The organism is Rothia sp. P5766, assembly GCF_048513555.1.
Lineage (GTDB): Bacteria > Actinomycetota > Actinomycetes > Actinomycetales > Micrococcaceae > Rothia.
The window spans coordinates 1-52,529 of sequence record NZ_JBLXXS010000017.1 but is presented as its reverse complement, the minus strand read 5'-3'; the positions used below and the strand labels follow the sequence as shown (position 1 = coordinate 52,529).

Annotated in this window: 45 protein-coding genes and 1 tRNA gene; 20 read left to right on the top strand and 26 right to left on the bottom strand. The window is 57.3% G+C overall.

The features are described from left to right. Positions 1 to 435: 435 nt before the first annotated feature. From rlmB to ACN08V_RS09345, 3 genes are all read right to left on the bottom strand, one after another. A complete protein-coding gene (rlmB, locus tag ACN08V_RS09355) occupies positions 436 to 1,416 on the bottom strand; it encodes a 23S rRNA (guanosine(2251)-2'-O)-methyltransferase RlmB (RefSeq protein ID WP_419105353.1) in 981 nt (326 codons plus the stop codon). Between the two features lie 141 nt (positions 1,417 to 1,557). Then, a complete protein-coding gene (gene cysS, locus ACN08V_RS09350) occupies positions 1,558 to 2,985 on the bottom strand; it encodes a cysteine--tRNA ligase (RefSeq protein ID WP_419105352.1) in 1,428 nt (475 codons plus the stop codon). A gap of 44 nt (positions 2,986 to 3,029) precedes the next feature. Continuing rightward, entirely contained in the window at positions 3,030 to 3,914 is an 885-nt protein-coding gene (locus ACN08V_RS09345) for an alpha/beta hydrolase (protein WP_419100436.1), read from the bottom strand. Positions 3,915 to 4,322: 408 nt separating this feature from the next. Here ACN08V_RS09345 and ACN08V_RS09340 point away from each other — a divergent pair, with 408 nt between their 5' ends. Continuing rightward, positions 4,323 to 6,620, top strand: coding sequence for a bifunctional lysylphosphatidylglycerol flippase/synthetase MprF (locus ACN08V_RS09340; RefSeq protein WP_419105351.1), 2,298 nt, complete (start codon positions 4,323 to 4,325; stop codon positions 6,618 to 6,620). Then, positions 6,621 to 7,967, top strand: coding sequence for an alpha/beta hydrolase (locus ACN08V_RS09335; RefSeq protein ID WP_419100434.1), 1,347 nt, complete (start codon positions 6,621 to 6,623; stop codon positions 7,965 to 7,967). Positions 7,968 to 8,016: 49 nt separating this feature from the next. Here ACN08V_RS09335 and ispF read toward each other — a convergent pair whose 3' ends face one another. From ispF to ACN08V_RS09320, 3 genes are read right to left on the bottom strand one after another with little or no spacing between them, the layout of a single operon-like run. Further along, positions 8,017 to 8,499, bottom strand: coding sequence for a 2-C-methyl-D-erythritol 2,4-cyclodiphosphate synthase (gene ispF, locus ACN08V_RS09330; protein ID WP_419105350.1), 483 nt, complete (start codon positions 8,497 to 8,499; stop codon positions 8,017 to 8,019). Between the two features lie 5 nt (positions 8,500 to 8,504). Further along, a complete protein-coding gene (gene ispD, locus ACN08V_RS09325) occupies positions 8,505 to 9,302 on the bottom strand; it encodes a 2-C-methyl-D-erythritol 4-phosphate cytidylyltransferase (protein WP_419105349.1) in 798 nt (265 codons plus the stop codon). Positions 9,303 to 9,325: 23 nt separating this feature from the next. Then, on the bottom strand, positions 9,326 to 9,811 hold the full coding sequence (locus tag ACN08V_RS09320) for a CarD family transcriptional regulator (protein ID WP_419100431.1): 486 nt from the start codon (positions 9,809 to 9,811) through the stop codon (positions 9,326 to 9,328). 278 nt (positions 9,812 to 10,089) lie between these two features. Between ACN08V_RS09320 and ACN08V_RS09315 the strand changes: the two genes are divergently transcribed. After that, positions 10,090 to 10,620 (top strand): hypothetical protein, encoded by a 531-nt coding sequence (locus ACN08V_RS09315; protein WP_419105348.1) that lies wholly within the window; start codon positions 10,090 to 10,092, stop codon positions 10,618 to 10,620. 86 nt (positions 10,621 to 10,706) lie between these two features. On the opposite strand, the gene ACN08V_RS09310 is transcribed toward ACN08V_RS09315, so the two are convergent. Further along, positions 10,707 to 11,387: a winged helix-turn-helix domain-containing protein gene (locus tag ACN08V_RS09310; protein WP_419100429.1), complete on the bottom strand. Its 681-nt coding sequence runs from the start codon at positions 11,385 to 11,387 to the stop codon at positions 10,707 to 10,709. A gap of 54 nt (positions 11,388 to 11,441) precedes the next feature. Next, entirely contained in the window at positions 11,442 to 12,629 is a 1,188-nt protein-coding gene (locus ACN08V_RS09305) for a sensor histidine kinase (RefSeq protein ID WP_419105347.1), read from the bottom strand. Between the two features lie 187 nt (positions 12,630 to 12,816). On the opposite strand from ACN08V_RS09305, the gene phoU reads away from it, so the two are divergent. Continuing rightward, positions 12,817 to 13,473: a phosphate signaling complex protein PhoU gene (gene phoU, locus ACN08V_RS09300; protein ID WP_419105346.1), complete on the top strand. Its 657-nt coding sequence runs from the start codon at positions 12,817 to 12,819 to the stop codon at positions 13,471 to 13,473. Positions 13,474 to 13,656: 183 nt separating this feature from the next. On the opposite strand, the gene ACN08V_RS09295 is transcribed toward phoU, so the two are convergent. From ACN08V_RS09295 to ACN08V_RS09285, 3 genes are all read right to left on the bottom strand, one after another. After that, positions 13,657 to 14,397, bottom strand: a complete 741-nt coding sequence (locus ACN08V_RS09295; protein WP_419105345.1) for a phosphoglyceromutase — start codon at positions 14,395 to 14,397, stop codon at positions 13,657 to 13,659. Between the two features lie 125 nt (positions 14,398 to 14,522). Next, the gene (locus ACN08V_RS09290) at positions 14,523 to 14,840 is read right to left on the bottom strand and encodes a DUF2516 family protein (RefSeq protein ID WP_419100425.1); all 318 of its coding nucleotides are present in this window, start codon (positions 14,838 to 14,840) and stop codon (positions 14,523 to 14,525) included. 15 nt (positions 14,841 to 14,855) lie between these two features. Continuing rightward, positions 14,856 to 16,037 (bottom strand): trans-sulfuration enzyme family protein, encoded by a 1,182-nt coding sequence (locus ACN08V_RS09285; RefSeq protein WP_419105344.1) that lies wholly within the window; start codon positions 16,035 to 16,037, stop codon positions 14,856 to 14,858. Positions 16,038 to 16,163: 126 nt separating this feature from the next. Here ACN08V_RS09285 and tmk point away from each other — a divergent pair, with 126 nt between their 5' ends. Together tmk and ACN08V_RS09275 are read left to right on the top strand one after the other, a co-directional pair. Then, positions 16,164 to 16,841, top strand: coding sequence for a dTMP kinase (gene tmk / locus ACN08V_RS09280; RefSeq protein ID WP_419105343.1), 678 nt, complete (start codon positions 16,164 to 16,166; stop codon positions 16,839 to 16,841). Next, on the top strand, positions 16,838 to 17,995 hold the full coding sequence (locus tag ACN08V_RS09275) for a DNA polymerase III subunit delta' (protein WP_419105342.1): 1,158 nt from the start codon (positions 16,838 to 16,840) through the stop codon (positions 17,993 to 17,995). Before tmk ends, ACN08V_RS09275 begins: the two co-directional genes overlap by 4 nt. A gap of 90 nt (positions 17,996 to 18,085) precedes the next feature. Here the strand turns inward: ACN08V_RS09275 and nagA are convergent, their stop codons facing one another. The 5 genes from nagA to ACN08V_RS09250 all read right to left on the bottom strand — a co-directional run bounded on the left by nagA (position 18,086) and on the right by ACN08V_RS09250 (position 23,034). Next, a complete protein-coding gene (nagA, locus tag ACN08V_RS09270) occupies positions 18,086 to 19,246 on the bottom strand; it encodes an N-acetylglucosamine-6-phosphate deacetylase (protein WP_419105341.1) in 1,161 nt (386 codons plus the stop codon). A gap of 28 nt (positions 19,247 to 19,274) precedes the next feature. After that, positions 19,275 to 20,069, bottom strand: a complete 795-nt coding sequence (locus ACN08V_RS09265) for a DeoR/GlpR family DNA-binding transcription regulator (protein WP_419100420.1) — start codon at positions 20,067 to 20,069, stop codon at positions 19,275 to 19,277. 204 nt (positions 20,070 to 20,273) lie between these two features. Continuing rightward, complete coding sequence (locus tag ACN08V_RS09260; RefSeq protein ID WP_419100419.1) at positions 20,274 to 21,119, bottom strand: class II fructose-bisphosphate aldolase; 846 nt, start codon at positions 21,117 to 21,119, stop codon at positions 20,274 to 20,276. 24 nt (positions 21,120 to 21,143) lie between these two features. Beyond that, entirely contained in the window at positions 21,144 to 22,118 is a 975-nt protein-coding gene (locus ACN08V_RS09255; protein ID WP_419105340.1) for a 1-phosphofructokinase family hexose kinase, read from the bottom strand. Between the two features lie 28 nt (positions 22,119 to 22,146). Continuing rightward, complete coding sequence (locus tag ACN08V_RS09250) at positions 22,147 to 23,034, bottom strand: SIS domain-containing protein (protein WP_419105339.1); 888 nt, start codon at positions 23,032 to 23,034, stop codon at positions 22,147 to 22,149. Positions 23,035 to 23,423: 389 nt separating this feature from the next. On the opposite strand from ACN08V_RS09250, the gene ACN08V_RS09245 reads away from it, so the two are divergent. From ACN08V_RS09245 to ACN08V_RS09220, 6 genes are all read left to right on the top strand, one after another. Beyond that, positions 23,424 to 23,858 (top strand): PTS sugar transporter subunit IIA, encoded by a 435-nt coding sequence (locus tag ACN08V_RS09245; RefSeq protein WP_419100416.1) that lies wholly within the window; start codon positions 23,424 to 23,426, stop codon positions 23,856 to 23,858. A 14-nt stretch (positions 23,859 to 23,872) separates the two neighbouring features. Further along, positions 23,873 to 24,160: a PTS sugar transporter subunit IIB gene (locus ACN08V_RS09240; protein ID WP_419100415.1), complete on the top strand. Its 288-nt coding sequence runs from the start codon at positions 23,873 to 23,875 to the stop codon at positions 24,158 to 24,160. A 32-nt stretch (positions 24,161 to 24,192) separates the two neighbouring features. Next, positions 24,193 to 25,533 (top strand): PTS ascorbate transporter subunit IIC, encoded by a 1,341-nt coding sequence (locus tag ACN08V_RS09235; RefSeq protein ID WP_419100414.1) that lies wholly within the window; start codon positions 24,193 to 24,195, stop codon positions 25,531 to 25,533. A 96-nt stretch (positions 25,534 to 25,629) separates the two neighbouring features. Next, a complete protein-coding gene (locus ACN08V_RS09230; protein ID WP_419100413.1) occupies positions 25,630 to 26,379 on the top strand; it encodes a sugar isomerase domain-containing protein in 750 nt (249 codons plus the stop codon). Between the two features lie 65 nt (positions 26,380 to 26,444). Then, a complete protein-coding gene (locus ACN08V_RS09225; RefSeq protein ID WP_419105338.1) occupies positions 26,445 to 28,019 on the top strand; it encodes a hypothetical protein in 1,575 nt (524 codons plus the stop codon). Between the two features lie 62 nt (positions 28,020 to 28,081). Next, positions 28,082 to 29,194 carry an alginate lyase family protein gene (locus ACN08V_RS09220; protein ID WP_419105337.1) on the top strand — a complete coding sequence of 371 codons (1,113 nt, stop codon included), beginning with the start codon at positions 28,082 to 28,084 and terminating at the stop codon, positions 29,192 to 29,194. Positions 29,195 to 29,308: 114 nt separating this feature from the next. Here ACN08V_RS09220 and ACN08V_RS09215 read toward each other — a convergent pair whose 3' ends face one another. The 3 genes from ACN08V_RS09215 to manA form a co-directional block, all read right to left on the bottom strand. Continuing rightward, on the bottom strand, positions 29,309 to 30,667 hold the full coding sequence (locus ACN08V_RS09215) for a PFL family protein (protein WP_419105336.1): 1,359 nt from the start codon (positions 30,665 to 30,667) through the stop codon (positions 29,309 to 29,311). Positions 30,668 to 30,680: 13 nt separating this feature from the next. Next, positions 30,681 to 30,950 carry an ACT domain-containing protein gene (locus ACN08V_RS09210; RefSeq protein WP_419100409.1) on the bottom strand — a complete coding sequence of 90 codons (270 nt, stop codon included), beginning with the start codon at positions 30,948 to 30,950 and terminating at the stop codon, positions 30,681 to 30,683. A gap of 100 nt (positions 30,951 to 31,050) precedes the next feature. Continuing rightward, positions 31,051 to 32,256, bottom strand: coding sequence for a mannose-6-phosphate isomerase, class I (manA, locus tag ACN08V_RS09205; protein ID WP_419105335.1), 1,206 nt, complete (start codon positions 32,254 to 32,256; stop codon positions 31,051 to 31,053). 137 nt (positions 32,257 to 32,393) lie between these two features. On the opposite strand from manA, the gene ACN08V_RS09200 reads away from it, so the two are divergent. Beyond that, positions 32,394 to 33,797 carry a phosphomannomutase/phosphoglucomutase gene (locus ACN08V_RS09200; protein ID WP_419105334.1) on the top strand — a complete coding sequence of 468 codons (1,404 nt, stop codon included), beginning with the start codon at positions 32,394 to 32,396 and terminating at the stop codon, positions 33,795 to 33,797. 145 nt (positions 33,798 to 33,942) lie between these two features. Here ACN08V_RS09200 and ACN08V_RS09195 read toward each other — a convergent pair whose 3' ends face one another. The 4 genes from ACN08V_RS09195 to ACN08V_RS09180 all read right to left on the bottom strand — a co-directional run bounded on the left by ACN08V_RS09195 (position 33,943) and on the right by ACN08V_RS09180 (position 37,403). Continuing rightward, positions 33,943 to 34,680, bottom strand: coding sequence for an Abi family protein (locus ACN08V_RS09195; protein ID WP_419100406.1), 738 nt, complete (start codon positions 34,678 to 34,680; stop codon positions 33,943 to 33,945). 97 nt (positions 34,681 to 34,777) lie between these two features. Beyond that, positions 34,778 to 35,269 carry a hypothetical protein gene (locus ACN08V_RS09190; protein ID WP_419100405.1) on the bottom strand — a complete coding sequence of 164 codons (492 nt, stop codon included), beginning with the start codon at positions 35,267 to 35,269 and terminating at the stop codon, positions 34,778 to 34,780. A gap of 348 nt (positions 35,270 to 35,617) precedes the next feature. Beyond that, positions 35,618 to 36,802: an FAD-binding oxidoreductase gene (locus tag ACN08V_RS09185; RefSeq protein ID WP_419105333.1), complete on the bottom strand. Its 1,185-nt coding sequence runs from the start codon at positions 36,800 to 36,802 to the stop codon at positions 35,618 to 35,620. Between the two features lie 121 nt (positions 36,803 to 36,923). Next, positions 36,924 to 37,403: an RrF2 family transcriptional regulator gene (locus ACN08V_RS09180; protein WP_419100403.1), complete on the bottom strand. Its 480-nt coding sequence runs from the start codon at positions 37,401 to 37,403 to the stop codon at positions 36,924 to 36,926. 326 nt (positions 37,404 to 37,729) lie between these two features. Here ACN08V_RS09180 and ACN08V_RS09175 point away from each other — a divergent pair, with 326 nt between their 5' ends. Continuing rightward, the gene (locus tag ACN08V_RS09175; protein ID WP_419100402.1) at positions 37,730 to 38,098 is read left to right on the top strand and encodes a hypothetical protein; all 369 of its coding nucleotides are present in this window, start codon (positions 37,730 to 37,732) and stop codon (positions 38,096 to 38,098) included. Between the two features lie 97 nt (positions 38,099 to 38,195). Here ACN08V_RS09175 and ACN08V_RS09170 read toward each other — a convergent pair whose 3' ends face one another. Both ACN08V_RS09170 and ACN08V_RS09165 read right to left on the bottom strand, forming a co-directional pair. After that, a complete protein-coding gene (locus tag ACN08V_RS09170; protein ID WP_419105332.1) occupies positions 38,196 to 39,683 on the bottom strand; it encodes a sugar ABC transporter ATP-binding protein in 1,488 nt (495 codons plus the stop codon). Positions 39,684 to 39,981: 298 nt separating this feature from the next. Further along, positions 39,982 to 41,808 (bottom strand): phosphoenolpyruvate carboxykinase (GTP), encoded by a 1,827-nt coding sequence (locus ACN08V_RS09165; protein WP_419105331.1) that lies wholly within the window; start codon positions 41,806 to 41,808, stop codon positions 39,982 to 39,984. A gap of 456 nt (positions 41,809 to 42,264) precedes the next feature. Here ACN08V_RS09165 and ACN08V_RS09160 point away from each other — a divergent pair. From ACN08V_RS09160 to ACN08V_RS09145, 4 genes are all read left to right on the top strand, one after another. Beyond that, positions 42,265 to 42,337 (top strand) — tRNA-Arg (locus ACN08V_RS09160). Between the two features lie 183 nt (positions 42,338 to 42,520). After that, positions 42,521 to 42,841 carry a 2Fe-2S iron-sulfur cluster-binding protein gene (locus ACN08V_RS09155; protein ID WP_419100399.1) on the top strand — a complete coding sequence of 107 codons (321 nt, stop codon included), beginning with the start codon at positions 42,521 to 42,523 and terminating at the stop codon, positions 42,839 to 42,841. A gap of 5 nt (positions 42,842 to 42,846) precedes the next feature. Beyond that, positions 42,847 to 43,608, top strand: coding sequence for a DUF4232 domain-containing protein (locus ACN08V_RS09150; RefSeq protein ID WP_419105330.1), 762 nt, complete (start codon positions 42,847 to 42,849; stop codon positions 43,606 to 43,608). A gap of 25 nt (positions 43,609 to 43,633) precedes the next feature. Next, positions 43,634 to 49,258, top strand: coding sequence for a DEAD/DEAH box helicase (locus ACN08V_RS09145; protein ID WP_419105329.1), 5,625 nt, complete (start codon positions 43,634 to 43,636; stop codon positions 49,256 to 49,258). Between the two features lie 91 nt (positions 49,259 to 49,349). On the opposite strand, the gene ACN08V_RS09140 is transcribed toward ACN08V_RS09145, so the two are convergent. Further along, on the bottom strand, positions 49,350 to 49,484 hold the full coding sequence (locus tag ACN08V_RS09140; RefSeq protein WP_419100396.1) for a hypothetical protein: 135 nt from the start codon (positions 49,482 to 49,484) through the stop codon (positions 49,350 to 49,352). Between the two features lie 276 nt (positions 49,485 to 49,760). Here ACN08V_RS09140 and ACN08V_RS09135 point away from each other — a divergent pair, with 276 nt between their 5' ends. Beyond that, positions 49,761 to 50,645 carry a DNA-formamidopyrimidine glycosylase family protein gene (locus ACN08V_RS09135; protein ID WP_419105328.1) on the top strand — a complete coding sequence of 295 codons (885 nt, stop codon included), beginning with the start codon at positions 49,761 to 49,763 and terminating at the stop codon, positions 50,643 to 50,645. 446 nt (positions 50,646 to 51,091) lie between these two features. Then, the gene (locus tag ACN08V_RS09130) at positions 51,092 to 52,225 is read left to right on the top strand and encodes a pseudouridine synthase (protein WP_419105327.1); all 1,134 of its coding nucleotides are present in this window, start codon (positions 51,092 to 51,094) and stop codon (positions 52,223 to 52,225) included. Positions 52,226 to 52,529 lie beyond the last annotated feature (304 nt).

Sequence of the window (52,529 nt, the reverse complement as noted above, 5' to 3'; positions counted from 1 at the left end):
GTTTCCCGATTCTGGCAGCTTCCCGCTGATGGGGTTTTCGCTGTGTGATTAGGCGTTTTGTTGGCTTGGCGGGGTTTCCCTCGCCGCGGCGACTGGTAATACTTTACGCAGGTTTTTCACACCGCGCAAGTCCTTAGGGAGCGTTTTTGCCCTTAAAAGCGCTCACGGCCCGCAAGCTGTCCGACAAATTCCCTGGTAAACCGCGGATTTCGGAACTTCAAAAAAGTTCTAAACTTTTTTTAAACGCATTCGCCAAGACATATACGCAGCATTCTTTGTGAGCTGGCACCTAAACTTACATCACATTATTGAGCTTCTGGTGAGCTCATTCAGCAATAGATGCAAACACCGGCACCTCACACTTTAGCCAAGGACTTTAAAGAAAAGCTCCCCTCCGCAGGTTGCGGAGGAAGAGCTTACCTTTAGAAATAACCACTAGCTAGAACGGCGGCGGGATACCTCATACAGGGCAATACCCACTGCCATTGAAGCATTCAAAGATTCCATAGCCGAACTAATCGGGATAGAAACAATCTGATCGCAGTTCTCGGTCACCAGACGGGACAGGCCCTTACCCTCAGAGCCCACAACAATCATGAGCGGTTCAGAGGCCAGCTCAAGGTCCGGCAGATCAATATCTCCCCCACCGTCCAGACCAACAACAAACATGCCAGCCTCCTTCGCCTGCTGAATTACCCGAGTCAGGTTGGTTGCCTTAGCAACGGGGATACGAGCTGCGGCGCCAGAAGAGGTCTTCCAGGCAGAAGCGGTCATAGCAGCAGATCGACGCTCCGGAATGATTACACCGTTACCCGAGAAAGCAGAGACCGAACGGATAATAGCGCCCAGGTTACGGGGGTCGGTAATGCCATCAAGCGCAACAAAGAGTGGCGGGACCTCCAGCTGCTGATCATGCCAGCGCTCCATAGTATCCAGAACCAGGCTCCCCGCGTCGGGGTACTTGTAGGGCGGAATCTGAAGCGCAACACCCTGGTGAACCGCGTGGTCCGTCAGACGGTCCAGTTCAAGACGGCCAATTTCAAGAATCGGCAGGTTCTGTTTATTAGCCTCAGTCAAAATCTCGCGGACACGGTCATCGACCTCGATACGAGACATCACAAAGAGAGTCTTAGAAGGGATCTTGGTCTGCAATGATTCCAAGACCGAGTTACGACCGGTCACCAGTTCGTCTGAAGCGCGCTTCCCGCCCAGACGGGGTGCGCGTGAGCGAAGAGTGTTAGTCGCCTTGCGGTTTTCAGCGGCCCGCTTCATCTTGTGGGCCTTGTGGTAGACGCGGTCCTCAGCCTTGGGAGTGTTGCCGCGGCCTTCAAGTGCCTTGCGCCCGTGACCGCCGGTGCCCTTGGTGGGGCCTTTCTTTTTAGCTGTTGCGCCGGGGCGTGAGCCTGCCTTCGCCATATAGGTTTCCTTTGATAGGTATCTTGCCGTTGTTCTCTAGCTTACCGACCCACCCAGCTTTTTGGTGCGAGAGCTAGCGCACGCGTCCCACCAGAAACCGGCAGGGCGCCTGCTAACAGCTACATCTGTGGACGATCCGCTCTAGCTCAGGGACCAGGTAGAGCCAGATAGGCCGTCCTTGACAGTAACCCCGGCCGCTGCCAGGGCATCGCGAATCTGATCAGCACGTGCCCAGTCTTTAGCCTCACGGGCCTCAGCACGCTGGGTCAGCATGGTCTGAATCAGAGAATCAAGAGCCGCATGTTCAGCAGCACCGCCGTCCGAAGCCGGTGTACCAGCAAATGACATCAGCTCCACCAAGCCCAGTACTCGGGCCATGGCATAAACTTGCTCTGCTTCTTGCTGAGCTGACTCCCCTGCTGCCAAAGCCGCGTTCCCCGCTCGAGTCAGCTCATGGAGCACAGCAAGAGCGCGAGGAATATTGAGGTCATCGTCCATAGCCTCAGCAAAGGCCTGAGGAACCCGAGCATCGGCCCGGTGGAAAGCAAGGGTCTGAGCAAGGAAGGCTTCAAGACGCTCAACAGCAACCCGTGCCTCCTCCAAGGAGGTAGGGCGGTAGTCCAGCACCGAACGGTAGTGTGCTTGGCCCAGGTAGTAGCGGACCACCAGGGGGCGAGCCATCTCCAGCATCTGCTCGGGGGTGATGATGTTACCAATAGACTTGGACATCTTCTCGCCCTCGTAGTTCACCAGGCCGTTGTGCATCCAGAAATTGGCGAACCCAAATCCGGCGGCCTGCGACTGAGCCATCTCGTTCTCGTGGTGGGGGAAGCGCAGGTCAAGCCCGCCCCCATGAATGTCGAAGGTCTCACCCAGGTACTTACCCGCCATAGCCGAGCACTCCAAGTGCCAACCCGGGCGGCCTGCACCCCAGGCAGACTCCCAGCGGGCAGTCTCGGGGTCGCCCTCCTTATGCCCCTTCCAGAGGGCGAAGTCACGGGGGTCCCGCTTACCGCGCGGGTCTGCATCGGGGGCATCCTGCATGTCCTCCACACGCTGACGGGTCAAAGAACCGTACTGCGCCCAGGAGCGCACATCAAAGTAGACATCACCCGAACCGTCCAAAGCCGGGTAGGCATGTCCCCGGTCAATCAGCCTCTGAATCAGAGCGAACATCTCGGGAATATGTCCGGTTGCTCGCGGCTCATAGGTGGGCCGAGCAATATTCAGGGCCTCATAAGCCACCCCAAAAATGCCCTCAAACCGGTAGGCCAGGGCCCACCACTGCTCACGCGGATAGTCCCCAGAATAATCAGAGTCAAAGGAAGCCGCTGAATTGACCAGAATCTTATCGTCAATGTCGGTGACATTACGGACCGTCGTGACTTTAAAACCACGGTAGGTCAGCCAGCGCGCAAGCTGGTCAAAGACCAGCCCCGAGCGCACATGCCCAATATGCGGTGCCCCCTGCACGGTAGCACCGCAGTAATAGATACGGGCCTCACCGGGGTAAACCGGGACAAAGTCACGAACACTTGCAGTTGCTGAATCATAAAAACGTAAAGTCACAGCTACAAGTTTACCGCCTGCACAAGCGCCGGTTCTGAACAGCTCTAGCCATCCTTAACCAAGCTGCCTAAAATCTCCCAACCATGGTTTATCAGCAAGGAAAAATGCCCATCCTGGGGCAACTCATGCAAGGTGGCGCCCATTCGCAGACCCAAGTTCCGGACGCGGGCAGGCTTGACCGCCTTATCCCTTCCCGCTACCCAAATATCAGTCCTTACCCTCACCGAAGCCTCCGAAAAACCCCAGTCCCCCTGGATAGCGTACTCATCTTGTACACCACCCCGAATAGCAAACTGGAGAGCATAATCATGAGCAACCGCCATGCGGTAGGCACCGCTACGCCCCTGCACTGAGCGCACGAAAGCCTCAAGAGAGGCTGACCTACCAGCTAGGAGAAGGCCAGCTCCGCGAGCTAAAGAATCAATCAAAACCTTAGGAAACCAGCTCATGGTCAGGTGAGACAGATGCACCCGCAAAGGTGTAAAAGCCAAACCAAGCCGAGTTGACCATGCAGCATGATGAGTAAAAGGGGCAAGCAGAACCAGCCGGTCCACTAACTCCGGTAACCGGGCAGCTATACCCATTGCATGAGGACCCCCACCTGAGAAACCAATCACGCTCAGCCTCTCCAAGCCCAGGTGCTCGACTACAGCAAGGAGATCATCCTCTACCCAACCGCGCACCGTCCGGTAGTCAACGGGATCTGAGGCACCCAGTCCGGGTCGATCAAGAGCAATAATCCTGATGCCCAGCTGGCGGGCAGCCTCATCCAAAAAAAGAGCCTCGTAGCCAGATCCAGGAGTGCCGTGGCAGTAAAGCACAGTCTGCTGTGGGTTCTCTAAAACCCCATACTCATGCCAGGCAATCACTCTCCCGCCCCGCCGGCTCAGAACATGCGGGTAGGGTGCAAGGGGGTCAGCAGCTGTCACAAAAGTTCTCCTCAAAGCGCTATGGCAACAGCCAACTATTCTAGCCCTCTCAAGAGGATTCAGGCTAAATTCCGCCCGCAAGAGGTGGCCTCTCTCAGCAGAATCCCACAATAATCTGCCTATACTCTAATGCCAGATACTCAAAAAGTTTAAAGGTTGCTGTTAGTGAATAGAACTACCCCCTACAGTCCCAAAAATCCTCCCCTACAAGCCACCAGGAGACGGTTACGCTGGGCCAAAGAATACCTAGCAGACTACACGCATATCGCGCCACTCAGCACCGTCTTATTGGGCCTCACCCTCATTTCACTTATCATCCAGATAGTCTTTGGGGCCGCTAAAACCTTACCGCTAACCCTTCAACCGGGTAACTTAGAGAACCTTTGGGGGGTCCTCACCGGTACCTTTGTGAGCCCTAGACCCGGCTCAACTGTGCTTTCCTTATTCTTATTGGCCAGCATCGGTCCCCTAGCTGAACGCAAATTAGGTACCTGGCCTTTCGCCCTAGCAGCAGCCGCTAGCTATCTGCTACCGGTAGCATCCCTGGCCATCATTTTCTCAGCAGCTAGCTACCTCATTCCCGGCTGGGCCCAAGCCCTAACCGATCACGCTGTTTATGGCATCCCGCTCATGATGACCGGCACGCTCCTAGCATCATCACGTTCCCTCTCTACAATATGGAGGCGCAGAATCCGCCTTTCAGCCTGCCTGACCACCTTGGTTCTCCTGGGGTTCGGAGGTTCCCTTCAAGATATTGGCCTCTTCCTGGCCGCTATCACAGGCTGGGCCAGCGGATCACTGCTGAGCACATCTCCCAAGGGCCAAGATTCAATCGTAGGTAGCCGTCACGAAAAGCGAACACTAGTTGCCCTGGCAATTACCGCAATATCCCTGGGTATTTTCTTTGCCGCCCATGCCCCTAACCCTGTTGGCCCTCTCGCATCGGCCAAATTCGATATTGCAAGCAGTGTGCTCACTAACGAAACCCTCGATGCCCTCTGCTCCCAAAAAACCGCTAGCCAGCTCTGTAGCCACGAAGTTTACCTAGCTCAAACACGGGGTTTCCTCCCCAGCCTGCTCTCAACGCTACCCATCATCCTGCAACTAGTCCTGGCCATGGGGCTAGCCCGCGGGCGTCGAATAGCTGCCTACGCGACCCTGCTCCTTCAAGGAACAATCTTCCTCTTCACAGCGCTACGGCTAATCATATTTTCAGGCATCCTAGGCCAGCATCGCTCGGCTTACGGTTCTTTGGCAGAACTAGAAGAAGCAGGGGGCCGGTTAATCATCCCCGTCCTTATCCCCCTGCTGATCATGTGCCTGATCGCTGTAACCTGGCGGTACTTTCCACTACCCTCGAACACAAGAGCCGCCCTCAGCGCTGCAAAAACCATAGGATTGGTCGGCCTCACTGGGGCAACAATCATGGTTCTCCTCGCCTGGATAATGCCGCAGGCCTTTGCCCCTCACCCACAGCTACTTCCTTTCGCCCTGGACTACCTAGTCAAACTTTTGCCCTCTGCGGCCTGGTATGTCTTCCCCCCGACCTACACCGGCACCTTCTGGCTGACAACCGCCTTGCACTGGATCCTCCCAGCCCTCTTTTGGGCCGCTGCGATTATCTACACCTACCGCATTCTCTCCCTTCCCTTTGGCAAAGTAGGCAAGAATCGCGAGCACTTTATTGAGCTAGTCAAAGAACATGGTGCTGGGACATTGGGGTGGATTAGCACCTGGGATAACCGGCACTACTGGATCTCCGAATCGGGAAAAGAGGGCTTTGCCTACCTGGCCCATAACGGTGTTGCCTTGACCGTTGGTGACCCTGCGGCCGCCCCTGAGCGTGTGGAAGCTGCTGTCAAAGAATTTGCAGTCTTCTGCACCCGTTCCGGGCTAACTCCCGCACTCTATTCTGTGCACTCACCAACCCAGCAGGCTGCGCAGAAGCTCGGGTGGAGCTCCTGGCAGGTTGCTGAAGAAGCAGTGATTGATCTTTCATGCCTAACCTTCTCAGGTAAAAAATTTCAGTCCATTCGGACAGCCCTCAACCAGGCGGGCAAGCAGGGCATTACCGCACGTTGGACGAGCATAGATGACCTGCTTCTAGCGGAATGGGCCCAGATCGTTGAGATCTCTGAAGGGTGGGTGTCTGATAAGAGTTTGCCTGAGATGGGCTTTACCCTCGGTGGACTGGAGGAACTCAAAGACCCAGAAACAAGAATTCTGATAGCCACTGATCAAACTGGTTTTATACACGGAGTGACCTCCTGGATGCCAGTTCATAGAGAGGGCAGGGTGATCGGGCTGACCCTGGACTTTATGCGCCGCCGCAACGGTGAGGGAGTATTCCCCGCGTCCATGGAGTTCCTCATCGCTTCGGCGGCCCAGGACGCAAAAGCTGAAGGGCTTGAGCTCCTTTCTCTTTCAGGAGCGCCCTTAGCGCATTCAGACTCCACAGTGGAAAGGACTGGGCTAGATCGACTCTTAGATTACTTAGGTAACCGTATGGAACCTCTCTACGGCTTCCGCTCGCTGCTGACTTTTAAGGCAAAATTCCAGCCTAACTTTGAGGCCATGTACCTGGTCACCCCTGATTCTGGGCAGCTAGCTTCAATCGGTGTGGCAGTCACTCACGCCTATCTACCCGAGATGAAGGCAAAAGACGTCGTGGGAATTATTCAAGCTATAGGTTCTAAGGAAAAATAAATGCTGGGTGATTTTGCGAGGTCAGTGGATTTACGAGCTGACTATTGGGGCCCGGTCTCACTAGCTCTTGCGGCAGTAGTTGCCCTGATTCTGCTCTGGAAAGTAGGCAGAAACATAACCCTTCGTAGCCATGCTCTGCTGGTAGTCTCAGCGGTAGCCATCACTGGGCTTTCAGCCTTCATCGGTAACAATGTAGTGCACTTAGTGGCTGAGGGAATTACCCTGCCTACCTGGTTATGGGTTGGATATGTATCACTGATCCTGCTCTATGTGATAGTCCTAGTAGGCACCAACTGGAGCAGTCGTAGTGTGCCTGCCAGAGGGGTCCGGCTCCTTGCTGGCCTGGTGGCTCTCGGGTTCGCTCTTACCGCAACAGGGCTGGGCCTCAACGCCTACTATAGAGGTTACCCTAGCCTTGCCGCAGCTTTAGGTGTTACAGTACCCACCAGCTCTCTCGATGAGGCTCAGGCCGGAGCGCAGAGCCATCCTTTTGACGCAGGGAACCAGTCGCTTGCAGTGGCCTGGAAAGCACCGTCCGATATGCCGACCGAAGGGGCCCTTGTCAAAACCAGTATCCCCTCTCAAGATTCGACCTTTACTCCCCGTGATGCCTATATCTATCTGCCCCCTGCCTACATGACAAGCCAGAGACCTCTACTCCCGGTCTTAGTTCTCATGGCTGGGCAACCTGGTTCACCGGGTGACTGGTTCAATATGGGTGGGGTTCACGATATCCTCAACACCTTTGCATCCGAGCATCAGGGGCTCGCCCCGGTGGTAGTGGTGGTAGACCAAAATGGTGGAGACTGGTCTAACCCCTTATGTAGCGATACCAGCCACGGCAAGGTAGCAAGCTACCTTCAGCAAACTGTTCCCACCTGGCTTAAAAATAATCTTCAGGTCGATACCAATCATGCTCACTGGTCTATCGGGGGACTTTCCAACGGCGGCACCTGTGCCTTACAGACAGCACTGAGGGCACCCCAGATCTATTCGGCATTCATCGATATGTCCGGGGAAGGTCACCCATCCATCGGCAGCCTTGAGAGAACTATAGCGCAGGGCTTTGATGGCAACCAGGCCGCTTTTGATGCCAACGACCCGCTGACCATGCTACAGAAGGGTAGGTTCACCCAGCCCGGGCCAGCCGGAATCTTCTCTATAGGCACCAAGGATAATGCCAACTACCGTAAGGACCTACACACGGTCTACGATGCCGCAAAAGCCGCAGGCCTAGATGTGCAGTGGAATACCTATGAGGGAAAACACGAGTGGAAGGTCTGGGAGGCTACACTTGCCGACTCCCTGCCCTGGCTGGGTAAAAGAGCTGGCATATCCAGCTCATAGCTCAGTGCCCCGTCCCGGCTTCTGCCGGGGGCGGGGGACGCTTCTAGCTCTACGGGTTCTCTACGGGATAGACCAGGGCAACAGCTGTAGCTGCTACACCCTCACCGCGCCCAGTTAGGCCCAGCCCATCGGTGGTGGTCGCGGTGACGGTAACAGGAGCACCAGCAGCCTGACTCAGCACCCGGTTAGCTTCATCCCTACGGGGGGCAAACTTGGGCTTGTTGCCAATCAGCTGGACAGCTACATTGCTGATTTCGAAGCCCGCGGCACGGACAATAGCGGCGGCTTCCGACAGAATTCTCACCCCTGAAGCACCTGCCATATCGGGCCGGTCTACCCCAAAATTGGAGCCTAAATCACCGGTCCCGCTGGCAGAAAACAGAGCATCAGCCGCTGCATGGGCCACCACATCACCGTCAGAGTGACCCGAAAGGCCGCGTTGCCCTGGCCAGTGCAACCCTGCTACCCACAGCTCTGTGCCTTCATCACCAAAAGCGTGTACATCAGTTCCGGTGCCAATACGGGGAATCATAGCCTCTATCTCTTCTCTAGCTCTTCAACAAGTTCAAGTGCGCCCTGGGTGTGCAAAGCCCCGGCCAAGGTGTAATCCAGAGGGGTCGTAATTTTAAGAGCCTGCGGGTCACCGTCAACTGTAGCCACAGGCAGGCCCAGGGTTTCCGCAAGCATGGCATCATCGGTAATGGTCTCGGCAACCCCCGCTGGTAGGCCGGCAACGTCGCGGTGAGCCTGCACCAAGGTCGGGAGGTCAAAGCCCTGGGGGGTCTGGACTGCTCTGAGCTCCGCCCGTGCGGGGGTACCTGTGACATAGCCCCGGGCATCCACCGTCTTGACAGTATCAACCACCGGCAACACAGGGATAACTGCTCTTTCCCCCGCGACCAGGGACTGAGCAATCCGCCGGTAAACAGAGGCAGGTGTAAAGCAACGGGCAGCATCATGCACCAGAACACCGGTAGGCTGAGAGCTCGAAGCACCGGGTAGCGGCTTGGCACCGTCAAGAGCCGTAAGAGCCGCTGTTACAGACTCAGCCCGGCTAGCTCCACCGGGTACCGCCAAGGCACCGTAGCGAGCGCAAATAGCCGTCAGCAAGGTATCCCCGGGAGGCACCGTCACCACAAGCCGCGCCGTTACACCCGACGCTAGCGCACCGAGAATAGCCCATTCCAGAAGAGTTTTACCCGCAATTTCTACAGCGGCCTTGGGTATGCCAGCACCCAAACGGGAACCTGAACCTGCCGCCACAATAAGAACAGCGAGCACCGTCTCCTGTTCTGGAACGGTACCCGCTGCATTTTTTTGGTCTATAGTGCTCACAGCTAGTGAGCATACCCGAAAGTTTAGACGCCTTCGAGAATCTTATCGAGCTCGCCTTCGGCGGTTTCCTCGTTAATGTCCTTGGCCAGTGCGACCTCGGATGAGAGAATCTGGCGGGCCTTAGCCAGCATGCGCTTCTCACCAGCGGAAAGGCCACGGTCATTTTCGCGGCGCCACAGATCACGGACGACTTCGGCGACCTTAAGGACATCGCCAGATGCCAGCTTCTCAACATTCGCCTTGTAGCGGCGGGACCAGTTGGACGCTTCTTCGGTGTCAGTTGCTTGCAGAACATCAATGACTTCCTGGAGGCCACGTTCGTCAACGACGTCGCGTACACCTACCATGTCAACGTTCTCAGCGGGCACCTCAATAACAAGGTCGCCATTAGCGACCTTGAGTTTTAGGTACATCTTCTCTTCGCCACGGACAGTGCGCATTTTGATTTCTTCAATCGTTGCTGCACCGTGGTGAGGGTAAACGACGGTCTCGCCAACCTCAAAAACCATATGGATAAACCCCTTTCAGCCTACCCATTCTAGCACGCCTATTTAGACAGCGACCCTAAGGTTACAGATATGGAGCGAGGCTCTCCCCGCACAGCGTAATGCCCCGCTAGGCGGTCAGCGCTTCATTTACCGGCTTTTGCCCGTTGATACAGACGTATCGTCTATAAACCAGCTAGAATGTGACCTGAAGAGAGAACACACCCCTACTTTGCGCGGAGCACACACATTTTTTCCTGCATAAATCCGGGGCCCATACATCTAAACAAGGAGCAAGAGCTGTGAAGAACACCGCTTCTCTGAGCATCAAGCGCGCTGGCGTAACAATCGCCCTCGCTGGTGCCCTTTTGGCTACCACTGGCTGTGGCTACATCTACAAGCAGCCCACCACCATCGTCTACTCAGCATCAGACGGTCAGATGACTAACCTCACCGAGGCGAACAAGGAGATCATCCAGTTCCGCAACATCATGGTGATTTCATCGGCTGAAGGCGCTCCCGGTCGTGTTTTGGGTACCATCCTCAACCAGTCCGAAAAAGATGCTACCGTTACCCTGGCTTTCCCCGGTGAGACGCTGACAATTGAGGTTCCCGCTGGCAAGGAAGTTCGCCTGGAGGATAAAGCCAACGAGATTGTGCTTAAGTCAACCGAGGCTGCCCCCGGTCTAAGCCTCAAAACCACCGTTTCTTCGGATGTCACATCCGAACCGGCTGAGTTCGTGGTTCCCGTCCTTGACGGAACGCTTGAGGAATACGCCTCCTACCTACCCAACGCGGCAAGCGCTAGCGCGACCGAAACCTCCCAGCACTAAACGGTAGGTCACCCTACACCAAAAGCTGGGACCCAGAACCTTGAAGGTTCTGGGCCCCAGCTTTTACTTACCGCTCACGCCTTGGCCTAGGGCTCAAACTTATAGCCCAGACCGCGAACCGTAACCACATACCGCGGCGATGAGGGATCCGGCTCAATCTTTGACCGCAACCGTTTAACGTGAACATCCAAGGTCTTGGTATCACCCACATAGTCTGCACCCCACACACGGTCAATGAGCTGGGAGCGGGTCATCACGCGACCAGCATTCCGCAGGAGCATTTCGAGAAGTTCAAATTCCTTGAGGGGCATAGCGACGCTTTCCCCGTTCACCGTCACAACGTGGCGCTCAACGTCCATACGGACCGGCCCGCCCTGGATAGCACCAGAGTCAGGCTCGTCAGCTTCACCCCGGCGGCGCAAGACGGCCCTCACCCGAGCAATCAGCTCCCGCGATGAGTAAGGCTTGGTGACATAGTCGTCAGCGCCCAGCTCAAGCCCCAAGACCTTATCAATCTCAGAGTCCTTGGCCGTTAGCATGATAATGGGTACAGTGCTGCTAGCCCGGATCTGTTTGCATACCTCGTTGCCGGACTGACCGGGCAACATAATATCCAGGAGCACCAGGTCAGCGCCTGCACGCTCAAACTCAACCACGGCGTCCAGGCCATTATCAACAACCTGAACTTCAAACCCTTCACGCCCCAGCAAGAAGGCTAAGGGCTCGCTGAGTGACTCTTCATCCTCAACCACTAAAATACGGGTCACCTGTGTGTCCTTTTCGGGAATCGGGCTGAACCGTGTGGCCCAGCGGGGAAAGGGTTAGTTCTCTGCACGAGAGGCCGGACGGGTGCCCGCATTCTCGCCCAGTAAGTCATTTTCGGTTTCTTCATCCAAGATAGGCAGAGCAATAGTGAATGTTGAGCCGGACCCCGGATGGGACCACAGCGTCACCTCACCACCGTGCAAGCCTACGATATGCTTGACGATGCTCAAACCTAACCCGGTACCGCCAGTCTGACGGGAACGCGCCGGATCCACACGGTAAAACCGCTCAAAGATACGGTCCTGTTCATCCTCGGGGATACCCGGGCCCTGGTCTTTCACAGAAATTCTAACAGTGTCCTCCTTCACAGAAACCCCAATGCCCACCTTGGTGCTATCTGGCGAGTAGCGGATTGCGTTCTCGATCAAATTGTGCACGGCCGTCGAGAGAAGCTCCGGGTCACCATGAACAGGACGCGAGGCGGTACCACCCACCAGCAGTTCAATATTTTTGTCCTCAGCAGTAAGCCTGTTTCGGTCAAGGGCTTCAGCCACAACCTGCCCCACATCAACCAGGGTAGAACTGACCACCAGGTCAGCCGACTGCAAACGGGAGAGCTCGATAACGTCCTGCACCAGAGCACCCAGCCGCTGCGACTCCTTCTTGAGTTTGCCCGAGAAATAGCGCACAGATTCGGGATCATCGGCAGAGCTCTCAATAGCCTCTGCCATGAGCCCTACCGCACCCACCGGGGTTTTAAGTTCGTGAGACACATTAGCCACAAAGTCCGTCCGGATCGTCTGAGCCCTAGCGATCTCAGTCCGGTCATCAGCCAGAACCAGAATGTACTCATCACCTACCGGAGCTACGCGCAGGTCAATCACAAGCCTGCTCTGGTCGTAGAAACCACGGGCCAGCACAATTTCCTTTTCAACAATGATGCCCTTGCTGCGAACTGCATCAATCATAGCCAGCAGCTCATCGGACTCCACCGTGTGCCCGCGTACCAGCCCCAGGGCATAGGCCCCAGGAGAGGCCTGAACAACGCCATCGACAGCATCGACCACCATATAGGCACGACCAATCACCGCCAAAACCTCTGCCGCGCCGTCACTGATGGTGGGCTCTTCAACATCGGCCCAGCGAGCGCGCTGGCGCTCACTTCGTTGAAGAGCAAACATGCTGACAACGCCAATGATGAGCCCCAAAAGAGCCGCCATCAAAGCAATCATTGTAGAGTTCACGTCTACCAGCTTAGGCCGTAGACCCCCACCTTTTCACCCCGCACGCTACCTGTTGGCAGGGGTTCAACTAACGTTTACCCAAGCATGTGCTGGTGTTCATGTGGCCTTGGCACTCTAGATAGGTAGCGAAAGAGCGCTCTCTGCCCTCTCACGCCCTCACATATCTCCACATGGAAAGGACGCGCACGTGCGCAAAGTCTTCCAAGCCGAACTTCAACATGTCGGTGAAGAGCTCATCCACATCGCCACCCTGGTCCAAGAAGCCCTTAGCAGGGCCTCCGATGCCTTCCTCAAGGCCGGAATCCAGGAAGCCGAGGAGGTCATCACTAACGATGCCCGCATCGACTTTATGCAAAATGAGCTGGATGAACGAGCCATCGACCTGCTGGCCCTGCAAAGCCCGGTCGCCTCAGACCTGCGCATGATTGTGGGAGCATTGCGTATGAGTACCTCCCTGGAACGCATGGGCGACCTCGCCCGTCACGTCGCTCAGGTTGCTCGCATGCGCTACCCGGAGCACGTTCTACCGGAATCCATCACACCTGTGTTCGCAGAGATGATTGAGCTGGACCTGAAAATTATTGCCAGCGTCATCAACCTGCTAGAAACCCGTGAGCTGGTCCACACCCAGGACATCATCAAGTACAAGATGCGGGTCAACGAGCTCCACGTAGAGGTCTTTAACCGCATGGCAGCACCCGACTGGGGCCAGAACGCCCAGGTCACAGTGGATGTCACCTTGGCTTCACGCTACCTGGAACGATTTGGGGATCACGGTGTCTCCGTTGCCCGTAAGGTCACCTACCTGGTGACCGGAGACTGGAACGCAGTACCCAGCATCTAAGACCAGACACTTTTGAGTTGGCAGGGGCCGTGAGCTTCATCAGCGCCTCTAAAGGCCCCGGACCGGCTGGCAGCCGCTCACAGTCCCCCGGTTCTCGCTTAGTCTCAACTCCTCTGAAACTAAAGCGCCCCGCCCACCTATTCAGGAGGGCGGGGCACTAAGGCTTTAAAACCGGGCTAAGATTTACTTCTTACCCTGGTTAGCAACGGCCTTGATGGCGTCCTGAGCGGCCTCGGGGTCTAGGTATTCACCGGGGCCAAGGGGCTTGAAGTTTTCGTCCAGCTCGTAGTAAAGCGGGATACCGGTGGGGATGTTCAGGCCAGCGATGTCGGCATCGGAGATGCCCTCCAGGTTCTTCACCAGTGCGCGCAGGGAGTTACCGTGAGCTGCAACCAGAACGGTCTTGCCAGCCTTAAGGTCTTCCTTGATGTCCGATTCCCAGTAAGGGAGCATGCGCTCAAGAACGTCCTTGAGGCACTCGGTGCGGGGGGCGTTCTCGATGTCAGCGTAGCGAGGATCCTTTGCCTGTGAGAACTCGTCGTTATCATCAAGTGCCGGCGGCGGAACGTCGTAGGAGCGACGCCAGGTCATGAACTGCTCTTCGCCGTAGGTCTCTAGGGTCTGAGTCTTGTCCTTGCCCTGAAGAGCGCCGTAGTGACGCTCGTTCAGGCGCCAGTTACGCTTGACGGGGATCCAGTGGCGGTCAGCAGCGTCCAGTGCCAGGTTAGCGGTGTTAATGGCGCGGCGCTGGAGTGAAGTGTGAACGACATCGGGAAGGATGCCGCGTTCCTTCAGAAGCTCACCACCGCGGGCCGCTTCAGCTCTGCCTTTCTCGGTGAGGGCAACATCTACCCAACCGGTGAAGAGGTTCTTTTCGTTCCATTCTGATTGCCCGTGACGGAGCAGTACCAATTTGTAAGTCATAACTCTCATTATCCCACTTTATCCCTCTAAATAAAAGATAAACCCACACCTATTCACTGAACAAACCGCTATCTTAGGGGAATGCGTGTGAATATGTGTGGGTTTTTCAGGCCCTAACGCAAGTCTTAGCGACGGCGACGCACAGCCACCGCGGGGCGAACATCAGCTAAGAAGACACCCACGGCGGTAGCGGCAACCAACTGCATAAAGATTGAGCTAATCCTACCGTTCCAGGACTGCCACAGGGTCAGGACCGAAAAGAGCGTGGCAGCGCCCGTGACGGCCAGCCAGAAGCCTTTGGTGCGTTTGAAGGCGCTCTGGTAGGCGTACCCTGTTGCGCGTGCGGCCTCAAACAAGGCGTAGACAGATAGTCCTGCTACGACCAGCGAGGCCAGCAGGTTGATGAGGTAGTTTGCCCAAGCAATGAGATCAAGAGGAGTCATAGGGTGCTTCGTTCTTTAGCGGAGATTGTCTAGGGCTGCCACCAGGTCCTGGTACAGGTCATCGACGTTCTCGATGCCCACGGAGAGACGGAGTAGGGACTCCGGGATGGAGTGGGGTTCTGAACCGTGCCGGCGGCGGCGTTCAATGAGTGATTCTACGCCACCGAGACTGGTCGCGGGAGTCCACAGCTTCAGGGCGGCAACAAGGCGGTCGGTTTCTTCGGCGGTGGCATCAAGAGTGACGGAGAGGATAGACCCGAAGGTCTGCATCTGGGCTGAGGCCCGCTCGTAGCCGGGGTCGGTGGGTAGGCCGGGGTAGCGTACTGCCTTGATGGACGGGTGTTCGCTAAGGCGCTGCGCTAGTTGCAGGGCGGAGTCCGCTGAGCGCTCTAACCGGACGCCCATAGTACGAACGCCGCGCAAGCCCAGCCATGCTTCGAATGGCCCGGCGATAGCGCCATTGGTGGTGCGGTGGGTGTGCATGGCTTCGCGCAGGACCGGGTTGGAGGTAACGGTGATACCCAGCAGAACGTCGGAGTGACCGGCGATTGCTTTGGTGGCGGAATGCACTACGACGTCGGCACCCAGCAGCAGGGGGTTCTGGCCAAGCGGTGTTGCGAAGGTATTATCAACGGCTGAAACGATACCCAGTTTGCGAGCCGCACCCAGGATAGCGGGCAGGTCAGCGACCTCCATCATGGGGTTGGTGGGGCTCTCCATCCACAGCAGAACCTTAGGGGCTGCATAGTTCACATTCTCGGGGCTGACCCCTGCGGTGGCTGCCGCTTTTTCCAGTTCAGCGATGACGGACTCGGTGTTTTCAATATCAAGACGCACAACTGTGGCGATACCGCGCGCCTCAAGGCGCTTAGCCATAGATACCGAGGCCATGTAGGTGTGCTTGGGCAGAAGGATAATAGAGCCAACCGGTACCAGATCCTGCACCGCAGCTACAGCCGCCATACCCGAGGCAAAAAGAAGGCCGGGGAGCTCTGCGCCTTCAAGGTCAGAGACAACCTGCTCAAGACCGTCCCAGCTGGGGTTAGTAAAGCGGGCGTAGCTGTTGAGGTCGGTGGGGCCTATCTGCCGGAAGGTAGAGGACATAGAAATGGGTGGGTTTACCGGGGCAAGGTCACGGTGGGCCGGCCGGCCGCCAGCAACTAGGCGGGTCTGCGGAGAAAGATTCTGTTCGGTCATACCCACCACCATACGCGCCCGATTCTTAAGGAGCTAGTAGGTGAGAAGCATGGTCACCAAATGAACTTGCTTAGAGTCCCTATCTAACCGCAAGCCCCAGCAAACAGGCCTTGGTAGGCTAGAGGGGTGACTCAAGCACTGACCTACACCCCAGATGCCGACCCGGCACGCGCCCACGGCCCCTACCCCGGCACTTTCATCGTTTTTGAAGGTGGCGACGGATCAGGCAAAACCACCCAGATCAAGCTCCTGGCAGAGGCCCTCACAGAGCGCGGCTATTCTGTGCTGGTCACCCGTGAGCCAGGGGGCACCGACATCGGCGAAAAACTCCGTGCCCTGGTCCTAGAGCACGGCAACGGCGCGATTGACCCACACACCGAAGCACTCATTTTTGCGGCGTCACGGGCCGCCCACGCCCACCAAAAAATTCAACCAGCCTTAGAAGCCGGCACCATCGTTCTGTGCGACCGCTACATCGACTCATCAGCAGCCTACCAGGGAGCTGGGCGCGGCCTGGGCCTGGAAACCATCACCGACCTAAGCCGCTGGGCCACGGGCAATCTCCTGCCCGACATCACGGTACTCCTTGATGTTTCACTGGCTGAAAGCCGTGCGCGCGCAGGTGCCCGCGGTCACGCTGACCGTATGGAAGCCGCCGACGACACTTTCCACAGCGCTCTACACAGTGCCTTCCGTTCCCTAGCGCAGGCTGCCCCAGAGCGATACGCCCTTATCAACGGTGCCCAACCCATCGAGCAAGTCCACAAACAGGTTCTGGATGCGGCCCTGGCGGTACTTTCATGAGCGTCTGGGACTCCCTAATAGGGCAGAACGAGGTCAAACACCAGCTAGCTACCGCCGCCGCTGATACCAAGCCCACCCACGCCTGGCTCTTTACCGGCCCGACCGGTGCAGGCCACACCACAGCAGCCCAGACATTCGCGGCAGCACTCCTCTGCGACCAGCCCAACCCCGCCGCACGCGGCTGCGGAACCTGCCGTTCCTGCCAAACCGTGCTCAGCGGCTCCCACGCAGACTTCCTGCACTTTCGAACCGAAAAAACCGTCATCACCATCGACGAGGCCCGCGAGTTTGTTGTTAAAGCGCAGGACCGCCCCGCCGTTGGACGCTGGCGCGTCATGCTCATTGAAGACGCCCACCGCATGCCCGAACGCACCTCCAACGTACTCCTCAAAGCTATAGAGGAGCCGCCGCCCTACACTATCTGGTTATTGACGGCCCCCTCCCCCGCCGATGTTCTCATCACTATCCGCTCCCGGTGCCGCCCGGTCCAGCTACGGCTCCCCCTGGTGGCGGAAGTTGCCGCCGTACTCAGTACCCAGCACGGGCTCGAACCCCACCAAGCCGAGCTAGTAGCCCGCCTAGCCCAGGGCAACCTGGACACCGCCCACAAGCTAGCAAGCGACCCGCAGGCAGGCACCCGCCGCGATTCAGTGGTCAAGATACCGCTGACCCTCAGCTCTGTTGCCTCGGCGATGGATGCCGCCGACCGGCTCATCTCTATTGCTGAGGCTCAAGCAGAAGCAGACGCGCAAACCCGCAATGAGGCCGAACGTGCCGCGCTCCTGACCTCCCTGGGCTACACGGATGGGGAGAAACTCTCCCCCACCCACCGCGCCCAGGTACGTCAGCTAGAAGAAGACCAAAAACGCCGCGCCAAACGAATCCAAACCGATACCCTGGACCGTTTCTTGGCCGATATTCAAACGGTCTTCCGTGATGTACTCACCCTGCAAATGGGCACTGGGGCAGAGCTTATTAACGCCCACATGGCTCAGCAGCTACAGGCTTACGCCGCGCGCACTAGGCCGGAAGCCGTGCTAGCTCACCTGCAAACTGTAGCAACTACCCGCCGCAGAATGAACACCAATGCAAGTGCCCGCCTAGCTTTTGAAGCCATGATGACACAGTTCATTGCCTCACCAGCAGGCTCTTAGCTCGTGAGCTTTACCCGCTCAACCCAAAAGTCAGCCCCGAGCCGGATAACCAGTTCGGGGCTAAACACATAAGGAAGTTAGTTGGGGTGCTTAGAGCTGAACGCCGTCCCGCCAGATACGGGTGGGGAGCAGGGTTTCAGCGTCCAGGAGCAGAAGGTCACCCGGGTAACCCGGTGCAATCCGACCGTAGGAGTCAGCCAAGTCCAGAGCGGCGGCAGCCTGAGAAGTGGCCGCAGCAACCGCAAGGTCAAGCGGCTGACCAGAGTGCTGAACAGCCAACGCCACCGCACGGTCCATCGTCAGGGTGGAGCCAGCCAGGGATTTACCCTCAACCAGGGTTGCAACCCCACCCTTAACCTCAACCTCGAGGGTACCCAGCATGTAGATGCCGTCAGCGTTACAGGTAGCTGACATGGCATCGGTCACCAGCACGGTACGCTCCGGTGCCCGCCCAAAAATCTGGGCAACTACTGAGGGATGAACGTGAATACCGTCGTTAATAATTTCCAGTGAAACACGGCTGTCTTCCAGGGCCGCAATCACGGGGCCGGGGGCACGGTGGTGGATACCGTTCATACCGTTAAAGGTGTGGGTTAGCAGACTAGCACCTGCCGAGAAAGCGTCTCTTGCCTGCTCATAGGTGGCGCTGGTGTGGCCCACAGCGACCTTGGTACCTGCGCCCACAAAGCTTTCAATAGCGGCCAGGCCACCCTCACGTTCAGGGGCCATGGTCACCTGGAGCAGATGTCCGCCAGCCGCATCAAGAATCTGGGCGACTGCCTCAGGGTCAGGGTCACACAGAAGATCCTCGGGGTGAGCACCTTTGTGCTGGGGGTGTAGGAAAGGCCCTTCGGCGTGGAAACCCAAAACCTGAGGGTTCTGCTCCACCAGAGGTGCCAGGTTACGCAAGCTATGGCTAATAGCCTCCACCGAGTTAGTCACGGTGGAGAGAACACTGCGGGTGGTACCGTGCTTGGCGTGAGCCTCAAGGGCGGCAGTAGCGCTTTCAATGCTTCCCTCATCATAGGCGTGCCCAGCACCGCCGTGATGGTGGATATCAATATAACCGGGGACCAGCGGAGCCCCAGCCGCATCAACCACCTCGGTACCGGGGCTCAGGTAGCTCTGCCACTCATCCTCGCCCAGAACCTTACTAATCTTCCCGTTCTCTAGAAGGACCGCACCGCGCTGGTGAACCCCTCCGATGATCCCGTCATAGAGGGTAGCTGAATGAACGATAAGGGAGGACATAAAATCTGCCTTCTTTCTCATCAAAGAATTAAACAATACGGAGGTTATAGCCCTGCTGGGTCACCCGATCGGCCCATTCCTGGCTGATAGAGGAGTCTGTAATGATGGTAGTGGCTAAACGGTCGCTGTCACCGCTAATCGAGGTAAAGGAACGCTTACCGAACTTACTTGAATCGGCCACGATAAAGGTCTGCTGGGCACGGGTAATCATAGTGTGGTTGACCGATGCCTCATACTCATCCACGGTGCCCGGGCCGTTTTCGTCGAACCCGTTGACCCCGATAAAAGCCATGTCCAAAGAAATCTGGTTGAGAACATCAATGGCGTAGGGGCCGGTCAGCTCGTAGGAGAAGCCGTTAATCACCCCGCCGGTCAGCACAATTTTGATTTCGCTGACTTCGGCCAGCCGGTAGGCGATATCAACGGCGTTGGTGACGATGGTCAGCAGAGGCTTATGGGGAGAAGAGGGCTGATCCTTATGGCGGTGAGCCCACTGTGCAAGAGCATGGGCAAGAGCGCCCACAGTGCTGCCACCGGTGACCCCAATCATGGCACCGGGCTTGATGTATTCCAGGCAATGCTGGGCAATTGCGGCCTTTTGGGTGCTGTGGGTCTGGTCCATCTTAATGACCGGCGGGAGGTAGGTAGGCAGACTCTGGGCGCCACCCCGTGTGCGCTGCAGCAGGCCAGCCTGGCTGAGCGCTTCCAGGTCCCGCCGGACCGTGGCTGTGGATATCTTGAGCTCGTCAACCAGTTCTTTGACCGTCACGACTTGGCGTGAGTTCACGATATCCAATATCTGTGTATGGCGCACATCACGCATAGTCAGAGCAAGCTCCTTGATCTCTATAGTTTTTCAGGCCGCTAACTAACAGGTATCGCCGGGGATGCGCCCCAGCTTCCCAATAATCTATCGAATTCTTTTCTAACTTTCATTCCTGCCCACTAACTGGGCCAGCTCCCCAGACAGCACAGTCATGTAAGCCAGGCTCTTGCCCGGCTGGAACCAGCCGGGCAAGGGTTATTACTATCGAGCGGAACCGCTGGCAAAAAGGGTCAGCAATCGCTGGGCCTCCTGGCTCAGGGCCTCCCGGCCAGCCATGGTGTACTTGCGGGAGTCCACGACATCTGGGTGAGCCGCCAGGTATTCGCGGATAGCCCCGGTATAGAAACCGTTCAGGTGGGTTGAAACGTTGATCTTAGTCATGCCAGATGCAATACCGCGCAGAATTTCCTGGTCACTGACGCCCGATGAGCCATGCAGGACCAGGGGTACACCTGCGGCTTGACGGAGCCGGCCAATCAGCTCGTGATCCAAGGTGGCGGTGCGGGAGGTCATGGCGTGCTCACTGCCTACAGCCACTGCTAAGGTATCGACACCGGTTGCCGCCACGAATTCCTTACTCTCTGCCGGATCGGTGCGTACACCGGGAGCGTGGGCGCTCTTCTTGCCGCCAATTTCACCGAGTTCAGCTTCAACGGTCGCACCCTTCTTGTGGGCGTATTCCACGACCTTGGCGGTTGCGGCCAGGTTCTCTTCGTAGGGCAGGGTTGAGCCGTCGTACATGACCGAGCTGAAGCCCAGGTCAATAGCCTGGCAGGCCAGTTCCACAGACTCGCAGTGATCCAGATGAACAGCAATCTCGGCGGTTGAGTTCCGTGCAATTTCAAGCATGGCATGGCCGATAGGCTCAAAGCCACCGTGGTAGCGGATGCAGTTGTGGCTGACCTGCATAATCACGGGCAGGTTAGATCGCTCAGCGGCGGCCGCAATTGCTTCTGCGGTTTCCAGGTGGACGACGTTGAAAGCCCCGATGCCGCTCTTACGGCTTTCGGCAGCTAGGACCAGATCTAGGGTGCTTACCTGTGGCATGTTGTTCTTCCTTCTGGGCTGGTGCTAGGACGCCGACGGGTAGGTGACATCTTCAACGATGACCTTTTCGGCCAGTGAAGACCAGGCGCTACCAATAGAGCCGGCGAGGGGTTGGGTAACAGCGGAGGCAGACCAGCTCACTGCACGGATAAGCAGGTCTTCTAGGCTGAGTTCATCAAGAAGTGAGGTAGCAAGGGCTGCTACGAGGGCATCGCCTGCCCCGGTGGGGTTACCTTCAAGGGGTTGAGCAAGACGCGCTTTGACTCCCTGCTCTTGCCCGAAAGCGTAGAGGCCGTCAGGGCCGCAGGAGACAATGATCTGCTGGGCACCCAGCTCCTGTAGGCGGGCGACACCCCGGTAGAGGTCTTGCTCACCGGTTGCTTCTACCAGTTCAGCTCGATTGGGCTTGAGGTAGGTGACACCGGCGCGGGCGGCTTCCAGTAGGTAGGGGCCGGAAGTATCCACGATGAAAGCGGCACCGGCCTCCTGGCAGGTACGAGCGATATCAGAGATAAGTCCTTCGGGGCTCCGGGGAGGGAAGGAGCCAGAGAGTGTGACCACGCTACCGGGGTACTGAGCCAGGGAGTCTGCCAGGTGCTTCAGGAGTTCCCGGTAGACCTCTGCGGGGTGCTCCTGGCCTGACTCGTTGATGATGGTGGTCGTGGAGCTTTCCGTTTCCACCAGGGCATAGGTGCTCCGCAGGGGAACGGGGGTAGAGGCCTGAAGGAGCTGTACCTGCTCGTGTAGGGGGCACACCCCGGGGCTCGAAGCGGCAACTCGGGCCTTGAGCTCAGCGAGCGATAGCTCGTTCAGGGGCGCAAGAGCCAGAGCAGGGTAGCCCTGCTCGGCGGCTACGTTTGCAACGTTAAGCCCCTTACCGCCCAATCTGCGCTGGGCATGAGGGATCCGAAGGGTGCTCTCCGGGGTGAGCTGGTCTATGCTCACCGTGATATCGAGAGCTGGATTGAGCGTCAGTGTAATGACTCGTGCACCGGCCATAATGGTACCTCTCCCCTTTCCCTACTGCTTAGTTCAGAATGACTGAACGGGTTAGGTTGCGGGGTTCATCGGGGTTTAGTCCGTTAGCCAAGGCAGTTTCAAGAGCTACGCGGTGCTGGCGAGCAAGGTCAGCCAGGGGGTCAAGGTCACGATCCTCGAAGTAAGCGCCGGTTGCTTCTACCTGCTCGCGCAGCCCCTCGGGTGCAAGGCCGAACTGCCAGGTGACGCGGCCGGGTGCTGCGATGGAGATGGGACCGTGGCGGTACTCCATGGAATTGTAGGACTCGGTCCACTTCTGGGAGGATTCGCGCATCTTGAGTGCGGCTTCAGTAGCCAGCGCTGCGATCCAACCGGTGCCCAAGAAGGAGTACTGTTCAGCGTTGATCAGTTCAGGGGCAAGAGGTTCGCTCAGTGCAGCGCGGCAATCTTCGATAGCGGCACGGCATACTTCTTCTGAGTCGATGGAGCTCCGCAGGAACATGAGAGCGGTGGTAGCGAAGCGGGTCTGGACAACGGACTTCTCGTCGGCGAAGGAGAGGTCAACAAGGCGGTCAGCAAGTTCTGCTACGGGTGAGTCAGGTACACCGACCAGGACGGTGATGGGCTTGGTGCCTTTGACGCTCTTCATGAAGTCAACGATTTCGGTGGTGGTACCGGAGCGGCAGATGATGAGGTATTCGTCAAAGTCACGACCGGTGGGGACCTCGGTTGCGGTGAAGGCATCGGTGATGCCCTGGCCAGCATTTTCGCGCAGAGCGGCGTAGGCCTGAGCCATGAACCAGGAGGTGCCGCAGCCAATAGCTGCTACCTTCAGGCCGGGCTGGGGAAGGACGGCGGTGTCCAAGCCCAGTGCCTGCTCCCACATGAGGGGCTGGCTTTCAAGTTCTTCTTTCATAAAAGCGCCTGCTAGAGACATGGTGTTTTTCCCTTCCGGAGCGTCTGTAGTTCTGGTGAGCAACTGCCCATTAGCAATCATTTTCGCTCAATATTTATGATTACACATGATTCCTTTTGCTGTCCAGACCTGAAGGCAACTTAAAAGAAAAGCGAGCACCCAGCACCCTACCCAAAGGCAAAAACTGAGGCGGACGACACTCAAGATACTTAATTAGGGAGGGTTCGGCTCTTACTTTTGAGTCAAAACCACCCTTTTTCAGGGGCCAGGGCCCCCTGCACATCCTTCACTAGGCCCCATGATCAAGTTTGATTTTTTCTCAAAAAAAATCAGTCAAAATGTTTACATCACGCAAATTCGCTCACTATGATGGGATGTGTAGATAGGTCCGTTACCGAGGAGACAATCCCATGAGCTTTACTCCCGATCTCGTCTCAGCCCAACGAGAGGCCAAAGACTGGAAAGAAGCTATCCAGCTAGTTGGCAGCCTCTACGAGCAGGCCGGAATAGCCACCGAAGAATACACTCAGGCTATGATTCAGGGCGTCCTGGACTTTGGGCCCTACATGGTCTTTGTTCCCGGCATTGCCATGCCGCACGCTAAGGCAACCAGCGGCGTGCTCAAGTCTGGCACAGCGGTCGTCACCCTCTCCACCCCCGTAGAGTTCGGTAGCGAGAAGAACGATCCCGTCGATTTCCTCATCTCGTTTGCCTCAACAAGCACCGACGGGCACATGGAAAAGATCCAAGAACTTGCAGCTGTCCTAGCTGACCAAGACCGTATTGAAAAAGCACGCCAGGCCCGCAATGACGATGAGCTTATGCGCGTGTTCACCACCAAATAGTAAGGAAAAGAACAATGATTTCAATTGCAACCGTATGTGGCATGGGCCTCGGAACCTCCATGATGCTGGCCGGGCAGGTACGCACCCTGCTCAGCGCCGAAGGTATCGAAGCTAAAGTTCAGGCTATTGACCTGGGCTCCTTCAAGTCCCAGCCTTCAGACATCGTTGTGACCACCACCGGAATGGCAAAAAACGTCGAAGGCACCAAGGCCAAGGTCGTTCTCATTGACAATCTCATCGACAAGAACGAGGTTAAGACCAAGGTTCTAGCAGCTGTCAAAGACTTCCAAGCCGGTGCCTAACAGCACCCCTTAGATACATAAGGTAAACCACCATGGATTCCGTCCTTTCCTTCTTGATACAGCTGGTTCAGATCCCAGCTATTATCGTAGGTTTTATCGCCTTTATCGGTTTGCTCGCCCAGAAGAAGAGCGCCGACGAGATTGTTACCGGCACTATTAAGACCGCACTCTCGCTACTGATTATCGGTGGCGGCGTTACCGTCCTGATTCAGGGTCTCGGCCCCATCCAGGACATGTTCAAGATGGCCTTCCCCGCGGGGAACATCACCACCTTCGTTACCTTCGATGAAGCCGTGGTCTCGGCCGTTCAGGCTGGACCTGTAGCAGCTCTAGGCTCACAAATTGGCCTAACCATGCTCTTTGGTTACATCGTTCACCTCCTGCTAGCCCGCTTCACCCCCTGGCACTACGTCTACCTGACCGGCCACATGATCTGGGTGCACGCTGGTGCTTTCACCATCGCCATCTACCAGCTGGGTCTGGGCCCCTTCTGGACTGTTGCCATCGCCTCTATCATTGACGGCTTCTACATGACCCTGGCTCCCGCCATCGCCCAGCCCTTCGTCCGCCGTATCACCGGTGGTAACGACGTTGGTTTCGCACACGGCCAGACCCTGCTCAACGTACTAGCTGGCTACCTGGGCATGGTCATTGGCAACAAGGAGAAGTCAACCGAGGACATCAAACTCCCCGAGAAGCTCTCCTTCTTCCGCGACGTAGCTGTCTCCACCACCCTGGTCATGCTCATTGTCTCCATCGGCACAGCTATCACAGCTGTTTCCGTAGGTGGCGTAGAAGCCTTCGAAGCGACCACCGAAAACGGTGGTATCTCCAACGGTCAAAACTGGATCCTCTTCGCTTTCATGATGGCTATGCAGTTCACCGCAGGTATGCTGATTCTGCTCTACGGTGTTCGTATGCTCATCGGGGAAATCGTTCCTGCCTTTGAAGGTATCTCCCAGAAGGTTATTCCCAACGCGATTCCCGCACTGGATGTACCTGTTCTCTTTGCCTTCGCACCCAACGCTCTGCTCATCGGTCTGATCTCCGGTCTCATCGGTCAAATCGCTGGTATGGCACTCTGTGTCTCCCTGGGTTGGCCGGTCCCCATCCCCTCCATGATCGTGGCCTTCTTCGCTTCCGGTACCGCAGCAATTTTTGCTAACTCAACCGGTGGCCGTCTTGCAGCCTGGATTGGCGGTTTCCTCTGGGGCTTCCTGGGCTGGATCCTGATCTCCTTCGCCTTCTACAGCCAGGCCTTTGGCGACCTGGAAGCTCTCGGCGCCTCCGGCCTGGGCTTCACCGTTCCCGATGCTGTTGTCCCCGGCATCATCATCCACTGGATCGGCCAGCTCCTGGGCCTCGTAGCCTAAAAACTTGGTTGCTCTCGCACCGCTACCCCGCGCGGTCTTACCGGTCGGGCGGGGAACAACAATTTTCTACCAGCATCAATCAAAGGATTCTGAATCATGTCACAGCTCTTGGATAGCTACTACCAGCAAATCATCTCCCTGCTTGAAAAGATTCGTGAAGAAGAAGTACCTACCATCGAAAAGGCAGCATCAGAGATCGCTGACCGCGTCGCAAAGGGTGCCCGTATCTTTGCTTTCGGTGCTTCACACTCCAGCCTGCCGGTCCAGGACATCGTCTACCGCGCCGGTGGCCTCATGCTCATCAACCCCCTCTACGCACCCGGCGTTGAAGCACTGACCACCCGCCCCACCACCCTGGGCTCCCAGATGGAACAGATGCCTGGCTACGCCGAGGTCGTCCTCAACAACTCACCCCTGCGCGAAGGCGATGTTCTCATTGTTGTTTCGGTCTCTGGCCGTAACGCACTCCCGGTCGAGCTGGCTCGTGAAGCCCGTGCCCGCGGCATCTTCGTGGTAGGTCTGACCTCCTCCAAGTACACCGACGCCGTTACCTCTCGCGTTCCCGATAAGACCAAGCTCAAGGATCACGCAGATATCCTCATCGACAACCAGGTCGATGCCGGCGACGCCGTACTTTCCCTCGAAGGTGTCCCCCAGAAGTTCACCCCTGCTTCGGGTGTCACCTCGACCGCGATTCTGCACTCCCTGTCCGCAGGTATCATAGAGCAGCTCTTGGCTCGCGGAATCAGCGCCCCAGTCTTCCTCGCGGCCAACCTCGATGGTGGTGCCGAGTGGAACAAGAAGCACATGTCTGAAAACCAGGACAAGATCTTCTACCTTAACTAATGAGCAGTGCCTGACTCGGAGCTTTACTCTGAGTCAGGCACCTTTTATATCTAAGGACATAAACAATGAAGTTTACCTCCAGCAAATACAGGGCCTTAACCCTGGGTCTAGTCACCCTCAGCCTGGCAGCTTGTTCAACAGCCCCGGGCCAGCCCGGTCAGCCCACAGCAAGCGCTTCTGCTAGCCCCTCAGCGACGAGCAGCTCCAGTTCAACAGCGCAACCCACCGCAACAGCAAGCCCTAGCCCCAGTGCTAGCCCCAGCTCAACGGAACAACCCACCGCAACTGCAGAACCTAGCGAAACCGGGTCCCCCCAGCCAACTCCCTCCCCCAGTGTTAGCTCTTCTGCCGGTACAGGGGACCAGGCAGGTCAAGACTGGGTTCTTAAGTATCAAGAACAGTTTGATGATGATATTTCCCTCTCGGCAGAGCCCTGGATAGTTGATCCGCTGGGCGCCGAAAGCCCCTGGTACGTTGATGAGTTCTCCGATGACGGTGTTTATTACAGCATTTTGGGGGGCAAGTCCTTCGACCGTGCCCTGGACAGCATGAACATCATGCGTAAGCGTCTTACTTTCGGCCAGGACGGTTGGCTGACCCTAGAATTAGCTGCCCAGGACCTCAACAAGGACGGGATTCCCGATACAGAGCCCTCCCTGACAAGCCAGGACGGGGAAGGAGTTCTGAAGGTTCCCGCCTGGAATAGCGGCCTGGTCCTTACCGGCACCGACACCCTACCCAGCGAATACCGCATTGAGTACGAACTTAAGACCGTTGATTTCGGTGGCAAGCGTACCGTTAACGGCGAAGAGACCTGGAACTACGACGGCAAGTACAACGGCTACACCCCCGGTGAGTGCAAGACTAACTTCCCCTGGGTTCGCCGTGGTGACTACTCTCAGGGTGGTTCAGACACCGTTGACCCCTGCGCCGCACCCTGGGGCGATGTGACCAAGGAGAACGGCTACTATCTGCTCTCCATCATGGACTACGCCCACCCGGCTCCCCACAACAACATCTTCATCCACAGCCACCGCAAGGTAGGCATGGATACCTACTCTGTTGATGCCTCATGGGCTAAGAACTATTCTGTCTGCAACCCCGCCACCCAGGAGGTATACCCCTATAGCCTCTCAAAGGCAAACGGTATCAACCAGATCTTCTTTGACGGCAACAGCTTCCGTGACCCGAGCTTCGCCTACAACCAGTTCGTCATGCCCACTCCCTGTGGCCTGCGTGTTGGTGATGTTCCCGGTGCAACGATTGTTGCTACCGCTGAGCTTGAGCCTGAACTGATGCCTCAAGAAACCTACACCATTGCTATTGAGCGCACCAAGGACAGCTACGTCACCGAGCTGACCGGCAATTTCCGCTACATCGGCCACACCACGATCCGCAATGAGCGCCCCTTCGTAGATCAGGACGGACAGCACTCCATCTGGCACTACAACCAGACCGCTGATGAGTACGATGGTTCTCTGAACCAGACTCTCACCTTTGAGGGCCCCTTCGGTAGCTTTGATAAGGATATGTGGCCTGAGGGATCGGCTTACCCGGATAACTTTGTCATTGGTATCCCGCACCTGAACTATTACGAGGGTTCGGCAACCATTGACAATATCAAGCTCTACACCAAATAAGACTGCCCTAGAAATATCAGCTTAGGTCTACCCCTCAACCCCTCACTAGGAGGAGATTTAGTATGTACGCTTCTCGGCGTCAAGCCCTCAGCGGCCTCTTAAGCTCTGTGGCCCTAGCAGGACTAGGAACAACCCTGGTCCAAGACCCAGCACAGGCAAGCTACGCTATCAATCCTGACCGGATTATTAAAGCCAACCCCAGCATCTTGGTCCACGAAAAGGACTTCGCCTACCTGCGCCAGAACCAGGACAAGCTGGCTACTTTCTTGAACCGTTGCGCCCGTGAATTGTCTTATCAGCCTAGCCCGGTAGCAGACCTGGCACCTGCACCTCACTATGACGCGAACGGTGTTAACACCAGCCCTAAAAGTGGTGCCATTTTTAGCCGTGATGTCCGCGTAGCCTACCGCCTAGCTATCCGCTACCGCATCACTCGGGAGACGGAGTATGCGCTCAAGGCACTCCAGATTATTGATGCCTGGGCCAGTACCCTCACCGCAGTAAGCACTCGCCAGGGGGAGGCTGACTTGAATTTCAACTCAGCGCACATGATTCTGGCAGCCTACTGGGCTCAGGTATGCGGCCAATGGGATAACGCAACCTTCAAAGACTTCCTCCGTAACCTGGTTCTGCCTCATTCCACCTCTGACAGGGATAATAACCACGGTTTCTGGGGGGTGCTGACGGAGGCCTGCGTAGCCGGTTACCTGGGCGATAAGGTTCTGCTTCAGCAGGCTAAGGACCGTTGGGAAACACTGCTCATTAAAGGTGTTGATGACAAGGGCGAGATGCCCCTGGAACGCGATCGCAGTGCAACCTCTAACTGGCATGGGGGCCCCGATAAGGGCAAGAAGGGAATTGCCTACACGCACTATGCTCTACTCCCTGCCAGCCACGCAGCTAAGATCTTTGTTGATCTGGGCCTGCCTGCCTGGGCCACCCCCGGCGGCAAGAAGCTGGAGCAGGCCTACGGTGTAGCTGCCCGGTGGACTAACAACCCCACTAGCTTCCCCTACTATGAGAGCAACAAGGGGCAACTCGATGGCGTGCGTGATGCCGCCTACTTTGCCTTACTCAGCCGTGTTTACCCTGACCCTGCAGGCAAGAAAGCCCTCGCGGACGGTTCTTTGGGTTCTAACGGCCTGCAAACCTTGGAGCTTTTCCCCAGCTTCTAGGTGCCTGCTCTGTGTTAGTGGGCGCTAACTGGGTTGAGCCCCGCAGCTCTTAGCTCTCTTAAAGCGGAAGGGACCGGTCAGTGCGTAACTGGCCGGCCCCTTCTGTTTTTGTCTTTAGTTACGGAAGCCGTGAACCGGGGACGGGATCCGCCCACCACGAGCCACGAAAGCCTCAGCGGATTCGGGGTGGGCGGGCATGACCGGTGCACGACCGAGCAGGCCGCCAAACTCGACCATCTGGCCCACCTCAAGACCGATTGCGGGGATAACTCGCACAGCGGTGGTCTTGTGGTTCATCACGCCAATAGCTGCCTCATCGGCAATCATGGCTGAGATGGTAGCTGCGGTGGTATCACCGGGGATAGCGACCATATCCAGGCCGACCGAGCAGATGGCGGTCATAGCTTCGAGCTTATCCAGGGTGATTTTCCCGGCTGCGGCGGCATCAATCATGCCGATATCCTCAGAGATGGGGATAAAGGAGCCAGAAAGTCCACCCACATGGGAGCAGGCCATGAGCCCGCCCTTCTTGACGGCATCGTTGAGTAGGGCCAGGGCGGCAACGGTTCCGTGGGTTCCCACGGATTCCAGGCCCATCTCTTCGAGCACGTGCGCTACGGAGTCGCCCACCTCAGCAGTGGGAGCCAGGGAAAGGTCTACGATGCCGAAGTCAACACCCAGGCGGTCAGCGGCTAAGGTGCCAACCAGCTGGCCCATGCGGGTTATTTTGAAGGCTGCCTTTTTAATGGCCTCAGCGCAGGAATCAAAGGATTCACCGCGCACCTTTTCCAGGGCACGTTTAATCACGCCGGGGCCCGAAACACCTACAGAAACAACGGTGTCAGCTTCCTGCACGCCGTGGAAAGCACCGGCCATGAAGGGGTTATCGGATACGGCGTTGGCAAAGACAACCAGTTTAGAACAACCAAAGCCGTGGGCTTCTGCCGAGCCCTCGGCTGTTTGGCGGATAACCTCGCCCATGGTTTTGACCGCACTCATATTGATTCCGGCGCGGGAAGACCCAATATTGACAGAGGCACAGACCACGTCAGTCTCGTTGAGGGCACGTGGGATAGAACGCATGAGCTTTTCATCAGCGGGGGTGGAGCCCTTATCAACCAGGGCAGTAAAACCGCCGATGAAGTTCACCCCCACGGCTTTTGCCGCAGCGTCCAGGGTTTTTGCGAACTCTACATAGTCCTCGTCGTCGGAGGCGCCGGCAACCAGAGCGATAGGGGTGACGGAGATGCGCTTATTGATGATGGGGATACCGAGCTCAGCCTCAATGCCTTCAGCGACTTCAACCAGGCGGGCGGCGCGGGAGGTAATTTTGTCGTAGATTTTCTGGCGAGCAATAGCGCCCCTGGAGTCAGCGCAGTCCAGCAGTGAGATGCCCATGGTGACTGTGCGAATATCGAGTTTGTCTTCCTCGATCATCTGTAGGGTTTCAAGAATATTATCGGAGCGGAACATGGTGCGGTAGCTCCTAGAGGTTGTGCATGGCTTGGAAGATTGCATCAGACTGAATACGAATCTGAACGCGCTGAGCTTCTTCAACCGGTTTCATGGCTTCTTGCAGCTCGGTGATGGACTGGCTGGTCTCATCGAAGCTACCCTGCAGAATCATGGTGAAGTAACCCTGCATGAGGGTCTGGGAGAGGTTTTCAATGTTGACTTTGCGTTCAGCGAGCTTGCCTGTCACACCGGCGATGATGCCCTCGTGGTCTAGGCCGGTCACAGTTAAAATAATTTTCATCGTTTCCTTAAGGTACTGGTTTTTAGCTGGTTAGCCACCGGCTGGGGCGTCAGGTTGTCCTTGCCCAGGCTTCGAGGGGGCCCTTTGGAGGGGACCTGACCTATGATGCTCTCTGACAGGCGATGTAGAGCTGGCCCTGGCCGCTAAGGCTTAGGGTAGCGGATTCTCCTGTGTACATCACGGCTTGGGTTCCGCCTAGTGTGAAGGTCTTATCGTCATCGCGAACCACCATGGTACCAGCGGTGCACAGGGCGATCGCAACACCGCTAAGGGGGAGTTCAATTTCTTGACCTTGCTCAAGGACCAGGTGGGTGATGCTGAGGCGTTCGTCCCACATGGAGTATTCTGCGGTGCCGTCGCTGGTGGGGGTTGGGCGCTGAATGACCGGTGCGTCTTGTCGCTCCCCCAGAATCTTGATGAGTTCTTCCTCGTCAAGGTGTTTGGGGGTTAGCCCTGCGCGCATGACGTTATCGGAGGGGTTCATGAGTTCGATGGCGGTGCCGGAGATGTAAGCGTGCACCTGCCCGTCGGGGGTATAGACCGATTCACCCGGTGCCAGGTAGACCAGGTTCATGACCAGGGCAACCAGCAGGCCGCGGTCGCCGGGGTATTTAGAGTCAATGAGGTTGACTAGTTCGGCTACGCCAGCGGCCAGTGATTCGCGCCCGTCCACGGCTCCGTTCTTTTGTGCCCAGCTGCGGGCTGCTGCAAGGGTTTGCTCAAGGGCGGTGGCGGAGGCTTGCGGTGACATTCGGATAATTGCGGTGAGAAGCTGTTTGGGGGTCTTGGAGGCATCTAAGGCGCCAGCCAGCCAGCGGAGCTTGAAATGCTCGGCGATAGCCGAGAGCTCAGAGAACTTGCGCACGCCGGTTAGGATGCGCATCTCTGAGAGGGCAATGACGGTTTCAGGTTTGGAGAAGGTGTCCTTGTAGTTGCGTGCCGGATCGTTCAGGGGTATGCCACGGGCGTTCTCGTCGGCAAAGCCTGCTTGGGCCTGCTCGTCGGTGGGGTGCACCTGGATGGAAAGAGGCGATTCAATAGCCAGAATTTTGAAGAGGAAGGGGAAGACATCATTGGTGCGCTGGGCGTTGAGGAAGCGGTTGGGCTGCTCTGCAACCAGTGCGTCAAGGGTGTAGGTGCCGCCGTCTACGTGTGCTACGGAGGGAGCTGCGGGGTGGGCACCTACCCAGAGCTCTGCTTCGGGTTGTTCGGTGGGGGCTGGGGCCCCGCGCATGAGAGCTAAGGTCTCGTATGAACCCCAGGCATAATTCTGAATCGGGTTAGCAAGAGAAAAAAGTTCAGCCATGTACACCATACAACCATGCCTTAGGTGCCATAGGCATAAAATTATTATCTAAATTGCTGGTGTTTATTGCCATAAATCCCCGACAAATTCGCATGGAAACTGTCTAAAGCCGCTGGCGCCCCGTAAACTTGGCTCTTGTGAATACTATTGATTTAACCGCATCTTTTAAGGCCTACGATGTTCGCGGTATCGTAGGTGAAACCATTACCGCTGAGACCGTTCGTGCGACCGGTGCCGCTTTCGTGGACGTTCTCGATTTAGCTGGTCAGAATGTGCTGGTGGGCGCGGATATGCGGCCCTCCGGCTCCGAGTTCATGCAGGCTTTTGCCGAGGGGGTAACCGCTCGAGGCGCTCATGTCATTAATATTGGCCTGATTTCTACTGACGAGCTCTATTTTGCCTGTGGCATTGAGAATGCCGCTGGCGTTACCTTTACTGCTTCGCATAACCCCGCTGAGTACAACGGTATGAAGATGTCCAAGGCGGGCGCTGTTCCGCTTTCTTCTGAAACCGGCTTGTACGATATTCGTGACCTGGCCCAGAAGTACCTGGATGAGGGCGCTATCCCCGCTGTTGAGGCTACCGGTACCGTCTCTGAGAAGGACGTGCTTCAGGCTTATGCCGAGTACCTGCGCAATCTGGTGGATCTTTCGGGTATCCGTAAGCTCAAGGTTGTTGTCGATGCCGGTAACGGTATGGGCGGTTTGACTACTCCCGCTGTTTTGGGTGATACCATTCTGCCTGGCCTGCCCTTGGAAATCCTTCCCCTCTACTTTGAGTTGGACGGCACCTTCCCCAATCATCCCGCTAATCCGCTGGAGCCCGCTAACCTGGTGGATTTGCAGAAGGCTGTTGTGGAGCACGGTGCTGACATTGGTTTGGCTTTCGATGGCGATGCTGACCGTTGCTTCGTGATTGATGAGATGGGTGAGCCTGTCACGCCTTCGGCTATTACCGCACTGGTTGCTGAGCGCGAGATTAAGCGTGCCCAGGCTGAAGGTAACGATAACCCGGTCATCATTTACAACCTGATTACGTCTAAGGCTGTGCCTGAGCTGGTTGAGAAGCTGGGTGGCCGTGCCATTAAGACCCGTGTGGGTCACTCTTTCATCAAGGCTGTTATGGCAGATGAAAAGGGTGTTTTTGGTGGCGAGCATTCGGCTCACTACTATTTCAAGGACTTCTTCAACGCTGACACCGGTATGCTGGCTGCTCTGCATGTTCTGGCGGCGCTGGGTGAGGTTGAGGTTCCGCTGAGCGAGCTGGCTGAGAAGTACGCTCCCTACGTTGCCTCCGGGGAGATTAACTCTGAGATTGAGGACAAGGCTGGTGCTGTTGCCCGCGTTGCCGCTCACTTTGGTGATACCGTTGAGGTTTCTGATATGGACGGTACCACTTTTGAGCATAAGACTGAGGGCTGGTGGGCTAACCTGCGCCCCTCAAACACTGAGCCTTTCCTGCGTCTGAATCTTGAGGCTCCCGATGTGGCCACGATGGAGCGTGTGCGTGACACTATTTTGAAGATTGTGCGCGAGGGCTAAGGAACCTCCTGCTTTTTCTGAAGGCAAAGAGCGCCCGCCCTGTTTCTAGCTGAGAGGCTAGGAAACAGGGCGGGCGCTTTTATCTGATGGGTCTGCCTACGACTTATCTGCTCTTTAAAAGTCAGTATAACTATGGCTTTATGCCTCAATACAGAGGATGTTTACGCAGCCATAGTGCATCTCGCAATTCATCCCTTGGCCGGCTTCTCCATAGTTTTTGGACTCGTGAGTGAGACCGGATCCACACAGCAGCATCAGCATCAAGCCACTGAGCTAACTGATTAAGTTTCTGGGTAGCTTCACGAAGATACAGGTACTCTTCGCGCAGTGTTCTTCGCGTGACAGGTTCATGATGTGATAGCCGGTTTCTCAGATACAACGCATATATCACGGCATTTTCAAAATCCTGACGAGGCTTGCCGCCTACAGTGTAGTCCGGCAAATGTCGTTTGATGTACATCCAAGCAGTGGGTTCCTTAGACGCAGTCAGTAAGAAGCGCCAATGATCGAAAGACAATTCAGCGATGATTCTTCCCTTTGTGGCGGTGGAATAGGGCTGACCAGAACGCTGAATCGCTTTATAAACATTTCTCGTATAGCTTGCGTCATGACCGTTTGAGACCCTACCACGACCTCTATAGTTTGAGTCAAAGTAAGAGATATCAACTATCCAGTCGTCGCCATTTTCGGCGCTCATGGCCCTATCGATTGTGGTGCGAAGCAAGACCTCTATGTGTTGAATATCTTCAAGGAGCGCCTTCGCAACTCGAGTATTCCACACATAAAGGTCTTCAGCCTTGTCAGAGCTCTTGAAGCGTGACATACGCGGTGCCGAAAACCAGCGCTCTAAATCACTCAGCTGATATTTTCTTCTTGACTTCATTGATACACCTGCTAGGGTATAGGTGAGAGCTCCGGAACGGTCGACTGTCCTGAAATAGAGGATATACCCCCGGAGCTATTGTTTTATTCCCTCGCGGCTAAACGTACCTTACTTCGGGCTTGTCAGTAGTTGAGAAGCGGACCGCGCAGTAAAGAAAGTCTCGGTATGCTTCCAGATCGAGGGAACGGAATGCTTCGTGTCCGTAGTAATATCCTCCTGACAATGTGTAGTTGAAGACCCGCCCTGGCCCCAGCCTCTTGCTTTCTTCCGAGAAGAAAGCAAGTTTAATCAGAACTAAGTCCTTTGCTCCTCGACCATTGTCTTCAACGTAATAGCCAAGGACTGGAGTTGCCTTGTAATCCTCCGCTACCTCCAGCAGGCCCTCGACCTTTTTGTTTGAAATCGAGATCTGTGATGACCCAGTTTTGATGGTCCGGTAGGTAGATGCTACGGCAACCCTGTCACCGTCAATCTCGGCCAGATAGTAATCCCCTGGTAAGGCCTCTAGATTCTCAATACCGTACCGTCCAGCTTCCTGGTCAAGAACAGCTCCGAATCGTTCAAACGCTTCCTGCGCTCTGGTGGGCATAATCGATCTCCCCTAAATAGCTTCCTTGGCCATATCCCGGCTCTACCTTTCTAACTTTAGCCTAACTTCTTATTCAATTCTATAAAAATTCTTTATAAAGTCTAGCTAAATTCTAGTCGCTTCATCTGCGGGGCTAGGAAACAGGGCGGGCGCTTTTGTATGAAGATGTAGAAGCGCGGTGAACCTACCGGGAGCCTGCTGGCTCGGGGCTGGCGTGAATCAGGGGCGAGCGCCCCAGCGCGAGCACCTGAGAGGGTCAGCAGGCGAAGGTAGGTTCACCGCGCTCTATCTTTAACCGTTAGGCGCGGGCCTGGGCCGGAGGGTTAGGCGCAGGCCTGGGCCGAAGGGTTAGGCGCGGGCCTGGTCGTGGAGCATCCACTGGTCGGGGCCGAAGATCTCGTACTGGATCTGCTGGCCGGGTACACCCGCTTCAACCAGCTGTGAGCGTACACCCTGCATGAAGGGCAATGGGCCGCACAGGTAGGCGGAGGCGTTGGCGGGTACCTCCAGCTTGGAGATATCAACGCGACCTTCGTAGTCGCCTTCACCGGTGGTTTCGAGGAAGGAAATCAGGCGGGCGTTCTTGAGTTTCTCAACATAACTGGCCATCTCCTCGCGTAGAGGCCAGGTAGCGGTTGAGCGGTCGGCGTGAACTACGACGACTTCGCGCTCTGAGCCGCTGGCGGCGAGTTCGGAGAGGAAGGCGATCATGGGGGTTACACCGATACCTGCGGAGAAGAGGTAGAGGGGTTTGGTTGCGTCATCGCCAAAAGCGCCCAGGGTGACGTCGCCGTAGGGGTTGGAGACCTCGACGATGTCGCCGACTGCGAGTTCGTGCAGGATGGGGGTCATTTCGCCTGCGGTGTCGAGTTTGATGGCTACGCGGCGCTGGTTCTTCTGGGAGGGGAGCAGGGTGAACTGGCGGGCCTGGCGGAGGCCATCTTTTGCTTTGGTGACGATGGAGACGTACTGGCCTGCTACGGCGTCGGTCATGGCTACGGCATTGGCGGCTTCGAAGGTGAAGTCGATGACGTTCTCGCCGGTTTCTTTGCGCTCTAGGAGGCGGAAGGGGGCGAACATGACCTCATTGGCTTGTGAGGCGTAGAGGCCTTTTTCAAGTTTGATGAGGGCGTCGGCCATGAGCCAGTAGACTTCGGTCCAGGCTTCTGCGATTTCGGGGGTGAGGATGTCGCCTAGGTTGGCGGCGATGGCTTCGAAGAGGTACTTGTAGACGGTGGGGTATTCTTCTTCGCGCAGGCCCAGTGAGGCGTGTTTGTGGGCTACGCGAGAGAGGACTTCGTCGGGGTAGCTGTCGGGGTTGGCCAGGATGTAGGAGGCGAAGACTGCGATGGAGCCTGCTAGTGCTTTGGGCTGGGTGCCTTCGAGTTGGGATGAGCGTGAGAACATGCCGTCCATGAGGTCGGGGCGGGCGGCGAACATGCGGCGGTAGAAGTCGGGGGTGATGTCGTTGATGCGTTCGGCGATGACGGGGAGGGTTGCCTCGATGATGGGGCGGGATTTGGCAGATAGCATGAGTGCTCCTTAGTGACAGGTTGTTGATAAACCACTTTCAATTTAGCATACTTCATACCAGTATTAGGGATTGGAAAGGCCGCTGCCGGTTTTAAAACCGACAGCGGCCTCGGTGCTTTTGTTAGTTTAAGCTACCGGCCGTGGTTTTTCTGGCGGAGCCAAGGGGGCCAAGTCCGAGTTCAAGGAAAACCGGGCCCATCTGGGCTTCGTTGGGTAGCTCAGAAATAACGACCGGATCGAGAATCTTGAAGAACTCTTCACGAGCGTTAGCTAGGATTACGCGCAAGGAGCAGGAATTGCGCATGGGGCAAGTATGTGTTTCGCCTTCACATTCAACCATAGGTATGTCGCCCTCGGTGGCACGGAGGACCTGCCCGACGGTTGCACAAGCGCCTTTTTCGGAGAGGCGGATGCCGCCGGTGCGGCCTCTGGTTGATTCGAGCAGACCCATATTTGCCAGGAAGGCTACAGATTTGGCAACGTGGTTATAGGGGGTTCCTACACCCTCAGCAATTTTCTGGGTTGAGATTTGGTGACCGTCCAGCCCAGAAAGTAGCATCAGTACGCGCAGGGAAACATCTGAAAAGGCAGTGAGGCGCACAAGGTCCAGCTCCTTAGACATAGTGATGGGGCGATTATTGCTTCAACCTTAAGTTTCAGCTATATGGTTTCAGGTTTCAAGCCAGGCTGTCATCAGCCGACTTCTGGCGCTTGAACTCTACTTTAGCCGGGTTTCCTGCACATGTTGGGGGTGTGTGAGAGTGGCAAAGTAGTATGATAGGTAAGTAAAAACTCGAGGGCGCAACCCTTTTCATCGCACATACGCCAAGGGTGCGGGTAGGTGGTTGCGTCCGTACCGCCTCCTGCTGGTGCACTCCTCCATTGATGTCGTGTTCTTCTGGCAGGTACATAGATAAAGGAATTATCTTGTCACAGCTTGATGCCTCCATTCAGGAATTGCTCTCCATTGAAGGCGCTACCGGTGCCGCTCTTGTCGATATTTCATCGGGTATGGCTCTTGCCGCTGGTGGTTCCCCTGGTTTTGACCTCACGGTAGCTGCTGCCGGTAACTCAAATGTTGTTCGGGCTAAGCTCAAGACCATGGCTGACCTTGATGTCAAGGGGAACATTGAGGACATTATGATCACTCTTTCCTCCCAGTACCACCTGATCAACGTTCTTAACACTTCAGAAACATCAGGTCTTTTCGTCTACCTGGTGCTTGAGCGCAACACTGCCAACCTGGCTCTAGCACGCCACAAACTCAATGCCATCGCTTCAAGGATTTCCTTGTAAGCTGGCCTCATCCCCCAAGGCACACCAGCCTAAATCAGGAGGGCTCCCGGCTATGATGAGCCGGGAGCCCTCCTGTTTTCAGTTATGGTCGAGCTCTCTAGACCAAATCCTCCCCCAGGGCTTCGCCCATGAGGGTGTCTTCGGTGGCTACCTTATTCTGCTGGACCGAAACGACTTCACCGGAGCGCATCACAGCAATGCGGTGGCACAGGCCGATAAGTTCTGACATGTCTGACCCAATGAGGATAATAGAGGTCCCCTTTTCGGTCAGCTCCATGAGCATCTTGTAAATTTCACTCTTAGAGCCCATATCAATGCCACGAGTAGGGTGGTTGAGAATCAGGATTTCACAGTCGGTAGTAATCCATTGGGCGAGGGCGACTTTCTGCTGATCACCGCCAGAGAGCTTACCCAGTTGGCCCTGGATGTTAGTGGTTTTGATGCGGAGCTTCTGAACCTGTTCAGCGACCTCCCGTAAGGCGGATACTTCGTGCAAGAAGCCTTTGGGTCGTTCTTTAAGGCCTGCGCTTTCCATCAGTATCTTTGCAATAGAGCGTTCGTTGGCAAGGCCCAGTTCGTCATCGTTATCGGAGAGGTAGCCGATACCGAGTGCTGCAGAGTCACCGGGTGAGCTAATGGTGACGTCCTGCCCGTTGACTTTGAGAGTGCCGAAAGTGGCGGTTTCGTCAACACCGACTAGGGCGGCAGCAACCTCGTTAATACCGGAGCGGCGTAGCCCTGTCAGACCAAAGATTTCACCCCGGTCAACCGAGAAGGACACCTTATTTAGGGAGCCCTTGGAGCTGGTGAGATTCTCGACGATGAGCTTGGCGTCTTGGCCAGCGAAGTCATCGGGGCGACCGCCCATCTCGATTTCGCGGTTGAACATCTTGAAGGCGATTTGCTCGGTAGTCATGGCACCTGGGTTAATTTCAGTGCTAATGGTGCCTTCAGAAAGAATCACTGCACGGTGAGCCAGGGAGCGGATCTCATCGATACGGTGGGTGATGTAGATAATTGCGCGGCCCTCAGCTGCCAGCTTACGGGTCACCTCATGAAGCTGGTAGATTTCAAAGTCGTTGAAGGTTGCGGCAACTTCATCCATGAGGACTAGGCGGGTCTCTTCGGCCTCCATGCGGACGACTTCAACCAGGGCCTGCTCTGCACGCACCAGATCTCCCATCTTGGCGCGGGGGTCAACAGCAAGACCAATTTCGGAGAGTAGTTCTTGGGCGCGAGCTACCAGAGCGTCCTCAGCATCGTCGGCATACTGGGTGGAGCGGAAGATTGCCTGGGCAACGGTCAGCTCAGAATCCACAGTAAATTTTTGGCGGATAGAGCCTACACCGGCCACCAAGGCTTCTTCGGGATTCTTTGGGGTGTAGCTCTTACCATCTAGGGTAATGGTGCCACCCGTGGGGCTGTCCCAGCCCCCCAGGATGGACAGTAACGTCGACTTGCCTGCGCCGTTCTCGCCGAGAAGACCTACGATTTCACCGGCGGCAACCTCCAGGTTAACGCCCTTGAGGGCGCGGAGGTGCTCGTGGTTCTTGGTGAGTTCTTTAACGCTCAGCAAATTTCCCACTCTTGTATTCCTTCCACACAAGCAAGCAGTAGCTCGCTCACCGCTACGCAACTCACCTCGCCGGTGGCTAACCGGCAGTTTTTGTTCGGGAGGGCACAGGGCTATACAGTACAGTCTTCAGCCATTCTTATAGCATTCTACAGAATATATAAGGTAGCTTCCTCCCCCAATTTAGGGGCGTCTAGGTGTTAATCCTGCACAAAGAAAAGTAGCCCGGAAGAGCTAGGCTCTTGCGGGCTACTTTGAGATGAGCTACACCCTTATCAATTCAAGGGCTCACATATGAAACCGCGGGGGGTTACTTGCCTAGCTCAGTAGCTAGGGCCTGGCGCTGAGCGTGCACTTCGGCGGGGACTCTATCCCCTAAGAATGCCAGCCATTCGTCAATACCGGGCAGTTCTTCTTCCCATTCTTCGCGACTAACGGTAAGAGCAGCGGTTAGTTCTTCCTCACTCAATTCAAGACCGGTCAGGTCCAGGTCCGCTGGTGTCGGGACAAGGCCCAAGAAGGTTTCCTGGCCACCAGCGGTGCCCTCCAAACGGTCGAAAATCCACTTGACCACGCGGCTGTTCTCACCAAATCCGGGCCAGGCGAACCCGCCATCGGGGGTGCGGCGGAACCAGTTGACGTAGTAGATCTTGGGCATGTTCTCTTGGCCGTGCTTCTTACCCAGATCAATCCAGTGCTGGATGTAGTCGCCGGCGTTGTAGCCAATGAAGGGAAGCATAGCCATGGGGTCACGGCGCACAAGGCCCACCTGGCCCTTGGCGGCGGCGGTGGTTTCTGAAGAGAGGGTCACGCCACGGAAGACACCCTGCTCCCAGCTTGTGGCCTCGGAAACTAGCGGGATAGTGGTCTTGCGGCGGCCACCAAAAATCATGGCTGACAGCGGTACACCATCGGGTGCATAGTATTCTTCGGCCAGAGTGTCAGCCTGGGCGATGGGGGTGCAGAAACGTGAGTTGGGGTGAGCCGCCGGACGCCCTGAATCAGGGGTCCAGTCCTTGCCCTGCCAGTCAATCAGATGATCGGGGACCTCATCGGTCTTACCCTCCCACCACACAGAGTTGTCATCGGTGAGGGCAACATTGGTGAAGATGGTGTTACCCCGAGCAATTGCCCGCATTGCATTGGGGTTGGTGGACCAGCCGGTGCCGGGGGCGACACCAAACAGGCCTGCCTCGGGATTCACCACGTAGGGCCTGCCATCGCGGAACTCGATCCAGGCGATGTCATCGCCAACCATCTCGGTTTTCCAGCCTTCAATGGTGGGATCCATCATGGCAAAGTTGGTCTTACCGCAGGCTGAGGGGAAGGCCGCGGATATGAACTTGCTACGCCCCTCAGGGTTGGTTACTTTGAGCACCAGCATGTGCTCTGCCATCCAACCTTCATCGCGGCCAATTGCTGAAGCGATACGGAGTGCGTAGCACTTCTTACCCAGCAGGGCATTACCACCGTAACCGGACCCATAGGACCAGATTTCACGGTCTTCGGGGAACTGCACAATGTACTTCTCGGGGTTACAGGGCCAGGGAACATCCTGCTGGCCGGGTTCAAGCGGAGCGCCCACCGAATGCAGTGCCTTCACAAAGAAAGCCTTGGTCTCGGACATCTTGGTAAGAACATCAGAACCGATAGTGGCCATAATCCGCATAGAAACAACCACATAGGCAGAGTCGGTAATTTCGACACCGAACTTAGGAGTGGTCGCATCGAGTGAACCCATCACAAAGGGAATCACATACATGGTACGGCCCCGCATGGACCCCTTAAAGAGATCGGTCAGAGTCGCTCGCATCTGAGCTGGGTCCTGCCAGTTGTTGGTCGGCCCAGCACCATCCTGGGTCTGTGAGCAGATAAAGGTACGCTCTTCAACACGGGCCACATCATCGGGATCCGAAAAAGCAACGTAAGAGTTAGGGAACTCATGATCACTAAGCTTGCGGAGGGTACCGGCCTCAACCAGTTCAGCGGCCAGCCGGTCGTATTCTTCCTGTGAGCCATCAGCCCAGTAAATATCATGGGGCTGGGTAAGCTGAGCAACCTCAGCGACCCAAGCAAGTAATTCCTCGTAGTTGGTAGGAGCCTGTGCAATTAAATTGTCGATTGAAATGTCAGTCACTGACGCTTCCCCTTATGTATCGGTTCCCCCGGTACCTCTCTGTACCGGAAGCAGGTGCCCACCCATTTTCTGTGCCGCCGGCAGAGCGAAAACAGAAAAACGCGCCACTCATTAGCAATGAATAAACGCGTTGTGCGGTGCACTTTCACTTCATCGTGTACGTCTAGCCTACCCAGATATAGGTCTTTTGTCAGAATTAGTACAAATATTTCGCTCCGATCTTCCTCACACCCCCGTAGCAAAACCTAAAAATCATTTGGGCATGACACAATACAGCCACATCAGCCCCGGAGCGCCCCCGGTGGCCTTAACCAGGCTGAGACCAAACTGAGCAGACAGGGCACCCACCATAAGTGAGAGCAGTGTCACGCGCTTTCGATTTGCACACCTCCAAAAACCTGCGTAGAGTATTACCTGTTGCCAAGACGGGCTAGAGATAGTCAGCCAAGGCACAATGCGCCTGTAGCTCAACGGATAGAGCATCTGACTACGGATCAGAAGGTTGGGGGTTCGAATCCCTTCGGGCGCACACCAGAAACCGGCCTCCTTGTGAGGCCGGTTTTTTTATTGCGGTTACATCAAGAGGCCGCAGAACCCCATGACGGTGGGGTAGTTTTCACCACAAAAACGGGCTTGCTCTTGCCTATCCCATAAAATAGGGGAAGACAAGAAGGCCAGACGGCCTCACTGCCGCATCAGCACAGGAGAAGATATGAGCGTAAACATCACGGTCACCGATGAAAACGGTACCACCAAAGACGTGACCTGGGAGCCCCACCAGAGCATGCTCGACGCTGTCCTAGCAGCCGGCTTCCCGGTACTTGCTACCTGCGGCGGCAATGCCTCATGCGCCACCTGTCACGCCTTTATCGATCCCGAGCACTTTGCCGCATCGGGCGAACGCGAAGAAGCCGAAGAAGACCTGCTCGATATGATCGATGATATCGCCAACGAGTGCTCTCGCCTCAGCTGCCAGACGGAATACTCCCAAGGAATGGACGGGGCACACGTTACCCTGCAACCAGGAATGTAAATGGCATGAAAACCCCCAAACCCCTTATCCCCCTTGCTGCCCTGAGCCTCCTGCTGGCCCTTACCGGTTGTGGCTCCAATAAGCCGAGCCAACCAGCAGAGACTTCGGAAGGCACAAGTGCCTCCGCGGTGGCGACTTCCCAAACAGCAACCTCCGCCAGCCCAAGCCCCACAGCAACGAGCTCCCCAACTCAGACAGCCGCGGCCCCGACACCCAGCGTCTCAGATAGCCCCGAACCCGTCCCTACGGGAACCGTTATCACTGTTGAACCCAGCCCCACTCCCAGCCCTGCTGATCAACCAACAGGGGCCGCAGGGCAGGCTCCCAGCTCTATGGCAGGCGTTGCCGTATGCGACTACGACCAGCTCTACATTGAGGCGGCCGTAGCCCCCGGTGGAGGTGCCGCAGGCTCACGATATATCAACCTCACCTTCACTAACACCGGCTCCGCCCCCTGCTCTATCGGCGGCTACCCCGCCGTTCACTACGTGAATTCTGCTGGCCAACAAATTGGTGCAAGCGCCGCAAACGCCACCGACTTGTCATCCTCAGGAGGGGTACTAGCCACCGGTGAGTCTCTCACCGCCATCCTGCGTGAAACACGCGCCGGACTCTACGCGGGTCGTTGCCAGAGCGTCGCGGCGACCGGCTACTCCATCCAGGCCCCCGGAGCGTCCCAGGCACTCGTACTCAACTTTGCGTCCGAAGCCTGCTCCAATACGGACATCACCCAGCTCACGGTGGGTGCTGTAGGTGCCGCGCCCTAAGCGGTTTCTACAGGCTAAGAGGGCTATGGCTTCTGAGGATACTTCCCGGGCTCTGAGGTTTTTCTCGGAGCCAACCCGTCGCTGGTTTGAGGGGGCTTTCACAGCCCCCACTGCCGCCCAGGCCGGCGCCTGGGCGGCTATCAGCGCCGGCCGGCATGCCCTAATTGTGGCCCCCACCGGTTCCGGTAAAACGCTCTCAGCTTTCCTGTGGGCGCTAGACCGCCTGCACTTTGATCACACCGCCGCATCCAATGACACAACAAGTCGGGAACCCAGCGTGAGCGGGACCAAGGTCCTCTACATTTCACCGCTCAAAGCCCTGGGTGTGGACGTCGAACGTAACCTGCGTTCCCCACTCATCGGTATAGCCCAGACCGCCCGTTCCCTCAAGATGGAACCTCCCCAGGTTCGCGTGGGGGTACGCAGCGGGGACACCCCCGCCAAAGAACGCCGCCAGCTCATCAGCAACCCACCGGATATTCTGATTACCACACCGGAATCCCTCTTTCTGATGCTGACCTCTAAGGCCCGCTCCACGCTCACCTCGGTTCACACCGTCATCATTGACGAGGTACACGCGGTAGCAGGAACAAAACGCGGTGCCCACCTAGCGGTAACCCTAGAGAGACTAGACCAGCTCCTAGAATCCCCCGCCCAGCGCGTGGGGCTCTCTGCCACCGTAGAACCGGTAGAAACCGTTGCCCGGTTCCTGGGCGGCTCCGTCCCGGTGGAGGTTGTGCAACCACCCTCAGAAAAACAGTGGGAGCTCACCCTCTCCGTACCCGTGCCCGATATGACAGCCCTGGGCGGCCCCAATGCTTACGGTGAGATGCCAGCTGGCACACCCTGGCATCAGGGCAGCAGCACAAAAAATCGTGCCCGCGAAGCCGCTAAAAACTCAGCTACCGAGTTCAATGATGGGCTGGCGCTAGCTGACTCCCTAGCCGATGAGGGTCTGCTCCGCCCCGAGCAGGTCGATGCCGCAGCAACCCTGCCCCAAGACCTCACCTTGGCTGATGCTCTGGGCGTCCGCCCACTGGCGGGCCCCGCCCTAGGTTCCCCGGAACCGGAGGAGGAAAGCCCGGCTAAAGCAAGAGATAGCTACTTTGACCAGCCTCTGCCCACCGTGAGTGAGAACGGCCCCCATCAGGCTCTCTGGGAGGCGGTAGGAACCTACCCGGGCGAGCAGAGCGCCCCTAGGCACCCGCGCCAGCCCATCGAACTGACCATCCAAGAAGTAGCGGAAGAAGCGGGGGCCGCAGAACAGGTAGAGGGCTCCGACGATTCCACCCCGCCCTCACCGGCATCCGGCTACCAGGCTTCTATCTGGCCCCATGTTGAAGAGCGTATTGTTGACCTAGTAGAGGCCAACCGCTCCACCATCGTGTTTGCTAACTCCCGTGGCCTGGCAGAGAAGCTAACAGCACGGCTGAACGAAATCTACCTGCAACGGTGCCAGGCCCGCCAAGACCTTAGCCCTACCGGCGAGCCTTTGACGGTGACCGGGCCCAGCGGGAGCACCGAACCGCGCACCGTAGCCGATATCCTGACCCAACAGCTGGCTCAGGCCAACCCCGCGCAGCTAGAAGCAGATGACCCTAAACTCCCTTTACGCGCTACTCCTACTAGGGGCACAAGCTCACCGGCCCAGATAATGGGGGCCTCGGCGAGCGCCTCAGGTGCCCCACCCCTGCTGGCGCGTGCCCACCACGGTTCCGTCTCTAAGGACCAACGCACCCTCATTGAAGAGTCCCTGAAATCGGGCCAGCTCCGCTGTGTGGTGGCTACCAGTTCGCTCGAGCTGGGCATTGATATGGGGCAGGTTGATCTGGTAATCCAGGTGGAGGCTCCCCACTCAGTAGCGTCCGGGCTTCAACGGGTGGGCCGTGCCGGGCACCAGGTGGGCGAAGTATCGCGTGGCTACCTCTACCCCAAGCACCGGGGCGACCTACTCAACGCCACCGTCACCGTCCAGCGAATGTTGGCAGGCAAGATTGAGCCGCTGTCCATACCGGCTAATCCCCTGGATATTCTGGCCCAACAGACCGTTGCCGCCTGCGCCCTGGGGCCTATCAGCGTGGAGGCCTGGTTTGAGGCGCTCCGGGCTACTGCGCCCTTTGCTACCCTGCCCCGGGCGGCTTTTGAAGCCACCCTCGATTTGCTCTCGGGCTTTTACCCCTCCGATGAGTTCGCCGAGCTGCGCCCTCGCATCGTCTGGGACCGCGGCGCGGGCACTATTGAGGGACGGCCCGGCGCTCAGCGGCTGGCAGTCACCAGCGGCGGTACAATCCCTGATCGGGGCCTTTTCCCCGTCTATATTGCCGGGGCAGAGGATTCCAAGGCGCCTAAGCGAGTGGGTGAACTCGATGAAGAAATGGTCTACGAATCCCGTGCGGGGGATGTTATCGCCCTGGGTGCCTCCTCCTGGCGGATTGAAGATATTAGTCACGACCGGGTAACCGTTACCCCGGCTCCCGGAGTGCCGGGCCGTCTGCCTTTCTGGCACGGGGATTCTCCCGGGCGACCGGCTGAGCTGGGGCGAGCACTCGGCACTTTCACCGGCGATCTGGCGCGAACCCTTGCCAAAGACCGGGCAGAGGCCCACCGGCAGGTAGGGGCGCTGGGCCTTGATGAGTGGGCCGCCGATAATCTGCTGGCCTATATCGGTGAGCAGACCCAGGCAACCGGTCGTGTGCCCTCCCATAAGCACCTGCTAGTTGAGCGTTTCCGTGATGAGCTGGGCGACTGGCGGGTTATTCTCCATTCCCCGCTAGGTATGCCGGTGCACTCCCCCTGGGCGCTGGCTGTAGGTGCCCGGGTCGAGGAAGGCTACGGTGTGAACGCATCGGCCATGGCCGCTGATGACGGTATTGTGCTGCGTATTCCCGCTATGGAAGCTGAGCCTCCGGGTGCCGAGCTCTTCCTCTTTGACCCTCAGGAGCTTGAGGATATAGTCACCGAGCGGGTAGGGAATTCTGCGCTCTTTGCCTCCCGCTTCCGGGAGAACGCCGCTAGGGCGCTACTCCTGCCCCGCAAGGACCCCGGCCGCCGTACACCCCTGTGGCAGCAGCGCCAGCGGGCCGCCCAACTCCTCGACGTTGCCCGAAAGTACCCGGCTTTCCCAATCCTGCTCGAAACCGCTCGCGAGTGCCTGCAAGATGTCTACGACCTACCCGAGCTCCTGGCCCTGCACCGGCAGATTGAGAGCAAGCAGGTCAAGGTCTCAGAAATCGAGACCGATACGCCCTCGCCCTTCGCCCGTACCCTGCTCTTTGGTTACGTCGCCCAGTTCCTCTACGAGGGTGACTCCCCTCTTGCTGAGCGCAAAGCCGCCGCGCTGGCGCTGGACCCGGCTCTGCTCGCTGAGCTCTTAGGCAAAGACGAGCTACGGGAGCTTCTGGATGCCGGGGTGATTCGTAGTACCGAAGCCCGCTTACAACGCCTTGCCCCCGGTTACCGCCTGCACGGAGTGGAGGGCGCCGCCGACCTGCTCCGGCTCTTAGGCCCTCTCACCGCCGAAGAGGCCGCCGCTAGGCTCCGTCTGCCGGGAGCTTCTCCTGATGAGGCTGCCCCCGATCCGACAATCACCCCAAGCCAGGCACAGGAGCACCTGGAGACCCTGGTAGCCGCCGGGCGGGCACTAAGCTTCCGCTTGCACGGGCGCAAGGTCTACGCCGCCCTGGAAGATTCCAGTCGCCTGCGCGATGCCCTGGGCGTGCCTCTGCCCATCGGGGTGCCGCTGGCCTTCCTTGAACCGGTCAAAGAGCCCCTCCTTGACCTGGTAGCCCGCTACGCCCGCACCCACGCACCTTTCACCACCGCCCAGGCCGCCCACGCGCTAGCTCTGGGTATCTCCGTGGTCGAGAACGCATTGCGGGCTCTGGCCGCTGACCGGCGGGTACTCTCCGGTGAGTTCCTGCCCGAAGAACTCCGGGCTGAGCTAGCCCGTGCCCGCACCGGTTCTGATGACCCCAGCTACCTGGCCGGTACCGAATGGGTAGATGCTCAGGTTTTGCGCACCCTGCGCTCGCGGTCGCTGGCGGCCCTGAGAGCCGATGTTGAGCCTGTACCACCGACAACCTACGCCAGGTTCCTGCCTTCTTGGCAGCATGTGGGCTCATGGCAAATCACAGAAACCACCGCCACACCCGGTACCTTCGGCGTCCCGGCCCAGCCTATTGTCGCCCGCCAGGATACAAGCGCCATGCTCTCAGGCTACGACGGCCTGCTCACGGTGGTTGACCAGCTTGCGGGGGTGCGCCTACCGGCATCAGCCCTGGAATCGCTCATTATGCGGGCCAGGATTACCGACTACGCCCCGGCTCTGTTGGATTCTGCCATGAGTGCCGGTGATGTGCTGTGGACAGGGGCGGGCCAACTTACCGGGGACGACGGATGGGTTGCCCTGCACCTGGCAGAGAGCGCCCCCCTGACCCTGCCCGATGAAGGTGAGCGGCAAGAAGCCCTGGCTGCGCTGGGGCCCTTAGAAAAAACGATCTATTCGCTCCTGAGCGGTGGGCTGTTCTTCACCCAGATTCAGGCTCAACTGGCGGCTCTCACAGCTTCCCTGGGAAATCAGCCGCCCAGCGACCGCGAGACATCCGATGCCCTCTGGAACCTGGTATGGGCTGGCCTGGTTACCGGTGACACCTACGCACCGGTACGCGCCCTCCTGGCCGGCGGCTCATCAGCTCATAAGGTGGCTAGCCCACCACCCCGTGCCCGTGGCGTGGGTATGCGTAGAGGGGCCAGCAGACTGTCCTCCTCCCGGCTGGGCTTAGGAACCGGGCCTACTGTCCAGGCACCGGCCCAGGTAGCCCCCATCAACGCTGGGCGCTGGGCACGAGTTGATGCTGAACCGCTTGACCCGACCGTGGCCGCAGCAGCCCGAGCCGAACTTCTCATGGACCGCTACGGAATACTCACACGGGGTGCCGTTGCCGTTGAGGGAACGGTCGGCGGTTTTGCCGGGGTCTACCGGGTGCTATCCGCAGCCGAAGAAAAGGGGCTAGCCCGCCGAGGCTACTTTATTGAGGGGCTGGGAGCTGCCCAGTTCTCAACCTCTGCCACGGTAGATCGGCTAAGACAGGCCGACCGAGCCACCTCAGATCCGCTGCCTGCTCAGCATATTAAGCACAGCGCCGCCCCTGAGGCTACCTACTCACCGGTTCGGACCACTCAGCGTGCTGTCACGCTCCTAGCGGCAACCGACCCGGCTAATCCTTACGGGGCGGCCCTCCCCTGGCCTACGCCCACCCCCTGGGATGCTAACCGCACCCCGCTCAAACACAAGCCGGGGCGTAAAGCCGGTGCCTGCCTCGTCCTGGTAGACGGCACCCCGGTGCTCTACTTAGAACGCGGCGGCAAAACTCTCTTACCCTTTACCGAGGACCCGGTGCTTGTTGAAGTGGCGACCCCGCTTCTAGGCCAGCTGGTGCGCCTGGGCGTAGCCGACAAAATTGTGATTGAAAGCGCCGGTGGTATTGAGCTACTCAGCACACCCGAGCCTTTGAATCCAGCGGCAAAGGCTCAGCCAGCTAGCGCCGCCGATTCCGCGGCTGAACACCCGGTGCAGGCTCTCCGGCGAGCACTTCTAGCAGCTGGCTTCTACACCACCCCACGCGGTGTCCGTATGCGGAAAGACTACTAAACCACAGGACCTCCGAACCCGCTCAAAGGGCGTAAAAAATGGCCCTGCTGTTAGGGGGCAGGAAGGCCATTATGCAAACAGGTACATTAAGCTACATGCTCAGTCTTTGGTCGAAATCATGGTAGCCTGCACGAAACTCTCGTACGCTACGAATAAGGTGCACATAGAGAGCACCGAGTGACATCACCAGCATCATAGCCAGAACAAGCATGAAAAGTAGGTACACCGCTTTGACCTCCATCTAGGGGGCAGGCGGTAGGGGCCGCCTGGGGCGGGTAGACTCAAGCAAAATAGCAGGAGTGCACCCTTTTGCATAAGGTAAGGGGACATGTCCGAAGCATCGATTGTGAGACTTTGAACACAGAAAACTATACACCGCTTTCTATTGTGGCTTGCAACTCTACGGTTTTTCTATCTTTTATGTCAGCTGACCCTGAGGATGAGGCCGGTGGTAGCTACCGTAGAATGAGGCAAATTTTGGTACAGCAAGAAAGGTAAAACCGTGCCCGAGGGAGACACCGTATGGAGGCAAGCCCGGTCCCTCCACCGCGCACTTGCCCACAGAATAGCCCACACGACAGACTTTCGAGTTCCCTCATCTGCTGGCATCAACCTCAGCGGTCAACCTATCCACGGCGCGCTCGCACGCGGCAAAAATATCCTGCTACGCATCGGCGATACTACCGTCCATTCGCACCTCAAAATGGAAGGTATCTGGCACATTTACGGAACGGGACTCGATGGCCGCTCCGACCCCTGGAAACGACCCGCAACCGCCGCCCGCGCCATCATCCAGGCTAACGCCCGTTTAAACCCCGACGGAGCACCTCTTGAGGGGAGTAGGCCTATCACGGCGGTCGGCTTCAACCTCGGTGTCCTGGAAGTTTTCCCCACCAGCCAAGAGCAAAGCAGGCTCTCCCACCTGGGGCCGGATATTCTGGGGCCTGACTGGTCGCTATCTCAGGCTGTAGCACGCTTGTCCAGCCAACCCGACCGCGCCATCGGGCCAGCCCTACTCGACCAAAGGAACCTAGCGGGGATAGGCACCATTTACCGGGCTGAAACCCTCTTTCTTGCCGGAATTGACCCGAGCACCCCGATCGGCGCAATCCCCGACCTGGCCGGGCTCGTCTCTATCGCCCACCTGCTCCTTGATGCTAACCGGGCCAGGCCCCACCGGGTCACCCGTACCACTACCGAACCCCTATGGTGCTACGGGCGGGTAGGACGCCCCTGCTACCGCTGCGGTGCAACCATCGTAGGAGAAGACCTCTCAGATACTGGCGTGGGGGCTAGCCGCTATACACCCGGCCACCTGATCGCCCGTCCCGAGGACATAGACCGCCTGAGCTACCGGTGCCCCGGCTGCCAAATACTTTTGAGCTAAGACAGGCGATCACTGGCGGGGCATATTCACGCAAGTACTCCCGCACATAAGGAATAGTAAAATCTACATACCCGTGGCAAGGCTAGCTCATAGCTCATGAGTCGGGACCTATAGGTATTCGCCTACTGAGGAGTGCCCCCAACCACGCTCTAAAGCTAAATCCTTATAAGCCTTAAGTAGAACTGTCTTACCTGCCCTTGGGTCTCCGGTCATGAGTAAAGTGCGTGCCGGTTCAACCAATACCGTCTTTGGTAGCTTCAGCGAGATCAACAAGTAGCTGACCACACCCAACCAACAGCGGCGGTGTGACACCGAATGTAGGAGTAAAGGGGGTGCGACCTATGGTTGTTTCCTCATCCTTTTATTATTCCTTCTTATTCTTTCGTATTTTGGGTAGAGATTTTGCAAGGTCTCATCCGGTTCACGCTCCTGGAATAATAGGGGGCATGCGCCGAGTCAACCGCCACCTCACGCCCCAGCCCCTACCCCAACGCAAGGGCATCGATGCTGTCTCCTTCACCCTGCCCGATGCTAACGACCCCACAGACAATGTTCTAGGCACCAGCACCGTCTTGGACTACCTGGTGGCCCGTTTCTACCCCTACCAGTACGAGCTTTTTGCCAGCCGTTTTGAGCGCAAGGAAGTGAGGGACGCTCAGGGCAACCCGGTAGCCCCCACCGCACCACTGACCGGCCAGAAAATCTGGTACTACCGGGAGCTAGGCCAAGAAAAGCCCGTCCCCTTCGACATGCCTGTGCTCTATGAGGACGAGTGGGTGCTGGCTATCGATAAACCCCACTTTCTGCCCACCACACCCAACGGCTCCTTTGTCGCGCACACGGCCCTGACCCAACTGCGGGTACGCGAGCGCAACCCAGCCCTCATACCCATCCACCGCCTGGACCGAGCCACCGCCGGAGTGGTCCTCTTTGCCAAAGTGCCAGAGGCCCGAGCCCCTTTCCAAACCATGTTCCAGCGGCGTGAACCCACCAAAACCTATGAGGCCATCGCAGCACCGCTGAGCACCGGGGGCACAGAGCTGGCCCCGGGGGAAAGTCTGACGGTTCGCTCGCGAATTGAGAACGCCCACGGCTCCTTGCAGGTAGCCCAAACCGATATAGAGTTTTTAGCTGGTGACGCCCCGGCCCTGCCCCTTGAAACCAAGGCTCAGTTGAGGGAGCGGCGGCGCTCTGGTGCCGGTTTTTCTGGGCAGAATGCCCAGTCCCGCATCACCTGTCTAGAGACCTTCGAGCTTGCACCGGGCCTTTTACCCGACGCCTCCACAGCTAATCCAGCTTTGCCGCTACCGGCACCGGGCAGACGCCTAACCCGCTATCTTTTGGAACCCCACACCGGCAAGACCCACCAGCTGCGTGTGCACCTTGCGGCAACGGGGGCACCGATTCTGGGGGACGTTGTTTACCCCGAGGTCCTCCCTATCGCTGAGGACGAGCCAGCCCTGCCCCTCCAGCTTCTGGCCCGGTCGCTGAGCTTCTCCCACCCCGTAACCGGCCAGGCGGTGCTGGTGGAGAGCCAGAGGCAGCTGACCTTAGCCCCAGGCCCCAGCGGGGCTCCCTAAGCCCGTGCTGTGGCTCAAACCTTCACATGTGCGTTCAAAGAACCCACCCATGAAGGTTTAGCACACATGAAAAGACGGACCGCCTCAACCAGGCCCACCCACAGAAAAGAACCCCGGTTGCACACCACCATGAATGGCCGCCGGAAAAACCGCCCGCCAAAGACCCGCATGAGGTACTTGCCCTTGCTTACATGCACCTACCGGTGGGTAAACTAACAGACAGTACCATCAATTCGCCCCAGCCCCCCGCGAAAGGCAACTATGTGCCCCAGACACTCAAACACCTCCCCTGACCAGCTCAATA

Bases quoted from the DNA above. Each gene is read 5' to 3' on its own strand.
- ACN08V_RS09215 (WP_419105336.1), bottom strand. From the start codon at position 30,667: ATGTTCCGCTCCGATAATATTCTTGAAACCCTACAGATGATCGAGGAA.
- ACN08V_RS09295 (WP_419105345.1), bottom strand. From the start codon at position 14,397: ATGACTTACAAATTGGTACTGCTCCGTCACGGGCAATCAGAATGGAAC.
- ACN08V_RS09290 (WP_419100425.1), bottom strand. From the start codon at position 14,840: ATGACTCCTCTTGATCTCATTGCTTGGGCAAACTACCTCATCAACCTG.
- ACN08V_RS09260 (WP_419100419.1), bottom strand. From the start codon at position 21,119: ATGCCACAGGTAAGCACCCTAGATCTGGTCCTAGCTGCCGAAAGCCGT.
- ACN08V_RS09250 (WP_419105339.1), bottom strand. From the start codon at position 23,034: ATGTCTCTAGCAGGCGCTTTTATGAAAGAAGAACTTGAAAGCCAGCCC.
- ACN08V_RS09275 (WP_419105342.1), top strand. From the start codon at position 16,838: ATGAGCGTCTGGGACTCCCTAATAGGGCAGAACGAGGTCAAACACCAG.
- ACN08V_RS09245 (WP_419100416.1), top strand. From the start codon at position 23,424: ATGAGCTTTACTCCCGATCTCGTCTCAGCCCAACGAGAGGCCAAAGAC.
- ACN08V_RS09130 (WP_419105327.1), top strand. From the start codon at position 51,092: ATGCGCCGAGTCAACCGCCACCTCACGCCCCAGCCCCTACCCCAACGC.
- ACN08V_RS09230 (WP_419100413.1), top strand. From the start codon at position 25,630: ATGTCACAGCTCTTGGATAGCTACTACCAGCAAATCATCTCCCTGCTT.
- ACN08V_RS09145 (WP_419105329.1), top strand. From the start codon at position 43,634: ATGGCTTCTGAGGATACTTCCCGGGCTCTGAGGTTTTTCTCGGAGCCA.
- ACN08V_RS09190 (WP_419100405.1), bottom strand. From the start codon at position 35,269: ATGCCCACCAGAGCGCAGGAAGCGTTTGAACGATTCGGAGCTGTTCTT.
- ACN08V_RS09155 (WP_419100399.1), top strand. From the start codon at position 42,521: ATGAGCGTAAACATCACGGTCACCGATGAAAACGGTACCACCAAAGAC.
- ispF (WP_419105350.1), bottom strand. From the start codon at position 8,499: ATGATTCCCCGTATTGGCACCGGAACTGATGTACACGCTTTTGGTGAT.
- ACN08V_RS09225 (WP_419105338.1), top strand. From the start codon at position 26,445: ATGAAGTTTACCTCCAGCAAATACAGGGCCTTAACCCTGGGTCTAGTC.
- ACN08V_RS09335 (WP_419100434.1), top strand. From the start codon at position 6,621: ATGCTGGGTGATTTTGCGAGGTCAGTGGATTTACGAGCTGACTATTGG.
- nagA (WP_419105341.1), bottom strand. From the start codon at position 19,246: ATGTCCTCCCTTATCGTTCATTCAGCTACCCTCTATGACGGGATCATC.
- ACN08V_RS09255 (WP_419105340.1), bottom strand. From the start codon at position 22,118: ATGGCCGGTGCACGAGTCATTACACTGACGCTCAATCCAGCTCTCGAT.
- ACN08V_RS09265 (WP_419100420.1), bottom strand. From the start codon at position 20,069: ATGCGTGATGTGCGCCATACACAGATATTGGATATCGTGAACTCACGC.
- ACN08V_RS09220 (WP_419105337.1), top strand. From the start codon at position 28,082: ATGTACGCTTCTCGGCGTCAAGCCCTCAGCGGCCTCTTAAGCTCTGTG.
- rlmB (WP_419105353.1), bottom strand. From the start codon at position 1,416: ATGGCGAAGGCAGGCTCACGCCCCGGCGCAACAGCTAAAAAGAAAGGC.
- ACN08V_RS09150 (WP_419105330.1), top strand. From the start codon at position 42,847: ATGAAAACCCCCAAACCCCTTATCCCCCTTGCTGCCCTGAGCCTCCTG.
- ACN08V_RS09235 (WP_419100414.1), top strand. From the start codon at position 24,193: ATGGATTCCGTCCTTTCCTTCTTGATACAGCTGGTTCAGATCCCAGCT.
- ACN08V_RS09185 (WP_419105333.1), bottom strand. From the start codon at position 36,802: ATGCTATCTGCCAAATCCCGCCCCATCATCGAGGCAACCCTCCCCGTC.
- ACN08V_RS09210 (WP_419100409.1), bottom strand. From the start codon at position 30,950: ATGAAAATTATTTTAACTGTGACCGGCCTAGACCACGAGGGCATCATC.
- ACN08V_RS09240 (WP_419100415.1), top strand. From the start codon at position 23,873: ATGATTTCAATTGCAACCGTATGTGGCATGGGCCTCGGAACCTCCATG.
- ACN08V_RS09320 (WP_419100431.1), bottom strand. From the start codon at position 9,811: ATGGTTTTTGAGGTTGGCGAGACCGTCGTTTACCCTCACCACGGTGCA.
- manA (WP_419105335.1), bottom strand. From the start codon at position 32,256: ATGGCTGAACTTTTTTCTCTTGCTAACCCGATTCAGAATTATGCCTGG.
- ACN08V_RS09285 (WP_419105344.1), bottom strand. From the start codon at position 16,037: ATGACCGAACAGAATCTTTCTCCGCAGACCCGCCTAGTTGCTGGCGGC.
- ACN08V_RS09195 (WP_419100406.1), bottom strand. From the start codon at position 34,680: ATGAAGTCAAGAAGAAAATATCAGCTGAGTGATTTAGAGCGCTGGTTT.